We start from the raw sequence: 55013 nt of genomic DNA, 5'->3' as shown, positions 1-55013 counted from the left end.
CGGGCAGCCGGTCCGGCAGCGGGGCGCCGTCCGGGACGTCCACCTCGATCTCCATCACCGGGCCGGCCCCGGCGGGCGGCGCCGCCCCCTCCTCGGCGGACCGCAGCCCGCCGTCCGCGCCGACCAGGTACGCCGCGCCGGTCAGCCCGGCCAGCCGGGCCGGGTCGTGGTCGACGAACAGCACCGTGCCGCCCGCCGCCGCCCGTTCGGCGGCCGCCTCGTCCAGCACCGCCCTGGCCTCCGGGTCCAGCCCGGTCCAGGCCTCGTCGAGCACCAGCACCCGGGCCTCGGCGAGCAGCGCCTGGGCGACCGCGACCTTCTGGCAGGTGCCCTTGGAGAGTCGGCTCAGCGGGGTGCCCGCCCGGTCCGCGACGCCGAACCGGTCCAGCCACTCCCCCGCCCGCCGCCGGGCCCGCTCCGCCGACAGCCCGTGCACCCGGCCCACCCGCAGCAGGTACGAGGCCGCGTCGAACGGCAGCGCCGGCGGGAAGCGTTCGGGCACGTACGCCGCCGGCCCGGGCCGCACCACCCGGCCCGCGCTGGGCCGCTCGATCCCGGCGACCAGTCGCAGCAGCGTCGACTTGCCGCTCCCGTTCGGCCCGGCGATCCGCACCAACTCCCCGGGCCCGACGGCCAGATCGACCCCGCGCAGGATCCACCGCCCGCCGCGCCCGTACCGCTTGCCGACCGCTGCCAGCTCCATCGCGCCCCCGCTTCCGCCCATCGGTACGCAAGGAGGCTATCCACGCCGGGTAAGGCCCGCGTGAGCCCGGACTCGGCTCCCGCACGCCGGAGTTCACGCCGGGGCTGGTCGGTGCACGATCCGGACTCGTTTCGCCACGGCGAACTGATGATCCCCGGGCGTGTCTTGTGGGTCTCGTCGGATCAGGACGCGGCGTCAGGGTGCGTGCATCGCAAGGCGGAGGAGGGAGTCCATGCGGAGCATCGGCGACTGACGACAACGCGGCGAGGTGCGTGCCCTGGCGTCGCGGACCCGGCGAAGACCCGCAAGACACGCCCTAGGATCGGCCGGGTGACTACCGGACGACGACCACAGACCAGGCTCGGCAGCCTGCTGGCCGCAGTGGCGATAACGGGCGCCTCGCTGCTCCTCGGCCTGCCCGCCCACGCCGACGAACCATCAGCCGGCGCCCCCGCCCCCAAGGAGGCCCCCCGGGTCGACCTCGTCCTGGACGTCAGCGGCTCCATGACCGCCACGGACATCCAGGGCAAGAGCCGCATCTCGGTGGCGCAGCAGTCGCTGAACGAGGTGATCGACGCCCTGCCCGCGGAGACCGAGTTCGGCATCCGCACCCTCGGCGCGAACTACCCCGGCAACGACAAGGTCCAGGGCTGCCAGGACACCAAGCAGCTGTTCCCGGTCGGCAAGACCAACAAGGTCGAGGCCAAGACCGCCGTCGCCACCCTGCGGCCCACCGGCTGGACCCCGATCGGCCTGGCCCTGCGCGGCGCCGCCCAGGACCTCGGCAAGGGCGAGACCACCCGCCGCGTGGTGCTGATCACCGACGGCGAGGACACCTGCACCCCGCCCGACCCCTGTGACGTGGCCCGCGAGCTCGCCTCCCAGGGCATCCACCTGGTGGTCGACACCCTCGGTCTGGCCCACGACGACAAGACCCGTCAGCAGCTGCTCTGCATCGCCAACGCGACCGGCGGCACCTACACCGACGTCCGCACCCAGGAGCAGCTCACCGACAAGGTGAAGCAGCTGGTCGACCGCTCCAACGACACCTACACGGTGACCCCGGTCAAGACCGCCGGCACCGACAAGTGCGAGAACGCCCCGGTGCTCGCCCCGGGCGTCTACACCGACCGCGAGAAGTTCTCCGAGCACCGCGTCTACAAGGTCCCGGTCAAGTCCGGCCAGGAGCTGCGCGCCTCGGTCAGCGTCGCCCTCGACCGCCCGGTCGCCCGGGACTACGGCGTGCTGCTGCAGGCCACCAGCGCGACCGGCCAGGAGCTGGTCCGCGGCACCGACGCCGGCGGCGGGCGCACCGACGTGATCTCCACCGGTCTGCGCTGGTCCACCGAGGCCTCCAAGGGCTACGTCACGGCGAGCCCGAGCTCGGCGTCGGACTCGTCCACGTCGAAGGAGAAGCCGCAGACCACCGTCTGCCTGGTCGTCAGCAACTCGCTGGCCCCGCAGGCCGGCGTCCAGGCCGACCCCGGCCTGCCGCTGGAGCTGACCGTGGACCTGGCCTCCTCCTCGCCCGCCCCCGAGGGCGCCGCGATGGGCCTGGGCCGCGGCTGGATCCTGCTGCTCACCCTCACCCTGGCCGGCCTGGTCTGCGGCCTGCTGTTCGGCTGGATCGCACGGTGGCGGATCGCCGTCTGGCGGGAGAACTGACCATGCGTACGACGATTCGCGGCGCCCTCGCCGCCCTCGCCCTGCTGCCCGCCCTCGCCCTGGGCGCCCCGGCGGCCTCGGCCGCGCCGTCCCCCTCGCCCACCGCGAGCGGCACCCCGGCCCCGGCCACCAAGGCCGGCACGTCCTTCCTGACCGCGGTCAACCTCTCCCCCGGTCAGGACGCCAACGTCGCCGCCTCCACCGGCGACTACCTGTACTGGGCGTTCGGCGCCTCCGAGGGCCAGACCCCGACGGTCAAGCTGTCCGTCAACCTGGCCCCCGGGACCGACCGGCACGGCCCGCAGACCTGGTCCGTCGAGGTCTTCGACGGGCTGCGCCGCCGCCAGTCCTGCACCGCCGGCACCCAGAACGCCACCGGTGACCAGAACACCACCGCGCTGACGCTCGACTGCACCCTGCGCGAGGTCCGCACCTGGGCCGAGCCGTGGTCCGGTGACCCGCTGCCCGGCACCTACTACGTGCGGCTCTCGGTGTCGGACGTCCCGCAGCCGGACCTCGGTCTGGCCACGGCCGTCCAGCTGCACGTCGCCGCCAAGGGCGGCTCCGACAACGCCCAGCCGGAGGGCGGGGAGCTGAAGGCCCCGCTGGTCCCGCCGGCCGGCGGCGGCGCGAGCACCGCCAAGGCGGCCGCCCCGGTGGCGGAGGAGGAGCACTGGTACACCGGCTGGTTCTCCGGCTGGAACAGCCGCTGGTACTGGACGATCGGCGGCGGCTTCCTGGCCGCGCTGGCGGGCGTCCTGGGCTACAACCTGACCCGGCACCCGCACGGCCGGCGGCCCGGCCACCACGGCTCCGTCCCGCACCAGGGCACGCACCAGAGCGGCTCCTACGCCGACCGCCCCTGACCCGCAGACCCGCGGACCCGCGGACCGCACCGCCCGAGGGCCGGCCGGAGGACTCCTCCGACCGGCCCTCGGCCGTTCCCCGGCGCCACCGTCGTCAAGGCCGCCGGGCGTCAGCCGCGGAACAGGTCGTGCCCCACGTCCGACGGGACCACGTCCTGGACGGGCTTGCTGCCCGGCCCCGGCACGTGCTCCCCGGGGACGGGCTCGCCGCCCTCCCGGTGCAGCAGCACCACGCCGTCCTCGGCCCACAGCTGCCGGTACCCGTGCTCCAGCAGCAGCGCGATCCGCGCCGCCTGCTCGGTGTCCGCGGCGAACGGGAAGGAGCGCTTGTTCGACCGGGTGAGCACGTACTCGCGCCCGCGCGGCGTGCCGTCCACCAGCACCACGTCGGTGCGGGCGGTCAGCCGCGGCGCGATCTGGTTGTCCGCCTCCACCGAGGCCCCGTCCGGGATCAGCGCGGCCGCCCGCACCAGCGCGGCCTCGCTCGTCTTGGGCGTCCAGGCGGACGGCACCGCCAGCTGCACCAGCCCCATCGGCACGGCGGCCGCCAGCGCGATGCCGGCCGCGCCGAGCCCCAGCAGCCGCGCCCGCCGGACGGTCCGCGCGGGCCGCCCGGCGGCGCTCAGCCGGCCGAGCACCTCGACGGCGGCGGTGAGCAGGATCGGCCAGAGCAGCGAGTCGTAGTGCCGGGCGACCGACCAGTGGTTGGGGTTGCTGGACAGGATCCGCTCGGCCAGCAGCGGCACCGCGCACAGCACGGTGGCCGAGCGCAGCGGCAGCAGCAACGCCGTGCCGAACAGCCAGAGCAGCAGCAGCGGCTTGAGCGGCTGGTCGAGGGCGGCCTGCACCAGCAGGAACGGGTCGTGCAGCAGGTTGCGCAGCGCGTCGCCGCCGTCCGTGCCGAGCGAGCCGTAGTTCCAGTAGTAGCCCGGCTCCCCGCCCATCGCCGGGATCAGCCACTTGATGGCCACCACCGAGGCGACCGGCCCGCCCAGCAGCAGGCCGAGGCCGGTGCGGCGGCCCGCCCGGTCCCCGGTCCGCCGGGTGCGCAGCAGCAGCACCAGCCCGTACGCCCCGACCATCAGGCCGAGGTCCTCCTTGGTGCAGCACAGCAGGACGGCGGCGAGCAGCACCGTGCCGTACCGGCGGGCCAGGCCGCGCTCCAGCATCAGCAGGGTCAGCGGCACCGCGAAGGCCACCTCGTGGAATCCGACCCGGGCGGCGACCAGCAGCGGCCAGCCGAGCGCGTGCACCAGGCCGGCCAGGTCGGCGGCCCGGCGGGCGGTGCGGGGCTCGGCGGCGGCGAAGCAGTGCGCGGTGATCCGCCGCACCAGCGGCACGCCGGCCGCGAAGAGCAGCGACTGCCCGATGATCAGCGAGCGCGGGTCGTCCCAGATCCAGTACAGCGGCGCGAGCAGCGCCAGGACCGGTGAGAAGTGGTCGCCCAGCAGCGAGAAGCCGGGCGGGAACTCGTGGTGGTAGCTCTTCAGCGAGGAGACCGGCAGCCCGAAGTGGGCGTAGCCGCGCACGCCCTGGTCGAAGATGCCGAGGTCGAAGCCGCCGAGCGACACCGATGTCCAGCCCTGCAGGCCGATGGCGCACGTCACCGCGAAGCAGAGCGCGGTGAGCAGCGCGGTGCGCCGGGCCGGGCCGCGCAGGAGGGCCGTGAGGGCGCCGCGGGCGGCGGGCGCGGCGGCGGCCGGCGACGGGGGTGCGGTCTGGGTGGTCACGTCAGCTCTGATCCGTCCGGTCTGGGTCCGTCGGGGCGGGTGCGCCGGGCGGGTGCGCCGGGGCGGGTGCGCCGGGGCCGGTCCGTCAGGTCCGGTTCGTCAGCGCGGGGTCGCGGTCCAGGTTGGCTGTCAGGAGCGCCCGGGCCCCGCCGCCGGTCGCGTCCACGGCCTGCCGCCGGGCGCGGTACAGCCGCACGCCCAGGACGACCAGGACGGCGATGCCCATCGGCGGGTAGAGGGCGCCGGGCAGCTGCCAGTACCAGTCGACCCCGCGCCCCCACCGGTGCGGCACCGCCCACATCACGTGGGAGAGGAAGACCACCAGCGTCACGCCGAGCAGGATCCGCCGGGCCCTGGTGCGGGCCTCGACCACCAGCAGGGCGATGAGCGGGACGCACCAGACCCAGTGGTGGGTCCAGCTGATCGGCGAGACCAGCAGCGCGGTGAACGCGGCGCAGACCCCGCCCCAGGCGTCGGCCCGGCGCAGCACCCGCGCCGAGCGCCCGGCCAGCACCGCCACCCCGAGCCCGAAGGCGCCGACCAGCGCGGAGGCGGCCAGCCCGACCAGGCCCGGGTCGTTGACGTCCAGCAGCCGGCAGACGGCGCCGCGCAGCGACTGGTTGTCCACCAGGACGGTCACGCCGACCCGGCTCGGGTCCCACAGGTACTTCGTCCAGAAGCCGACCGAGGCGTCGGGCAGCAGTGCCCAGCCGACCAGCCCGGCGGCCAGGAAGGTGCCGGCCGAGACCAGCGCGGCCCGGACCCTCCCGGTCAGGAACAGGTAGACCGCGAACAGGCCCGGGGTGATCTTGATGGCGGTGGCCAGGCCGATGCCCACGCCCTTGAACCGGTGGCGGTCCGGGCGGGTCAGGTCCCACAGGACCAGGCAGAGGATGCCGAGGTTGACCTGGCCGTACTGGAAGGTGGTGAAGACCGGTTCCAGCCAGACGCCCAGGCCGGTCGCCAGGATCACCACGGCCGGACGGTGCTGCTTCGACCACCCGGCCAGCTTCAGCGACAGGTGCACGGCGGCGGCGAGCAGCGCGTAGTTGAGGAGCATCACCAGGACGCGCAGGACGGGCACGTCGAACCAGGTGCTCGGCACGAACAGCATCGCGGCGAACGGCGGGTAGGTGGCCGGCAGGTCCCAGCCGGGCAGCCGCATCGCGTACAGGTCCTCGCCCCGGACGACGGCCTGGCCCTCGGCCCGGTAGACCAGCATGTCGACCATGGTGGCGTTGTGGGTGTGCCGGAAGAAGGCGAACACCGCCAGTGACACCGCCGCGACGCAGGCCGCCGGGAGGGTCCAGGAATTCGATCGTCCGGCCGCCGGTTCGTCGCCGGGCTCTTCCGGGCCCGACTGCCGCGCCCACCGTGTCAGACCGAACTCGCGCACCGCGATGGCACCCCGTTGAGATAGACCAGATCGTTCCGTCGTCAGCGTCTGGGCCCAACCACCATAACCGACCCCCCTGAGCCCCAAACCGCGTCAGAAACCACCCCCGGCCGGGCGTTGTGATCTCGGCCACAAAGCCCCTCGGGACCGCCTCCCGACCCCTTCGGGCCGACCCGGCACCACAAAACGCGAAATCCCGCCGGGAGTTGCCTCCCGGCGGGATTCGGTGGACCGGCCTGAGCCGTTCCGTTGGGTGGAGCTGAGGGGATTCGAACCCCTGACCCCCTCGATGCGAACGAGGTGCGCTACCGGACTGCGCCACAGCCCCAACGAGAAGAAACTCTAGCACCTTTCGGAGGGGGTCCGTGACCACCCCCCGGGACGCGGCCCTGGTCGGGGGTGGCCCCGGCCCGGGGACGGGCCCCGGATCACTCGTTGGCCGCGCGGGGCCGGGGCTCGGAGGCCTGCGGCTCGGCGTACTGGTCGAAGAGCGGGGTGTTGCGGGACTCGGCGGGGCGGCCCGCGGTCCAGGTGCCGGGGGCCGACAGGTCGAGGCCGCGGGAGACCCGGGGGGCGACCGGAGCGGTGACGTAGGTCGGCAGCGGGACGGGCACCGGCTCCCAGGAGTCCGGGCCGGCCGCACCGCGCTCGCGCATGCCGTCGACCCACTCCTCGTGCTCGGTCGCCTCGGCCACCGCGGAGGCGGAGGGCACCGAGACGGTGGCCTCCTCCGGGTCGACGGCCAGCCGCAGGTGCGGGCGGCGCCCGGCCCGCTGCCCGGCGGGGGCGGCCGGGGCCGGCTCCGCCGCGACGGGCGGCTCGGCCGGGGCGGCGGCCGCCGGGGCCTCGGCCCGCTGCCGCTCGCGCTTGCGCAGCCGCTCGGCCGCCTGGGCGGCCCGGACGCGGTCGAGCTTCACCTCGAAGCGCTGGCGCTCCAGCTTGCGCAGGTGGCCGATGTACAGGGTGAGGAGGACCGCGGGGACGGCCGGGACCCAGAGGAAGGCCAGTCCGGCCACCGCCGCGACCACCGCGCCGAGCGCGAAGGAGAGGAAGAGGGCGGTGACCATCCGGCGCCGGCGGGCCAGCAGCCGCGCCCGGCGCTCGGCCCCGGCCTGCGGCGCCGGGGCGGGCCGTTCGGCCGGGCGCTCCACCGGGGGTTCGGGCTCCCGCGCCACGGGGTCGCCGGAGTCGGCCCCGTCCCGTTCGGGAGGGCCGTCGTCGCCGTGCTCGTCGTCACGCGCTTCGTCGCCCAGGGCCCGGGCCGCCCGTCGCTCCATCGCCGAACGCCCGGCCAGCAGGCGGATGGCGGTGCTGAAGCGTTCCGTCGGGCGCGCCTCGTTGAGTTCGTCCTGCCTGCGGAGCCACATCGGCACCAGATAGGCGGCCCAGGCCCCTACGATGACCGCGTAGATAAGGCCGCTACTGCTCACGATTCACACCGTACGGGCGCCGGGGAAGGCCTGGCAGCAATTTGGCGCGGCGTGTCGTGTGATCAAGCTGATTCTCCGACTATTTTGCCGGTATTTGTGACGGTCCGCCACCGGGCCGATGCCATATCGATATTTCTTTCGAACATATATTCAATTACCCGGTTCGCGGCCGGAACTGAGGTCCCGCCAGCGCTCCAGCATCCCCTCCGGGACCTCCTCGTCGGTCAGCGCGTAGACGAGGTGGTCACGCCAGTCCCCGTCGATGTGGAGATAGCGCGGGCGGATTCCCTCCGAGCGGAAGCCGAGCTTTTCCACCACCCGGCGGCTCGGGCCGTTCTCCGGACGGATGCAGACCTCGATCCGGTGCAGACCGAGACCCCGGAAGCAGTGGTGCACCGAAAGCGCCACCGCGGTCGGGATGATGCCCCGGCCGGCCACCGCCTCGTCGACCCAGTAACCGATGTTCGCCGAACACATCGACCCCCAGGTGATCCCGCCGACGGTCAACTGGCCCACCAGTTGGCCCTTGTAGAGCACCACGAAGGGCAGCATCCGGCCCGCCGAGGCCTCGCTCCGCAGGAAGCGGACCATCTGCCGGTACGTCGGCCGGGGCCCGGCCGCCTGCCCCGCCGGGCCGGGCGGCACGGTGGCCTCCCACCGCCGCAGCCAGTCCCGGTTGCGGCGGCTCACCTCCTGCCACTCACGCTGGTCGCGGGCCCGGATCGGGCGCAGCACGACCTCCCCCTCCTGGAGCTCTACCGGCCAGCCGGCGTTCAGTGCGTTCTCCCGGGTGCTGGAGCCCCGGGGGCCGAGGCGTCGGGCCGGGGGTGGTCCCCGCCGCCGAGCTGGTCGACGGCGTGGGCGAGCAGCGGCTCCAGGACGGCCAGGCCGTCCTTGACGCCACCGGTCGAACCCGGCAGGTTGACGATCAGGGTACGTCCGGCCAGCCCCGCCAGCCCGCGGGAGAGCGCCGAGGTCGGCACCTTCTCGCGGCTGTACGCACGGATGGCCTCGGCGATGCCGGGGACCTGCCGGTCGATCACCCTGGCGGTCATCTCCGGGGTGAGGTCCATCGGCGAGATGCCGGTACCGCCGGTGGTCAGCACGACGTCGTAGCCGGCCGCGACCGCCTCGCGCAGCGCGGCCTCCACCGGCTCACCGTCCGGGACGACCCGGGGGCCGTCCGCGGTGAAGCCCATCGCGGTCAGACCGGCCACCAGCAGCGGGCCGCCCTTGTCCTCGTAGACCCCGGCCGAGGCCCGGTTGGAGACCGTGACCGCCAGCGCCCTCATGCTCCGGCCTCCGGCGCTCACTCCGCCACCTCCGGCGCGAACCAGTCGCCGCTCTTGCCGCCGGTCTTGCTGAGCACCCGGACGGACTCGATCGCGGCGCCCTTGTCGACCGCCTTGACCATGTCGATCACGGTCAGCCCGGCCACCGCGACGGCGGTCAGCGCCTCCATCTCGACGCCGGTGCGGTCGGCGGTCCGCACGGTGGCGGTGATCTCCACCGCGTCGTCCGTGACGGCCAGGTCGACCTTGACCCCGGAGACGGCGATCGGGTGACAGAGCGGGACGAGGTCCGGGGTCTTCTTGGCGCCCATGATCCCGGCGATCCGGGCCACCGCGAGGGCGTCGCCCTTGGGCACGCCCTCGCCGCGCAGCAGCTCGACCACCTTCGGGGAGACCCTCACCCGCCCGGCCGCGACGGCGGTGCGCGCGGTGGTGGCCTTCTCGGAGACGTCGACCATCCGGGCCGCGCCCTGGTCGTCGACGTGGGTCAGGCGGTCGCCGGGGGGAGGTGTCGTCACGGGTAACTCCAGGGGCGCGCAGGTCGAAGTACCGCGCTACCGTACAGCGCTGGGACACGCCCGCTCGCCTCCGGGCGCCCTGAGCCCGTGTCGACGGCCGGGTGCGGTCAGGAGTCCAGCAGTACGACGTCCACCTCGCTGCCGGCGGGCAGTTCGGTGACGTCCTCCGGGACGGTGATCAGGCAGTCGGCCCTGGCCAGCGCGCCGACCAGGTGGGACCCGGCGCCGCCGACCGGCTCGACCGTGCCGTCCGCCGCCGAGTGGCGGCCGCGCAGGAACTGCCGGCGGCCGGCCGGGGAGCGCAGCGCCACCGGGCAGAGCGCGCGGACGACCGGGCGGTGCACGTCGGGGGCGCCGAGCATGGTGCGGATGACCGGGCGGACGAAGAGCTCGAAGGAGATGTAGGCGCTCACCGGGTTGCCGGGCAGGGCGAGCAGCGGCACTCCGGCCTCGCCGCCGATCCGGCCGAAGCCCTGCGGCTTGCCGGGCTGCATCCGCAGCTTCCGGAAGTCCACGCCGCCGTAGCTCTCGAAGACCTCCTTGACCACGTCGTACGCGCCGACGCTGACCCCGCCGCTGGTGACGATCAGGTCGGCCCGGCCGAGCTGGTCCTCCAGGACGGCGCGCAGCCGGTCGGCGTCGTCGGGGACGGCGCCGACCCGGTAGGCGATGGCTCCGGCCTCCTGGGCGGCGGCGGTGAGGGTGAAGCTGTTGGAGTCGGCGATCTGCCCGGGGCCGACCGGCTCGCCGGGCTGGACCAGTTCGCTGCCGGTGGAGAGCACCACGACCCGCGGGCGCGGGCGGACCTTCACGGTGGCCCGGCCGATGGCGGCGAGCAGGCCGAGCTGGGTGGGGCCGAGGCGGGTGCCGGCGTCCAGGACCTTGGTGCCGGCCGCGACGTCGCTGCCGCGGCGGCGGATGTGCGCGCCCTCGGCGACCGGGCGCAGGACGCGGACCTCCTCGTCCGGGACGGGCGCGGTCATCGCGGCGGCGGCCACTCCGGTGCCGGTGCCGCCGTCGGTCCACTCGACCGGGGCGACGGCGGTGGCGCCGGGCGGGAGCGGGGCGCCGGTCATGATCCGGGCGGCCTGGCCGGGGCCGACCTTGGGCAGTTCGCCCGCGCCGGCGGCGATGTCGCCGACCACGGGGAGCACCGAGGGGTAGGCGTCGGTGGCGCCCTCGGTGTCGGCGGTGCGGACCGCGTAGCCGTCCATCGAGCTGTTGTCGAAGGGCGGCAGGTCGCCGTCGGCGACCACGTCCTCGTCGAGGCGGCAGCCCTGGGCGTCGAGCAGCTGGAGCTCGATCGCGGGCAGCGGGCCGACGGCGGCCAGCACGTCGGCGAGGTGTTCGTCGACGGTCCAGAGGCGGGGGGCCGCCGGTGCCGGGTCCGTTCCGGCGTCGCAGCAGGCTGCGGGCGTGGTGCTGTGCTCGGTGGACCCGGTCATCGGCGGCTCGCTCTCTGTCGTGTCAGTCCTGCATCTCGGAGCCGACGAACTCCCGCAGCCAGGAGCGGAACTCCGGGCCCAGGTCATCGCGCTCGGCGGCCAGACGGACGATAGCGCGCAGGTAGTCGGCGCGGTCGCCGGTGTCGTAGCGGCGGCCCTTGAAGAGCACGCCGTGCACCTGGCCGCCGTCCGCCGACTCGCGGGTGGTGAGCTCGCGCAGGGCGTCGGTGAGCTGGATCTCGCCGCCGCGGCCGGGCGGGGTCTCGCGCAGCACGTCGAAGACCAGCGGGTCGAGGACGTAGCGGCCGATGACGGCGTAGTTCGAGGGGGCCTCGCCGGGCTCGGGCTTCTCGACCAGGTCGGTCACCTGGAAGACGTCCTCACCGAAGCCGTTCGCCTTGACGGCGGCGCAGCCGTAGAGGTGGATCTGGGCGGGGTCGACCTCCATGAGGGCGACGACCGAGCCGCCGAGCTCCTGCTGCACCTCGATCATCCGGGAGAGCAGCGGGTCGCGCGGGTCGATCAGGTCGTCGCCGAGGAGGACGGCGAAGGGCTGGCCGGCGACGTGCTGCTCGGCGACCGAGACGGCGTGGCCGAGGCCCTTCGGGTCGCCCTGGCGGACGTAGTGCATGTTGGCCAGCTCGACGGACTCCCGGACCCGGGCGAGGCGCTGCTCGTCGCCCTTGCGGGCCAGCAGCTCCTCCAGCTCGTAGGCGCGGTCGAAGTGGTCCTCCAGGGCGCGCTTGTTGCGGCCGGTGACCATCAGTATGTCGGACAGGCCCGCGGCGGAGGCCTCCTCGACGACGTACTGGATGGCCGGCTTGTCGACGACCGGCAGCATCTCCTTCGGGGTGGCCTTGGTCGCCGGGAGGAAGCGGGTGCCCAGTCCGGCCGCGGGTACCACGGCCTTGGTTACCGGAACTCGGGGGTTGGTCGTCGTCATGCGTTTACCTTACTCAGGCACGTTTTCGCCGGGCCGAGCGCGGTCGGACGGCTAGGACAGCACGTCTCGGGGCACGGCCACACTGGCTGGCGTATGGGAAGGGACCGGCTGGGCGAGGGGGTCCCCTCCGGCACAGGCCGACAGACTACCCGGCTTTCCCGAACGGTCACGTTCGGCAGCCGGACCGTGCTCCGGGCCGGAAGTGACCGGTACCGGGAGCCCGGCGGCGGGCCGTTCGGAGGGTCGGTCCGCCGGTCGGTGCACGGGTCGGTCCCCGGGGCGCGGCGAGACCCGCCAGCAGTCGCCGCCGGCCGCCCGGGCCTCGGCGAGCGCCGTGTCGGCGGCGCGCAGCAGGACGGCGGCGTGGGTGCCGTCCTCGGGCAGGACGGCGACCCCGGCGGCGGCGGTGAGCCCGTTGCCGTGCGCCGGGCGGGCCTCGCGCGGTCCGGAGGACCAGTCGAGCAGCAGGTGGCGGCGGACCGACCAGACCAGTCGCTCGGCGACCTGCGCGGCGCCCTCGGCGCCGGTGTCGGGCAGCACCACCAGGAACTCCTCGCCGCTGTAGCGGCCGAGGGTGTCGGCCCGGCGGATCTCCATCGCGAGGCGCTGGGCGAGGTCGCGCAGTATCGCGTTGGCCCGGCCGCGGCCGTGCTCGGCGATGACCGCCTCGAAGCCGGTGATCGCCAGCATCAGCACGGCGAGCGGGCGGGGGCCCTCGCCCTGGTCGGTGTGCTCGGCGCGGCGGGCCCGTTCGATCTCCCGGTCCAGGGTGAGCTGCAGGTGGCGGTAGTTCCACACGCCGGTGAGCGGGTCGCAGGAGGCGGTGCGCTCCAGTTCGGCGCAGCGGTCCTCCAGTTCGGCGATCCGCTCGCGCTGCCGCTCCGCCCCGGCGGCGGCGCGGGCCGCGTCCCGCCGTACCCGCAGTCCGAGGACAGTGGCGCCGGCCAGTGCGGGGACGCTCAGCCCGGCCAGGGCCTGGACCAGCAGCGGGGTGGACAATCGGGGCGCCCTTTCGCGTGGCAGGCTCTGCGCGTCGACGGTCTGGAGACGTGGAGGATCCGATGCACAACGAGAAGAGCGACCTGAGGACACGGCTGTTGACGGAGCGGCGCGGACTGTCCGCCGAGGAGCGCGCGGAGGCGGCGCTCGCGCTGGCCGGGCACGCCTGGGAGCTGGCCGCGCGGGGCGCCACCGTGGCCGCGTACGTCTCGGTGGGGGCGGAGCCCGGGACGAGGCCGCTGCTGGACGCGCTGCGCGAGGAGGGGGTGCGGGTGCTCCTGCCGGTGCTGCTTCCCGACAACGACCTGGACTGGGCCGAGTACGCCGGGCCAGAGGGCCTCGCCCCGGCCGGACGCGGGCTGCTGGAGCCGGTCGGGCCGCGGCTCGGGCCCGAGGCGGTGACGGAGGCCGCGGTGGTGCTGCTGCCGGGCCTGGCGGTGGACCGCGGCGGGCTGCGGCTGGGCCGGGGCGGCGGCAGCTACGACCGGGTGCTGGCCCGGCTGGACCGGGCGGGCGTGCGGCCGGTGCTGGCGGTGCTGCTGTACGAGCACGAGCTGCTGGAGCGGGTGCCGGCCGAGCCGCACGACCTGCCGGTGGACCTGGCGGTCACGCCCTCAGGGGTGCGGACGCTGGGCTGACCCGGGAACGGCGGCGGCCCCGCCCCCTCGCGCAGGGGAACGGGGCCGCCGGGGGCCGTTCGGGCCTCAGCCCCGGTGGGCGTCAGCCGGTGGGCGTCAGCCGGTGGTGAGCACCAGCTTGTGCTTGGTGGCCTTCTCGACCGCGTCCGGGCCGAAGGCCCAGGTGAGCAGCTTGCCCTTGAGCCAGAGGTCGGTCTGGTCGTTGTAGTTGTCGTGGAAGGCGTGGCCGGAGGCGCCGCCGACGTTGACCCAGCGCGAGGAGTCGAGGTCGTTGAGGTCGACCACCATGCGCATCGACGGGATCCAGTCCACCTGGTAGCCGGCCGCCGCGTTCCAGCCGGCCGCGTCGACCGCCGCCGAGCCGCCGGAGAGCCGGTACGGGCCGCGGTTGAGCAGCTTGTGGAGCACGGGCGAGGCGATCGAGGAGTCGTCGGTGCCGAGCGTCTGCTCCTTCAGCTCCAGCTTGTGCAGGCGGCCCCAGCTCCAGGTGGAGATGTCCTTGCTGAGCAGCGAGGTCAGCTCCTGGCGGGCGTTCTTCATCGCTTCCTTGAGCAGGTTGTCCAGGCCCTTCTGGACGTTGTGCTGGGAGTCGATGTAGGTCCACCACGAGCTGTCGGGCTTCTCCAGCTGCTGACGCACGACCTCGGTCCAGCGGTCACCGCCGTCCGGCTGGGCCTTGCCCGGGTCGCGGGTGCCGCACTCGGTGACGATCTTGGTGGTGCTGTCCGGCTTGGTCGGGTCGTCCTGCTGGCGGACCAGCAGGCAGTTGTCCTTGGCGCGGACGTCGGCCGGGAACTTCTGGCCGAAGGCGAGGGTGAGCAGCTGGCGCCAGACGCCGTTGTAGTAGGCCGCGGCGGCCGAGTCGGCGTCCTGGTGGTAGTTCCAGTCCTTCAGCAGGTCCTGGGCCTCGCGCACGTACGGGTCGTCGATCTGCTGCTTGAGCAGCAGCGGCACCAGCGTCTTGGCCATCACGTTGGTGTTGTCCAGCTGCAGGGTCTGCATGTCGTCCGGCGAGATCTTGCCGTTGTTCTTGAGCAGGCCGTCGAGCTGGTCGGTGATCTCCTTGGCGCGGGTGCCGTACTCCCAGTCCTTGGTCAGGCTGTACTTGTAGCTCTGGTCCACCACGGCCTGGTTGGCGGTGACGATGTAGCCGGAGGAGGGGTTGAGGCTCCACGGCAGCGCGCTGAAGGGGATCGGGTCCTTCCACTGGTACGCCGAGTCCCAGCCCAGCGCGGGGTAGGTGCCGTCGCCCTTGCCGCGGACCGGGATGGTGCCCGGGGCCTGGTAGCCGATGTTCTTGGCGTCGGCGTAGATCAGGTTCTGGGCGGGGACGGCGAAGTCCTTCGCGGCGGCGCGGAACTCGTCCCAGTTCTTGGCCTTGTCCAGCGCGAAGACGGCGTCCATCGTCTTGCCGGGGCTGAGCGCCGTCCACTGCAGGGCGACGCCGTAGCCGCTGGTGCCGCGGTCGGGGGCGGAGGTGCCGTTGGGGGCGTACTTGCCGACGTTCTGCTGCTCGGTCCGCTGGTCGGAGATGAGCGGGGCGCCGGTCTGGGTGGTGCGGACGGTGATGGTGCGGTCGTCCCCGCCGGCGACCTTGATGGTCTCCTTGCGGAGGTCGAACCTCACGTCCTTGCCGTCGACCTGGTAGGTCTCCGGGCCGGTGACCTTCTCCAGGACGAGGTCGGTCACGTCGGCGCCGAGGTTGGTGAAACCCCAGGCGATGTCCTTGTTGTGGCCGATCACCACGCCGGGCATGCCCGCGAAGGTGAAGCCGGAGACGTCGAACTGGCAGGCCGGGGAGGCGGTCCGGCAGTGCAGGCCCATCTGGTACCAGACCGAGGGCAGGCCGGGGCCGAGGTGCGGGTCGTTGGCCAGCAGCGGCTTGCCGGTGGTGGTGTGGGACCCGGCGACCACCCAGGAGTTGGAACCGATGCCCTGGCCGGGGCGGCCGAGCAGCTGCGGCATCCCGTCGATCCGGTCGGTGAGGCCCTGCAGCAGCGCCTTGGTGGTGGCCGCGCCCTGGGTGGTGGCGGTGCCGTTGCCCGGCTGCGGGGAGCCGTCGGCGGGACGGTAGGTGTCGCCGTTCACGGTGCCGGTCTTCACGATCGTGCCGTTGCGGGCGTACGGGTAGTCCGGGTACAGCTCGGCGATCTTGTCCGGGGTGAAGTCCTGGGCCAGCAGCGAGCGGTCGATCTCCTCCTGGAGGTTCCCGGAGAGGTTCCAGGCCATCGCCTTGAGCCAGGCCACCGAGTCGACCGGGGTCCACTGCTCGGGCTTGTAGCCGCTGTTGACGACGCCGAGCAGGGCGTACTCCAGCGAGGCCTGGGCGCCGCCGGGGTGCTCGGCGAGCCAGGCGTTCACGCCGTCCGCGTAGGACTGGAGGTACTTCTTGGTCTCCGGCGACAGCTTGGTGTCGTACTCCTTCTGCGCCACCTGCCGCCAGCCCATGGTGCGGATGAAGGTGTCGGTGTCGACCTGGCCGTCGCCGAACATCTCGGAGAGCCGGCCGGCGGTGATGTGCCGCCGGACGTCCATCTCCCAGAAACGGTCCTGCGCCTGGACGTAGCCCTGGGCGCGGAACAGGTCCTCGGAGGTGTCGGCGTACAGCTGCGGGATGCCGTTGGCGTCCCGCTTCACGTCGACCGGCGCGCTCAGGCCCGCGACCTTGACGCTGCCGTCCACTTCCGGGAAGGAGGCGCGGACCGCGGAGACCCCGCGGTAGCCGCCGTAGCCGACGCCGGCCACCATCAGCACGACCAGCACGATCACGAACAGACGGGCGCGCCGGAACTTCTTCGAGCGGGGCATCTGGGTCCTTGCGGTCCTGACTTCGGGGCGGGCGGGGCGTGTCCAGGGCCTGCGGCCGTGGCAGGGCACCACATTAGGCCGAGTCGGCCGGGCACTGTGAACGGGGGACCAAGCTAAAGATATGGCAAAATGTTAGACTGAGTAACGATCCGTAAGAGGAGCATTGACGCCTTCTTAACGGGCCACCCCCTTTGCACCGCCAGACACCCCGCCCGCCCATGCCTGCCCGAGGTGCCCCTGCGTGAACGTCGCCCATCTGAACCAGCTGCTCCTCGAAGCGTCCGTGATCCTGCTCTTCGCGGTGGTCGCCGTCCGGATCTCCACCCGGTCAGGGCTGCCCAGCCTGCTGATCTACCTGGGGATCGGCGTGGCGCTGGGCCAGAACGGGATCGGCCTCACGTTCAACAACGCCGAACTCACCCAGGTGATCGGCTACGCGGCGCTCGTGGTGATCCTGGCCGAGGGCGGCCTCAAGACCAGCTGGCGCGAGATCAAGCCGGTGATGCCGGCCGCCACCGTGCTCGCCACCCTCGGCGTCGGCATCAGCGTGTTCGCCACCGCGGCCGGCGCGCACTGGCTGGTCGGCCTGGACTGGCGCACCAGCCTGCTGCTCGGCGCCATCGTCTCCTCGACGGACGCGGCCGCCGTCTTCTCCGTCCTGCGGATGGTCCCGCTGCCGCACCGGCTCACCGGCCTGCTGGAGGCCGAGTCCGGCTTCAACGACGCGCCCGTGGTCATCCTGGTCGTCGCCTTCGCCACCACCGGGGAGCTGGACCCCTGGTACGTCCTGATCGGCACGATCCTCGCCGAGCTGGCGATCGGCGCCGCGATCGGCTTCGCCGTCGGCAAGCTCGGCGCCTTCGGGCTCAAGCACGTCGCGCTGCCCTCCTCGGGCCTCTACCCGATCGCCGTGATGGCGCTCACCGTGCTCGCCTACGCGGGCGGCGCGCTGCTGCACGGCTCCGGCTTCCTCGCCGTCTACATCTGCGCGGTGATCCTCGGGAACTCCAAGCTGCCGCACGGACCGGCCGTCCGCGGCTTCGCCGACGGGCTCGCCTGGATCGGGCAGATCGGCATGTTCGTGCTGCTCGGCCTGCTCTGCACGCCCGCGACCATGGGCTCCGCGGTGGTGCCCGCGCTGGTCATAGGCGCGGTGCTGGTCTTCCTGGCCCGACCGCTCTCGGTGGTCGCCTCGCTGACCCCGTTCAAGGTGCCGGCCCGTGAACAGGCGCTGCTGAGCTGGGCCGGGCTGCGCGGGGCGGTGCCCATCGTGCTGGCCACCATCCCGGTGGTGTCCGGGGCGCACCGGGCCGAGGACGTGTTCAACATCGTCTTCATCCTCGTCGTCGTCTTCACCCTGCTCCAGGGGCCGACCCTGCCCTGGGTGGCCAAGCGGCTGCGGATCGGCGAGGGCTCGATGGGCCAGGACCTCGGCATCGAGTCCGCCCCGCTGGAGAAGCTGCACGGGCACCTGCTGTCGGTCGCGCTCTCCCCCGCCTCCCGGATGTCCGGCGTGGAGATCGGCGAGCTGCGGCTGCCCAAGGGCGCGGCGGTCACCCTGATCGTGCGCGAGGGGAACTCCTTCGTGCCGGACAAGGCGACGGTGCTGCGCGGCGGGGACGAGCTGCTGGTGGTCACCACGGACGAGGTCGGCGAGGCCGCGGAGCGGCGGCTGCGGGCCGTGGACAAGGGCGGCAAGCTCGCCGGGTGGCTCAACGGGCGGTGACGGGCGACCCGGCCGAGCGGGGTGGGCCGGCCCGGCCGAGCGGGGTGGGCCGGCCCGGCCGAGCGGTGCCGGGCGGGTCCCGTGGGGCCCGTGGGACTGGGGTGGACTGGCGGAATCTACGCGCGTAACTGTATGCTGGTTCGACCACGCCGTATAACCACCGCTAGACCACCCCAGCATCTGCCTGACGCAGAGTTGGCGCGACCGCTCGGCGGCCGCGGTCCGACCCCGGTAACCACCGGGCCGACCCGGTATCTACCCCGGTCGACGCGCGAGAGGACGACTCTCGGCGCCGTCGGGGCTCCACCATGCCCTGCCGCGCTACCAGGCAGCAGGAAGGACCGACCGTGACGGCCCGCCGAACGGTCGAGAACGCCGCGCACACCAGCGCGGACACCACCGCAGCCCAGCCCCCCGCCCGCGTCGGGTACGGCGAGCTGCTGCGCACCCCCGGAGCCTGGACCTTCCTGGCACCCGCCCTCGTCGCACGACTGCCGTACGCGATGCTCAGCATGGGCATCCTGCTGCTCGTCACCCAGACCCACGGCTCGTACGGCACCGCCGGCACCGTCACCGCCGTCGCCGCCGTCGCCCAGGCCCTGATCGGGCCGCAGACCGGGCGACTGGCCGACCGGTACGGGCAGGCCTCGGTGCTCGTACCGACCGTGCTGGTGCACGCCGTCTCGGTCGGCGCGCTGATCGCGCTGGCGCTCGGGCACGCGCCGGCCTGGAGCCTGTTCCTGGCCGCCGTCCCGGCCGGCGCGAGCGTGCCCCAGATCGGCGCGATGGTCCGGGCCCGCTGGGTGGCCCGGTTCACCGCCGACGGCCCGTCCGACGCCTCGGCGGCCCGGGTCAGCACCGCCTTCGCCTTCGAGTCCGTGACGGACGAGTTCACCTTCGTGATCGGCCCGATCCTGGCCTCCGGCATCGCGGCCCTCGCCAGCCCGGCGACCGCCCTGGCCGCCGAGGCCGCGCTGACCCTCGTCGGCGGCCTGGCCTTCGCCGCCCAGCGGCGCACCGCCCCCGCCCGGATCGTGCCGCAGCCCGGCACCAAGCGCGCCTCGGCGCTCGCCTCCCCCGGCGTCCGGCTGCTGGCCGGGACCTTCCTCGGGGTCGGCGCGGTGTTCGGCGGCATGCAGGTCTCGGTGAACGCCTTCGCCGACTCGGTCGGGCAGCACAGCGCGGGCGGCACCGTGTACGGGATCTTCGCGGGCGGCTCGATGCTGGCCGGCGTGCTGTACGGCGTGATCGCCTGGCGGCGGCCCGTCCAGCAGCGGATGCTGATGAGCTACGCGCTGCTCGTGCTGGGCTGCTCCACGCTGTGGGCGATGCCGAACCTGGTCGCGCTGACCGTCGCCGGGCTGGTCTGCGGCCTGGCCATCGCACCGACCCTGATCAGCGGCTACACCCTGGTCGAGACGCTGGTCGCGGACGGCGCCAAGACGGAGGCCTTCACCTGGCTGACCGGCGCCATCGGCCTCGGCCTCGCGGTCGGCTCGATGGCGGCGGGGAAGCTGATCGACGGCCACGGGCCGTCCACCGGGTTCCTGGTGCCGGTGATCGGCGCCGGACTGGGCCTGGTCGCGCTGTACTCGATGCGGCACCTGCTGGTGGCGCCCGGGGCGGGATCGACCCGGATCGTCGCGGGCTCGGCGGTGGGCGCCGGGACCGGCGCGGCGGCGGGCTCCGGCGAGCGTGGGGGCGCCCAGCAGCTGGTGGGGGCGGCCAAGGGCTGAGCGGGGCACGGGCGGGGGCCGCGTGCGGGCGGTGGTCGAGCGGCCGGGCCCGGTCGCATGTCACACCGGAGTCGCTGGACTGATCCAGCGGAATACCGCATCATTGACCATCGTTAGCACTCATCAGGCGAGAGTGCCAGGAGGAAGACAAGTGCCCACGTACCAGTACCAGTGCACCGAGTGCGGCAACGGCCTGGAGGCGGTGCAGAAGTTCACCGACGAGGCGCTGACCACGTGCCCCGACTGCCAGGGACGGCTCCGCAAGGTCTTCTCTGCGGTGGGTGTCGTGTTCAAGGGTTCCGGCTTCTACCGGACCGACAGCCGCTCCTCCTCCAGCAGCTCGGTCAGCTCCGGGTCCTCGACGTCCTCGACGTCGTCCACCCCGTCGCCCGCGCCGAGCACGGGCTCCTCGGCCCCGTCCAGCCCGGCTCCGGCCTCGAGCTGACGCCGCTCCCGGGACGGCGACGACCCGGGCGCCCAGCACGTTTTCGGTAAGGCCCGTCGGCCCCGCTTCCACGCGGGGACGGCGGGCCTTTCCGCGTTCCGGCGCCTTCGCGTGCCGGCGTCTCCTCGTCCCGGCGTCCCGCCGTACCGCTTCCGACACCTCGGGCGGGTCGGATCCACCCGTGCGGGTGTACGGAGCCGTCCGCGGGGGCGGGTTGTCCACAGGCTGGGGGAAACGGCTTCCCGGAGCCGTCCGGGGTGCGCATCGTGGGGTCGTCAGCCGGTCCACCGGGGCCGGCCGCCCGAACCCCCGGAGGTGCGTCCATGACGACCGTGAGCTTCTCCGTCCCGCTGCCCGCGCCCGCCGTACCGCCCCGGCAGGAGCTGCCCGGCTTCCCGCCGATCCGGCGCGGGTGCGGCGGCTGGCACCGCTGGCGCAGCGCGGCGCGGCGGTCCGGGGTGCCCGCGCTGGTGCTGCTCGCGGTGGCCGCGGCGCTCGCGTTCGGGCCCGCCCGGGCCGGGCTGCCGCCGACCGGCGGGGGTGCGCTGGGCCGGACGGGTTGTCAATCCGGAGCCGCGGAAGATCACCCGTGACCTGGCGACGACTTCGTCGTTCGAGGCGGCATGAAGGGCTTCAAGGAATTCCTGCTGCGCGGAAATGTCGTCGAACTCGCCGTCGCCGTGGTCATCGGCGCGGCGTTCACCAGCATCGTCAACGCCTTCGTCAAGGGCGTGATCAACCCGATCGTCGGTGTGTTCGGAACGAAGGACCTGGGTTCCTACAGTTCCTGCCTCAAGGGGCCCTGCGAGGTGAGCCCGACCGGTGAGGTCACGTCCGGAATCCTCATCCTGTGGGGGTCGGTGCTCAGCGCCGTCCTGCAGTTCCTGATCACCGCGGCCGTCGTCTACTTCGTCCTGATCGTGCCCATGAACCGGATGGCGGCCCGCCGCACGTCGTTCGCCGAGGAGGCGGCGGAGGCAGAGGCCAAGGAGGTCCAACTGCTGACCGAGATCCGCGACGCACTGGTCGCGCCGATGCGCTGAGGCGCGGACCGTCCGTCCCGGTACGTTTCCCTGCCCGTTCCCTCAGTCCCCGTGGTGCGGCGGGCGCTGGCTCAGGTACCAGTCCAGCCCCCGCCCACCGCTTCCTCCCGCTCCGGAGCCCTCGCTCCAGCCGGCGTCGGTGTCGTCCCGCGACTGCTGGTCCAGCGGGTCCCGGAAGACCAGCCGGGCCTTGGCCGCGGCCTCCTTCCGGCGGGCCTGGTCCTGGCTCCGGTGCTCCTGGGCCTGGGGCCGGTCCTGGTCCTGGTCCTGGGCCTGGTCCGTCGGCCGTTCCTGTTCCCGCTCGCTCACCCTGTCCACTCCGTCGCTCACATCGCCCTGCCCGTCACGTCCTACCCTCCAGCCTAAGAGCCCCGCGGCACGCCTCGGGCCCTGGTGCGGAGCGCTCCGCATCAGGGCCCGGGTGGGGCTCGGCAGGCCGTCGGTGCCTGGGGCCGGGGCCTGGGTCAGGCGCCTGGGTCAGGCGGTCTGGGTCAGGCGGCCTCGAAGCCCGCATGGTCGGCGATCTTCTTCAGCTCGGCCAGCGCGTGCTTCTCGATCTGGCGGATCCGCTCACGGGTGAGGCCGTGCTGCTTGCCCACCTCGGTCAGGGTGCGCTCGCGGCCGTCCTCCATCCCGTAGCGGGACCGGATGATCGAGGCCGTGCGGTCGTCCAACCGCCCGATCAGGCCGTCCAGTTCCTCACGGCGGAGCATGACCATCACGGCGTCCTCGGGGGACGTCGCCCCGGTGTCCTCCACCAGGTCGCCGAACTGGGTCTCGCCCTCGTCGTCCACGGACATGTTGAGGCTGACCGGGTCGCGCGCCCAGTCCAGCACGTCCTTGATCCGGGCCTCGGTGGTGTCCAACTCGGCCGCGATCTCGGCCGGCTCGGCCTCGCGGCCCAGCTCCTTGGACTTCTCGCGCTGCACCCGGCGGATCCGCCCCAGCTCCTCCACCAGGTGCACGGGCAGCCGGATGGTGCGGGACTGGTCGGCGATGGACCGGGTGATCGCCTGCCGGATCCACCACGTCGCGTACGTGGAGAACTTGAAGCCCTTGGCGTAGTCGAACTTCTCGACGGCGCGCACCAGGCCCGCGTTGCCCTCCTGGATGAGGTCCAGCAGCGGGAGGCCGCTGCGCGGGTAGCGGCGGGCGACCGCCACCACGAGCCGGAGGTTGGAGCGGATGAAGACGTCCTTGGCGCGCTCGGCGTCGGCGGCTATCGCCTCCAGCTCCTCGCGCGTGGCGCCGCTGGGGAGTTCGTCCCCCTCCAGCAGGTGCTGGGCGTACACGCCGGCCTCGATCCGCAGCGAGAGCTCGACCTCCTCGGCGGCATCGAGCAGGGGCGTCCTGGCGATCTCGTCGAGGTACATGCCGACCAGGTCACGGTCGGCCTCGAAGTTGGTCGGGCGGGCCGCGCGAGTCCGGTCGGCCCTGTCGCGAACGACGGCACGGGTGGCCATGCTTGCTCCCTTTGCTGGTGGTTGCCGAGGTCTGCCTGCCTGCCCGGAGGGCAAGAAGTGCGGGCCCCGCGGGGCTCACACGTAACGATCCAACGAACAGATTCCGGACAACATTCCCAAGTCACTCAGATTCTTCCGCGAGATGCAGTATCCTGCCGGTTTTCACCCCGACTTTGGACGCTCGGTGACCACCCGGGCACATCCCGTGCCCTCATCCGACCGCTCCGGGGGAGTTTTCTTCACTCGACCCTCACGTGCGCGTCGCCTCTTCGTTGAACCCGCGAACGGGCGCCGGCGTTCCCATGCGCCCCCGCTTCCGCCCGCGCCCACGCCCCCGCGCGCGCAGGACCTCCTCACAAACGATGCCAAATCGCTATCACTCGAGCTCCTGATCCGCACGGGACACTGGGAAGGTGTCAGCCATGCACCTGACCAACAGCACGACCTCCGTCACTGCGCGTAACCGCAGTCTCCTTCGGGACGCCGCACTCGCGGCGGGCTGTGCCGCGCTGTTCGGCCTCCTGGCGGCCCTGGTGACGAGCCACTGGCACCCGCTGATCAGCTTCGACCAGGAGTGGATCGGCGAACTGCACACCTACGCCCGGGACCACCGGATCTGGACCGCCGCGGTGCAGACGCTCTCGGACATCGGCGGCACCATCACGATGCGTACACTCCTCGGGATCGCCGCCGTCTGGCTCTGGTTGATCGGCGCCCGGGTCCTGGCCGGCTGGGTGGCCGCCCAGACCCTGGTCGGCTGGGGCGGCCAGTGGGCCCTGAAACTGGCCTTCGACCGCGCTCGGCCCACCTTCTCCGACCCGGTCTCGCACGCCGGCGGCCCGGCCTTCCCCTCCGGCCACGCCATGGCCTCGGCGATCACCTGCGCCGTGCTGGTCGGCCTGCTCTGGTACCGGGTCGGCCGCCGGGGCCGGATCGCCGCCTGCGCGGTGGCGGCCGTCACCGTGCTGACCATCGGCTGGACCCGGGTCGCGCTCGGCGTGCACTGGCCCAGCGACGTCCTGGGCGGCTGGCTCGCCGCCGGGTTCGTGCTGGGCGCCGTGACCACCGTGATCGAGCTCTGGCGGCCCGGCGCGCTCGCCCGTGACGTGCGGCGGGTCAACTGGCGCACCAGGCCCAGGGTCCAGCGGGTCATCGTGCCCTCCGTCCGGCCGCCCCGCAGCGCCGACCCGCTGGACGACGCCCCCCTCGGCGACGGGGTGCTCGACGACGGCGTGCCGGACGACGGCCTGCTCGGCGACGGGGTGCTCGACGACGGTGCACTCGACGACGTCTCACTCGACGGCGGTGTGCGCGACGGGACCGCCGACCGGCCGAACCGGACCGCCCGCTGAGGGCCCGTCACCGGCCCTCGGCCCTCCGCTAGCGTGACGGCCATGTCCACCACCCCTGTTCCCGACTCCGCCGTCGCCGCCGGATACCCCGAGCGGCCGCTGCGGATCGCCACCGTCCAGGCCCAGGCCGTGGCCGGCGACATAGCCGCCAACGCCGTCCAGGCCGCCGAGCTGATCCGCGAGGCCGCCGGGGCCGGTGCCCGGCTGGTGCTGTTCACCGAGAAGTTCCTCTCCGGGTACGAGCCCGAGCTGATCCGCGCCGACCCGCGCGAGTACACCGTCCAGCCCGGCGATCCCCGCCTCGCGCCGATCGCCGACGCCTGCCGGGAGACGGGGACCGTCGCCGTCGTCGGCGCCGCCGTCCAGGACGGTGCCGATCTGCGGATCTCCGCCCTCGTCCTCGGCGCGGACGGCGAACTGGTCACCCGCTACGACAAGCAGTACCTGTTCAAGACCGAACGCGACCTCTACCGCCCCGGGACGGCCGGCTGCACCCTGGAACTGGACGGCTGGCGGCTCGGCCTGGGCGTCTGCTACGACTCCGGCTTCCCCGAGCACGCCCGCGCCGCCGCCCTCGACGGCTGCCATGCCTACCTGGTCGGCGCGCTGTTCAGCAGAGGCCACGGCCACCACGAGTCCCGCGTCTGGTTCCCGGCCCGGGCACTCGACAACACCCTCTACACGGTGCTCGCCAACCACATCGGCCGCACCGGCCCCTGGCACACCTGCGGCGGCAGCGCGGTCTGGGGCCCCGACGGCCGCCTGCTCGCCGAGGCGAGCGAGGACCGCCGCGAGGTCGTCGTCGTCGACCTCGACCCGGCCGTCCTGCGCACCACCCGCGAGAACGAGACCCTCCTCGCCGACCTCGCCTTGGCAGCCGGCCGGCCGACCGAGCCCCGCACCCGGATCAAGCTGTCCTGAACCGGGCCGGTGGTCGGGCTGCCCCGGGGAAACGGCGCAGGCCCCCGCCCGGAGTGGGCGGGGGCCTGCGACCCGCGTGAATGTGCCCCAGGCAGGATTCGAACCTGCGACACCGGCTTTAGGAGAGCCGTGCTCTATCCCCTGAGCTACTGAGGCGTGGCCCGGCTGTGACGAGGCCGGTCACAGCGTACCGGATCGGGGGTGCGGAGCGGTGTGGTGGACGGGATGCGTACGGGGGCGTGGGTGCCGACGGGGCGTCAGGGCGGGTCAAGTAGCCTGCCGGAATGTGCCCGATCCGCCCCGGCACACCGCGCAAAGGAGACGAAGGACCAGATGAGACCTGCTGTGCGCCCGGTCGTCCGGCTGTTGGAGCAGGTGTGGTGGTGGCCGGCGCTGGTGACGCTGGCGGTGGGCGGTTACCGGCTCGGGACGCCGGACCTGTGGCGGGACGAGATCGCGACCGCGACGGTGGCCACCCGCTCGCTGGGCGACCTGCTGCGGCTGCTCCAGCACATAGACGCCAGCAACGGCGTCTACTACCTGCTGATGCACGGCTGGACCGCGGTGTTCGGCGACTCGACGGTGGCGCTGCGGACACCGTCCGTCCTGGCGATGGCGGGGGCGGCCGCGTTCGTGGCGCTCACCGCCCGGCGGCTGTTCGGCGGCCGGGTGGCGGCGGTCGGCGCCGGGCTGCTGTTCGCGGTGGTGCCGCTGGTCTCCCGGTACGCCCAGGAGGCGCGCTCGTACGCGTTGGTGACCTGCGCGGTCGCGGCCTCCGCCTTCTTCCTGCTGCGGGCGCTGGAGCGGCCGACCTGGCGGCGCTGGGCGCCCTACAGCGCCGCGATGGCCCTGGCGGGCGCGGGGCACCTGATCTCGTTGAGCACGGTGGCCGGACAGGTCGCCCTGGTCGGGCTGCACCTGTGGCGCACCCGGGCGGCGGCGGACCGGCGGCTGCTGTGGCGGTACCCGCTGGCGGTCGCGGTCGCGGCGGTGCCGGTGCTGCCGGTGGTCCTGCTGGGCAGCCGCCAGTCGGACCGGCAGCTCGGCTGGATAACCACGCCGTCGCTCCGTCGCCTGGCCGAGTTCGGCCAGCACCTGTTCGGCTCGGACCTGGTCTTCTTCGCCTTCGTGCTGCTGGCGCTCCCGGCGCTGGCGCTGCCCGGCCGGCGGCTGCAGGCCTGGCAGGTGCTGCTGCTCGCCGAGCTGCCGGTGCTGGCCGTCTGGCTGGTGTCGCGCCTGGGCGGCACCTCGTACTTCATCGACCGGTACCTGCTGTTCACGGTGCCCGCCTGGGCGGTGCTGGCCGGGGGCGGGGTCGGGGCGGTGTACGGGGCGGTGGCGGCCCGCGCGCGGCGCGGGACGACGCCCCGGCGGGCGGTCGCGGCGGCCGGGCTGCTGGCGGGTGCGCTGCTCGCCGTGCCGGCCGTGGCGGCCCTGCCCGCGCAGCCCCCGGTGCGGTACGTCGGCTCGCACAACGACTCGGAGGAGCCGTACAAGGCCGCCGCCCGGACCATCGCGGCGGGCTACCGCGCCGGGGACGGGATGGCGGCCCCGCTGGGCGACCAGTCCTGGGCGATGGTCTGGCCCGGCGTCGGCTACTACCTGCCGTCGGACGTCCGGCCGTACCCGGTCTTCGTGGCGCGGAGCGCCGACGACGCCGAGGACCTGTCGCCGACGCCCTGCCCGGCGCCGGAGGACTGCCTGGGCCCGGCGTCCCGGATCTGGCTGCTGGTCCTCGGCGACACCGCGGACCCGCTGGGCGCCATGCCGACGGACCAGGCCCAGGTGCTCCGGACCCGGTACGGCGCCCCGGACCAGGTGACGCCGCTGGGCGGGTTCACTCTCGCGCTGCTCGACCCCACCACCTGATCACGGAGGCGGACCGGGACAGGGACAGGGACGCGGGAACGCCGAAGGGGAGCCGGTCCGTACCGGCTCCCCTTCGTTGTTCCCGCGGCGGCCCAACCGCTTTCAGCGGCCTCGGCCGCTCAGCGGTTCCGCCGGCTCACAGCGTGCGCAGCAGCCGGGACTGGATGGACGGCGGGTTGAGGTCCGCCTGGAGGGCCACCGGGACCTCCACCTTGTCCTCGCCGGCGCCCACCCGCAGCACGCCGACCTCCTTGCCCGCCTTCTCGGTGTGGCCGATCTTCGACGCGTCCAGGGTGACCGTGCCGGAGATGCCGGGGAAGCCGGCCACCGTCAGGTCCTTGGTCGCCACGACCTGGACCTTGCCGCCGAGCCCGTCGTCCACCGAGCCGACGACGTCGCCCTTCTTCACCACGGTCTGGCCGGTCAGGCCGTTCTGCGCGGCCTGGATCTGCTTGCCGCTGACCTTCAGCACGGTCGGCAGGATCCCGTCGCCCGGGGCGGACGAGGTGGCCGGCTGGCCCAGGGTGACGCCGAGGATCAGCCGCTTCACGCCGCCGATCTCCTTGTAGGCGGCCCACATCAGGCAGCCGCCGGCCGGGGTGCTGGAGCCGGTCTTGATGCCGATGACGCCGGTCTTCGGGTTGATCAGGTTGTTGGTGTTGGGGATCTTCACGTTGTTGAAGTTGGTCTCCGGGGTGGAGACGATCTGCCGGAAGATCTCGTCCTGCATGACCTGCTCGGCCAACTTCAGCTGGTCCTTGGCGGTGGACTTGGTGTCCGCGTTGTAGCCCGCCGGGTCCGCGTAGATGCTGTTGGTCATGCCGAACTTGGCCGCGGTGTCGTTCATCAGCTTGACGAACGCGTCCTCGGAGCCGGAGTGGTAGCGGGCGAGCAGCCGGGCCACGTTGTTGGCCGAGGGCAGCATCAGCAGCTCCAGCGCCTGGTACTCGGTGAGCACCTGGCCCTCGGTGAGCGTCACCCGGGACTCGTCGGCGTTGCCGGACTCCTGCGCGGCCTGCTTGTCGACGGTGATCTTCGGGCCGCTCTCGCCCTTCTTCAGCGGGAACTTCTGCAGGATCAGATAGGCGTTCATCACCTTGGTGACGCTGGCGATCGAGGCCGGCGTCTCCTGGCCCGAGCTGCCGAGGCTGCCGACGCCGACCACCTCGGCGGCGGACTGGCCCTTGGCCGGCCAGGCGACGTCGAGCTGGTCACCGGAGAAGTTGTAGCTGCCGGTGGCGGTCATCTTCGTCTTGGGGTCCGGCAGCGGGCGCAGCAGCTGGGCCACCACGGCCGCGCCGAGCACCACGGCGAGGAAGACGGTCCAGATGGTGACCCGCTTGAGGGCGCGGCGCAGCGGCGAGACCGGCCGGGCGTTGAGGGTGGCCAGCACCTCCATCGCCTCCGCCGTGTTCTCCGGCGAGGGCAGCGGTTCCGGGGCGGGCAGCGGCTCGGGCGCGGGCAGCGGCGGGACCGGGGGCACCGGCCGCGGGTCGGGCTCGGGCAGCGGCTTCGGCGGGGGGACCGGCGCCGGCACGGGCGCGGGCTTGGGCCTGGGGGCCGGCTCCGGCGCGGGCTCGGGCTCGGGGAGGGGGGCCGGCTCGGGGGGCTCGGGCACCGTCCCGGCCGCCGGGGCGGCGGGGGCGCGCAGCGGCTTGGGCTTCTCCAGCTTCTCGGCCTGGCCCGGCTTCTGACCCGGCTGCCCGGTCGTGGTCAGCGTGACGGGGGCGGCGTCGGCGGGAATGGGCTCGCCGGACTCGGTGGGCTCGTCGGATTCGGCACCCTCGGCACCCTCGGCGGCCGCGGCGGCCGCGGCGCTCGCGGCCTTCTCCGGCTGCCCGGTCTTCTCAGCCTTCTCGGCCTTCTCGGTCTTCTCGGTCTTCTCAGCCGTCGTGGCCGACGCGTCAGCGCTCTCGACGGCCCCTGATCCGGCGTCCGTTCCGGTGTCCGATCCGGTGTCGGCGTCGGCGGGTTCGGCCGCCTTCTCCTCCCCCTTCGCGTCCCCCTTCTCCGCCGCCTTCCCCGCGGCAGCGGCGGCCGCCGCTGCCGTCCGCATGGCGAGACGGGGGTCGGTCGTGGACGGACGCTCGGCGGGCTCCTTCACGCCGGCGGCCGCCGACGGCGACTCCTTCTTCTCCCCCTCACCACCCGAACTCCCCTTGCCGGCGGCCTTCACCAGCTCGTCGGGCAGCCGCAGCGCGGTGGTCCTGTTGTCCACCGGAAGCCGCAGCATCGTCGTCTTGCTGTCCACATCCCGGACGCGGAGCTGCACGGTCGAGCCGGCCTTGGCCCCCGCCGCCGGAGCGCCGTCGGCCCCCTTCGCCGACGCCTCCCCCGACGTCTTCGGGCGCGCCTCGCCGGAGGTCTTCGCAGAGCTGTCCGGGGTGCCGTCCGAGGCGGCTTCGGCGGTCGCCCCGGCAGCGTCCGGGCCGGACCCACCCGCCGAGGAGTCCGCGGCTTCCGCGGAAGCCGCGCTCCCGACCGGCTCCGCGGACTCGACCGGCCCGGCGGCCCCGGCGGCACCGGCCGCCGTCGCACCGGTCCGTTCGCGCTCGCGGTCCCGCTCCCGCTCGCCGTCCCTCAGCACCCTGTCGGGGGACTCGCCCACGTATCCCAGCCTCCTCAACGCCCGGCGGGGCACCGGCGAACCCGATTTCGGGAAGCCGACGCCCCGCCCCGTGTACCTGTACAGTCTCCGCCACCGGCGGCCGTTCCCACCGCGCACACCCCGCCCGACCGGCGCTTATTGCCGCCGCACGGCCGGACCGCGGCCTGTTCACCGGTCAGACGCCGGGCCCGCGGCCGCCGGTTCCGCGCCTTCACCGCAAGGTCACGATTCGGAGGCGTACTCGACAAGCCCGTGTGAGAGGCGTCACCCTGTCTCTCATCCACGCGGGGAGGCTTGGATGGGCAAGAGCCGCAGAACTGTTCCCGAGGAACTCTTGCTGCTCGCTTTGGACCCGACCACGGGTACCACGGCGCAGCCGCAGACCCTCGACCTCGGACTCGCCGGGGCCCAGCTCGTCGAGCTGTCCCTGGCCGGACGGATCGTACCGGAGGGAGACCGGATCGCAGTCGTGCTCGCACGGCCGACCGGCGACCCGACCCTTGACCACGCACTGGAACTGCTGCGCCGACGCGGCAGTCCGGTCCGCGCGGCGCACTGGATCGGAGGGCCACGGCTGGGGCTGCGACAGACCTATCTGGCGCACCTGGAGCGCTGCGGCATGGTGACGGCCGTGCCGGGCCAGGTGTGCGGGGTGCTGCCGACGACCCGGTACCAGGCGTCCGACGACTGCACCAACGCCGCGATCAAGCAGCGGCTGGACACCGCGATCCGCACCGGTGTGCCGCCGGACCCGCGGACCGCCGCACTGGCCGCGCTCGCCCACTCGGTGGGCCTGGGCAAGCACCTGTACCCGGGCAACGAGGGCCGGTCCTCGCGGTCACGGCTGCGCGACCTGATCCGGTACGACCCGCTCGGCGGGATGGTCGCGCACGCCGTGATGGACGTGCAGAACGGCCTGCCGACGCAGCAGAACCGTTCATCCCAAGGCGCCGGGGCCGCCCCGGCCGCCGCTGCCCGCTCCGGCGCCCGTACGGCGGCGGGCCGGGGCACGGGCGGGCGGGTCCCCGCCTCCCGGGTGGGCGTCCGTTGACCGGCGACTGAACGACCTCGGTCGCCCGACGGCGCGCGCCGCCTCGCCCACGCCCCCTGAGGCGCTGAGCGCCCCGGCGCGTGACCGGCACCACCCGTACGACCAGCGCCACCGGAACGACCGGCACCACCGCTACGACGAGCACCACCAGCAGCACCGAGGGGCGGTCGCCCCGCGACGCAAGTCGCCCGGCGACCGCCCCTCTTGCCGTCCCCGGGGCCCCGGCGGCCTGCCCCCGCACGTGCCGGTGGCATGTGCGGGACCGCCCGGGGGTACCCGTCGCACTATCTGTCCGAGTCGCCGAGTCGCATTACCACCTGGGGGCTTTCGCCGTCTCACAGAAGCGCTTTTCCGATGATCCGTTCTACCGCGCTGCTGTGATTCCCCGGCGCCGACCTGGCCCAAGGTGTCATGCTGCTCCAAGTCAGGGGGGTTGGTCCCAATGTCCGAAGTGTTCCGAGGACTGCCGTTCCAACGATCACCAGAGGTTCGGCCGGAGGTCGAAGTGTCCGCCAACGTCAATCCCACCGTCCGACGCCGACGTCTCGGTTCCGAGCTGCGCAAGCTCCGCGAGGGCCTCGGCATGACGGCCGAGGAGGTCGCCGGCCGGCTGATGGTCTCCCAGTCGAAGATCAGCCGACTGGAGAACGGCCGCCGCAGCATCAGCCAGCGGGACGTGCGCGACCTCTGCGACGTGTACAAGGTGGCCGACGAGCAGATGCGCGCCAGCCTCATGGAGATGGCCAAGGAGTCGCGCCAGCGCGGCTGGTGGCACGACTTCAACGACATGCCGACCCCGTACAGCGTCTACATCGGACTGGAGGCCGAGGCCTCCTCGATCCGCGCGTACGAGTCCTCCTTCGTCCCGGGCCTGCTGCAGACCGAGCAGTACGCCCAGGCCGTGGTCGAGGGCACCCAGCCGGACACCGACGCGGTCGCCGTGCAACGACGGGTCCAGGTCCGGATGAAGCGCCAGGAGCGCGTCCACGGCGAGAACCAGCTGGGCAGCCTGTGGACCGTCATAGACGAGGCGGCGCTGCGTCGCGAGGTCGGCAGCAAGGAGGTGATGGCCCGGCAGCTGCAGCAGATGCTGGAGCTCAGCCTGCGTTCGAACATCACCATCCAGGTGATCCCGTTCTCGCACGGCGCGCACCCCGGCATGACCGGGACATTCTCCCTGCTGGAGTTCCCGGAGTCAGCCGATTCCACGGTTGTCTACTTCGAAGGTGTGACGAGCGATCTCTACCTGGAGAAGGAGGCTGATGTGCGGCGCTATACCGGTCTGTACGACTACCTGAGAGCGGCCGCACTCGGTGTCGCGGAGAGCCGGTCGCTGATAGCCGACATCGAAAAGGACTTCCACGAATGATCACCCCGTCCGAGTACGGAACCCGATGGCGCAAGAGCAGTCACAGCGGCGGCCAAGGCGCCTGCGTGGAGATCGCCCTCCCCGGCGCGGGGGAGGTGGCGGTCCGGGACTCGAAGGATCCCAGGGGCCCCCAACTGCGGTTCTCCACCCAGGCCTGGAACGCCTTCGCCTCGGCGGCGGCGACCGGCGCCTTCGGCGAGCTGCCGGGCTGATCCCGTCGGGCGGTTCCCGTACCCGGACCAGTTGCCCGTAGCGCTGTCCGTCGCCCCGCGGCGGTCGGCGCTACGGGCAACTGCCGTTTCGGGCCGACGTGCAGGGCTGACGTACCCGGCCTTCCGCACCGGGCCGCCGCGCGGGCTGCCGCGCGGGCTGCCGCGCCAGGGTCCCGCCTCAGCCGCCCACCGGGTAGCGGGCGGACCAGTTGGCGCCCTCCGGCGTCCGCGGGTCGTGCAGTTCGGTGCCGTGCATCAGCTCCAGCACGAAGTCGTCGGCGAGTTCGAGGATCGCCTGGCGTCCCTCGACCCCGGCGACCAGGCCCGGCGGCAGCGCGGTGTCCCCGTGCAGCACCCCGAGCAGGTTGCCGCAGATCGAGCCGGTGGCGTCGCTGTCGCCGGAGTGGTTGACGGCGAGCAGCAGGCCCGAGCGGACGTCGTGGGCGACCAGCGCGCAGTAGACCCCGATCGCCAGCGCCTCCTCGGCGACCCAGCCCTCCCCCAGCGCCTCGACCCGGTCGGCCGAGGGCTCGCCGGCCCGGACGGCGTCCAGCGCGCCCCGCAGCGCGGTGGTGGTCTCCTCGTGCCCCTGCCGCTCGGAGAGCAGGGCCAGCGCGAGGTGGACCCCCTCCTCCAGGGTGCCGCCGCGGGCCACCGACTGGACGATCACCGCGAACGCGCCCGCCGCCAGGTAGCCGGTGGGGTGGCCGTGGGTGAGCACCGAGCACTCCACCGCCAGCTGGAAGACCAGGCCCGGCTCCCAGGTGGTGAGCAGGCCGAACGGCGCCGCCCGGACGACCGTGCCGCTGGCCTTGGAGTGCGGGTTCTTGGGCCGCTCCAGGGTGCCGAGCCGCTCGGCGTCGGGCCCGGTGAGGCCGGACAGGCAGCCCTGGCCGGGGGCCCGCTGGGCGTACAGCCACTCCTCGCGGCCGAGCCAGCCGAGGTCGGGGCGGCGCTCGTCCGGGCCCCAGTCGCGCTGGGTGGCGGCCCAGCGCAGGTAGGCCAGGTGCAGGTCGGTCGGCGGGTGCCAGCTGCCGGTGTCGCGCCGGATGTGGGCGCGGACGAGTCCGTCGACGGTGAACAGGCTGAGCTGGGTGTCGTCGGTGACGGCGCCGGTGCGCCCGTACGCGGGGACGTAGCCGGTGACGCCCTGCGGGCCGTGCTGGGCCCGGATCTTCTCCAGCGCCTCGAACTCGACGCCGGCGCCGAGCGCGTCGCCGACGGCCCCGCCGAGCAGGCAGCCCCGCACCCTGCTGCGGTAGTCCTGCTGCTGGGCGCGTGACCACAGTGGCATCACGACGGGGCGCCTTTCCTCGGGACGGGGGCCGCACGACGCTCGGCCGGTCGCGCGCCCTCGCACTGTACTTCGACGCCCCGTGCGGATCGACGGCATCCCTCGAACTGGAGTGCCCCGCTCCGGCCCGTCGCCCGTCTCCTCCCCGGGTCCCGCCGCCGCCCGCCCGGCGGCCGGACCCGGTCCGCTCAGTCCAGCAGAGGCAGCAGCGCCGGCAGGTGCCCGTCCGAGGCCTTGGCCGCGGCCTGCCGCTCGGCCGGCACCTCGCCGTAGGTGGTGGTGCGCTGGCGGTGCGGGCGGCCCGCCGCCTCGGCGATCGCCTGCAGGTCGCGCACCGACTTGTAGCTGCCGTACGCCGAGCCGGCCATCCGCGAGATGGTCTCCTCCATCAGCGTGCCGCCCAGGTCGTTGGCGCCGGAGCGGAGCATCTCGGCCGCGCCCTCGGCGCCCAGCTTGACCCAGCTGGTCTGGATGTTGGGGATGTGCGGGTGCAGCAGCAGCCGGGCCATCGCGACCACCGCGCGGTTGTCCCGCGCGGTGGGGCCGGGCCGGGCGATGCCGGCCAGGTAGACCGGGGCGTTGGTGTGGATGAACGGCAGGGTGACGAACTCGGTGAAGCCGCCCGTGCGTTGCTGGATCCCGGCGAGCAGCCGCAGGTGGCCGAGCCAGTGCTTCGGGGTGTCCACGTGCCCGTACATCATCGTGGACGAGGAGCGGATGCCCAGCTCGTGCGCGGTGGTGACCACCTCGACCCAGGTGGCGGCCGGCAGCTTGCCCTTGGTGAGCACCCAGCGGACCTCGTCGTCCAGGATCTCGGCGGCCGTGCCCGGGATGGTGTCCAGGCCCGACTCCTTGGCCCGCTGCAGCCAGTCACGGATCGACAGTCCGGTGCGGGTCGCGCCGTTGACCACCTCCATCGGCGAGAAGGCGTGCACGTGGATGCCGGGCACCCGCTCCTTCACCGCGCGGGCGATGTCGAAGTAGGCGGTGCCGGGCAGGTCCGGGTGGATGCCGCCCTGCATGCAGACCTCGGTGGCGCCCACCTCCCAGGCCTGGGCGGCCCGGTCGGCGACCTGCTCCAGGGAGAGGGTGTACGCGTCCGCGTCGGTGCGGCGCTGCGCGAAGGCGCAGAAGCGGCAGCCGGTGTAGCAGACGTTGGTGAAGTTGATGTTCCGGGTGACGCAGTAGGTGACGTCGTCCCCGACCGCGTCCCGGCGCACGTCGTCGGCGATCCGGCAGAGCGCGTCCAGGGCCGGGCCGTCGGCGTGGAACAGGGCCAGCGCCTGGTCGTCGGTCAGCTTCTCCGGGTCGTCGGCGGCCACCGCGAGGGCCTCGCGGAGGTCCCCGATGAGGCGCTCGGGCGCGCCCTCGGCGAGCACCTGCTCGCGCAGCACCTCCCAGTCGCCGTACACGTCCTCGAAGTCGGCCCGGCGGTCGCCGGTGCGGCCCTCGGTGTCGACGGCGGTGTGCAGGTCGGTCCGCCCGTACGCCTGCGGCAGGTCCTCGGGCTCCTGCCAGGGCAGGCCGCGGACCACCGCGTCCGGGTCGGCCAGGCCGGTCTCCGGGTCGGACAGCGCGCGGACGTGCGGCAGCACCCGCGGGTCCAGCCAGGGCTCGCCGTGGCGCACGTACTCGGGGTAGACGGCGAGGCGTTCGCGCAGTTCGAAGCCGGCCGCCGCCGAGCGCTCGGCCAGGCGGTCGATCTGCGGCCAGGGCCGCTCGGGGTTGACGTGGTCCGGGGTGAGCGGGGAGACGCCGCCCCAGTCGTCGATGCCGGCGCCGATCAGCCGCTCGTACTCGCCGTCCACCAGGTTCGGCGGGGCCTGCAGGCAGGCCGTCGGGCCCAGCAGGTGGCGGGCGACCGCCACGGTGGCGACCAGCTCGTCCAGTTCGGCGTCCGGCATGCCGCGCATCGCCGTGTCCGGCTTGGCGCGGAAGTTCTGCAGGATCAGCTCCTGGATGCCGTGGTACGCGCGGGAGACCTTGCGCAGCGCGAACAGCGACTCGGCGCGCTCCCGGTACGTCTCGCCGATGCCGATCAGCAGGCCGCTGGTGAACGGGACGGAGCTGCGGCCGGCGTCCTCCAGCACCCGGAGGCGGACGGCCGGCTCCTTGTCCGGGGAGCCGAAGTGCGGGCCGCCGGGCTCGCTCCACAGCCGGGTGGCGGTGGTCTCCAGCATCATGCCCATCGAGGCGGAGACCGGCTTGAGCCGCTGGAAGTCCGTCCAGCTCAGCACCCCGGGGTTGAGGTGCGGCAGCAGGCCGGTCTCCTCCAGGATGCGGATCGACATCGCCCGCACGTAGGCGATGGTGTCGTCGTAGCCGTGCGCGTCCAGCCACTCGCGGGCCTCGGGCCAGCGGTCCTCGGGCTTGTCCCCGAGCGTGATCAGGGCTTCCTTGCAGCCGAGTTCGGCGCCGCGCCGGGCCACCTCCAGCACCTCGTCGGGGGACATGAACATCCCGTGGCCGGCCCGGCGCAGCTTGCCGGGGACGGTGACGAAGGTGCAGTAGTGGCACTTGTCGCGGCAGAGCCGGGTGAGCGGGATGAAGACGCTCTTGGAGTAGGTGATGATCCCGGGCCGGCCGGCCGCTTCGAGGCCCGCGTCGCGCACCCGGGCGGCGCTCGCGCAGAGGTCGTCCAGGTCCTCGCCTCTGGCCTGGAGCAGCACGGCGGCCTCGGTCACGTCGAGGGCGACGCCGTCCCGGGCGCGGCGCAGGGCGCGGCGCATCGCGTTCGCGGTCGGCGGGGTGCTTGCGTCCATGGCGGTTCCGTCCATGGCGCGACCCTACGCCAGGGGTGCGACCCCGGGATGAGCAACCCTGAGGCCGTCTCAGGGTCGGCGTACCCACGAAGGCCAACCCGATCTGGCCCTGCAGGGCGATGCCGGCGGCGGCGCGGCGGCCTCTAATGGAGGGGCAAGGGCAAACGGACGTGTCCGCAGAGGAGTTGAGTACGCCATGACCAATGACAAGGCGACCGGGGACGAGCTGGACGGCGGTGTGCCGTACCGCTCGCGGCGGCGCGTGCTGGTGCGCGCCGGGGTGCCGGTGGCGGTGGCCGCGGTGATCGCCGCGGGCATCGGGCTGGTGCCCGCGCTGGCCGCCGACTCCCCGCCCGACCTGCCGACGCTGACGGCGGAGCAGATCGTGGCCAAGGCCCTCGGCTCGCAGACCCAGGCCCTCTCCGGGACGGTCACCGTCAGCACCGACCTCGGCCTGCCCAGCCAGCTCCTGGGCATGGCCGGCGGGCTCGGCGGCGCGGGCGGCGGCGTCGGCTCCGGCGGCACCGGCGCGAGCGGCCAGTCCTCGCCCGCCGACCCGCAGGGCAAGCTGCTCGGCCTGCTCGGCGGCGACCGCACGCTGCGGGTCGCCGTGGACGGCCCCGAGCACCAGCGGGTCGACATGATGGAGAACATGGCCGGCTACACCATGGTCCGCAACGGCGACCAGGCCTGGGCCTGGGACAGCTCGACCAACAGCGCGCTGCACCTGATCGGAGCGGCGGCCCAGCTTCCCCGCAAGCAGGCCGATCAGCACCCCGGCGCACCGCTGTCCGAGCTGCCGACCACCCCGCAGGAGGCCGCCCGGCAGGTCCTGACCGCGAGCGCCGGCACCACCTCGGTCACCGTGGCCGGGACGGCCAACGTGGCCGGGCAGAAGGCCTACCAGCTGAGCGTGAAGCCGACCCAGAGCGGCTCCACCGTCGCCGAGGTCCGGATCGCGGTGGCCGCCGACAACGGCGTGCCGCTCGCGGTGGCGGTGAAGTCCACCGACGGCACCACCGTGCTGGACCTGCGCTTCACCGACGTCTCCTTCGCCAAGCCGGCCGCCAAGACCTTCGACTTCACCGCGCCCAAGGGCGCCAAGGTGACGGAGAAGAAGGCGGACCAGGCGGCGGCCGAGGCGGCTGCCGAGGGCAAGGCCGCGGCGGGCGCCAACGGCGGGGACCACGAGCACCTGAACGTGATCGGCGAGGGCTGGACGGCCGTGGTCGCCACCCAGCTGCCCGGCGGTCCGGTCGAGGTGCCGAAGGACGGCAAGCACGCCGGCCGCGGCTCGGTGAACCCGCAGGGGCTGATCAAGTCGCTCGGCAAGCAGGTCGCCGGCGGCACCCTGATCAGCACCAAGGTCGTCAACGTCCTGCTCACCGACGACGGCCGGGTCTTCGCCGGCGCGGTGACCCTGCCGGTCCTGCAGCACGCCGCCGGGGTGAACTGACGGATGACCAAGGCTCCCGTAACGGGGGACGTTACGGAGTCGGCCGGGGGCCCGGGCGCGGAACCGCGCCCGGCCCCCGCTCCTCTTCCGCCCGCTTCCCCCACCGCCACAGCTTTCCTCGGTTCCGACGACGTGATCAGGACCCGCGGCCTGACCAAGCGCTTCCGGGGCGGCCAGCTCGCCGTGGACGGCCTGGACCTGGCCGTGCCGCGCGGCTCCGTCTTCGGCTTCCTGGGCCCCAACGGCTCCGGCAAGACCACCACCATCCGGATGCTGATGGGCCTGATCGCCCCCACCTCGGGCGTGGCCACCGTCCTCGGCGAACCGATGCCGCAGTCCGTCGCCACCGTGCTGCCCCGGGTGGGCGCGCTGATCGAGGGCCCGGCGCTGTACGGCTTCCTCTCCGGTCGGGACAACCTGATCCGGTTCGACGCCGCCGACCCGACCGCCGACCCGCGCACCCGCCCGCAGCGGGTCGACACGGCGCTGGAACGGGTCGGCCTGAGCGCCGCGGCGCGCAAGAAGGCCCGTGCGTACTCGCTCGGCATGAAGCAGCGCCTGGGGCTGGCCTCCGCGCTGCTGCAGCCGCGCGAGCTGCTGGTGCTGGACGAACCGACCAACGGCCTGGACCCGCAGGGCATGCGGGAGATCCGGGCGCTGATCCGGGAGGTCGCGGCGGAGGGCACCACGGTGTTCCTCTCCTCCCACCTGCTGGACGAGATCGAGCAGGTCTGCACCCACGCGGCGGTGATGTCCCGCGGCCGACTGGTGGTGCAGGGCACCGTCGCCGAGCTGGCCGCCCGGGCGCAGGGCCGGCTGGTGGTCCGCACCCCGGACGTGGCGCGGGCCGTCGAGGTGCTGGCGGCCCACCGGGTCACCGCCCTGGTGCCCGGCGAGGACCGGGTGGACGGCGAGTTCGGCGAGCGGGACGACGAGGCGCTGCCCGAGCTGTGCGCGGCGCTGGTCGCGGCCGGGGTGCGGGTGCACGGCTTCGGGCTGGAGCGGGGCACGTTGGAGGACGCCTTCGTGGCGCTGACCGGGGAGGGCTTCGATGTCGCGGGCTGAGGCGGCCGGAGGGACCGGGACGGCCGGGCGGACCGAGGCGGTACCGGCGGTGGGCCGGCGGCCGCGGACGACGGCCGGGTTCCTGGCCCTGTTCGGCAACGAGCTGCACCTGACCTTCCGCCGGATGCGCACCAAGGTGCTGCTGGGGATCCTGGCGGTGCTGCCGGTCCTGATCGGGGTGGTCGTCAAGCTCAACACGGACGGCCCGCACGAGGGCGGCGGCGGTCCGAGCTTCATCGCGCAGACCACCCAGAACGGGCTGTTCCTGGTCTTCACCGCGCTGGCGGTCGCCCTGCCGGTGTTCCTGCCGATGACGGTCGGCGTGGTCGCCGGGGACGCGGTCGCGGGCGAGGCGGCCACCGGGACGCTGCGCTACCTGCTGGTCGCCCCGGCCGGGCGGACCAGGCTGCTGGCCGCCAAGTTCACCGCCGGTCTGGTGTTCTGCCTGGCCGCGACGGCGGCGGTCGCGGTGGCGGCCCTGGCCACCGGGGCCGCGCTCTTCCCGCTCGGCGAGGTCACGCTGATCTCCGGGGACACCATCGGCCTGGCCGACGCGCTGCTGCGCGCGGTGCTGGTGGCCGGGGTGGTGGCCGCCTCGCTGGCCGGGCTGGTGGCGATCGGGCTGTTCGTCTCCACGCTCACCGGCAGCGGCATCGCGGCGATGGCCGCCACCGTCGGGCTGGTGATCACCGTCCAGATCCTGGACGCCTTCCCGCAGCTGGACGCGATCAGGCCGTTCCTGTTCACCCACTACTGGCTCAGCTTCTCGGACCTGCTGCGCGAGCCGATGTACTGGGACGGCGTGCTGAAGGACCTCGGGCTGCAGGCCGCCTACGTCGCCGTGTTCGGCTCGGCCGCCTGGTCCCGCTTCACCAGCCGGGACATCAGCGCGTGACGGCTGCCGCGGCCTCGGCCGACTGATCCGCCGGTGCGGGCCGTGGCACGGCCGCGGCCCGCAGCGCGCGGTCGGCGCGCACCTGGCGCAGCGCGTCCCAGGTGAGCAGCGCGAGCGCGGCCCAGACCAGGCCGAAGCCGGCCCAGCGGGCGGGCGGCATCGACTCGTGGAAGACGGCGACGCCGATCAGGAACTGGAAGACCGGCGCCAGGTACTGCAGCAGGCCGAGCACGGTCAGCGGCACCCGGACGGCGGCCGCGCCGAAGAACAGCAGCGGGATCGCGGTGATCACCCCGCTGAGCATCAGCAGCCCGGAGTGGCCCAGGCCGTACGAGCCGGCCACCGTGTGCCCGAAGGTGCCGCGCCCGCTGACCTCCAGGTAGACCAGGTAGCCGAGGGCGAACGGGAACATGAAGGCGCTCTCGGCGGCCAGGCTCTCCAGGCCGCTCAGCCCGACCTTCTTCTTCAGCAGGCCGTAGGTGGCGAAGGAGAGCGCCAGGGTCAGCGCGATCCACGGCAGCCGCCCGTACGCGGCGGTCAGCACGGCGACGGCGAGCGCACCGACGCCGACCGCCGTCCACTGCGCGACGCGCAGCCGCTCCTTGAGCACCAGGACACCGAAGGCGATGGTGACCAGGGGGTTGATGAAGTAGCCGAGGCTGGTCTCGACGACGTGCCCGGCGTTGACGCCCCAGATGTAGACGCCCCAGTTGACCGAGATCACGGCGGCCGCGCCGGCCAGCATGGCCACCCGGCGGGGCTGGCGCAGCAGCGGGCGTATCCAGCTCCAGTGCCGCTGGACGACCAGCAGCAGGACGACCGCGACCAGGGACCAGACCATCCGGTTGGCCAGGATGTCGTCGGCGGCGCCGGGCTCCAGCAGCGGCCAGAACAGGGGGAAGAGCCCCCAGATGCCGTAGGCCGCGAAGCCGTACCAGAGGCCCCGGCCGTTGTCCCGCTGGTCTGTCTCTGGCATGGCCGAGTGCCCTTCCGCGCGCGTGTGGTCGAGGTGACCGTAGCGGGCGGAAGGGCGGACTGTCATCTCCGTTTCCGTATTTTGGTCATGACAGTGCTTGCATGCCGGACAGCCGGGGCCGTTTCAGGAGCTCAGGCGGTCAGGGCAGTGAGGGCGATCAGGCGGTCAGCGCCGCCCGGACGGAGTCGGCGAGCGGGACGGTCGGGCGGCCGATCAGCCGGGCCAGGTCGCCCGGGGTGCCGGCCAGCTCGCCGCGGGCGATGCCGGCGTCCACGTCGACCAGGACCTCGGCGAAGCCCTCCGGCAGGCCCGCGCCGACCAGCACGGCCAGGTGCTCGGCCGGGGCGACGTCCCGGTGCTCGACCGGCTTGCCGGAGGCCTTCGCCAGCTCGGCGGCCAGCTCGGGCAGGCTCCAGGCGGCGTCGCCGCTCAGCTCGTACACCGCGTTCGCGTCCTCGCCGCGCAGGACCGCGACCGCCGCGTCGGCGTAGTCGCGGCGCGGGGCGGTGGCGATCCGGCCCTCCCCGGCGCTGCCGAGGACCACGCCGCGGGCCACCGTGCCGGCCGCGTCGCCCAGGTAGTTCTCGGTGTACCAGCCGTTGCGCAGGAGCGCGTACGGCAGGCCGGAGGCGAGGATCAGCTCCTCGGTCGCCTTGTGCTCGTCGGCCAGCCGGAAGGTGGCCGCGCCCGGCGCGCTGGTGTAGGCGAGCAGCGCCACCCCGGCGGCCGCGGCGGCGTCCACCACGGCCCGGTGCTGCGGGATGCGGCGGCCGACCTCGCTGCCCGAGATCAGCAGCACCCGGTCGCCGGCGGCGAAGGCGTCGGCCAGAGTCTCCGGCCGGTCGTAGTCGACGACCCGGACGGTCACGCCGCGCGCGGCCAGGTCGGCGGCCTTCTCGGCGGAGCGGACGGCGACCGCCACCTCGCTCGCGGGGACGGCGGCCAGCAGGCCCTCGACGACGAGACGGCCGAGCTGGCCGGTGGCACCGGTGACGACGTACATGGGGATGCTCCTTGGAATGGGGTTCCGACCTCGAAACTCACCCTAGGGGTGGCACTAACCTTTCGAAAGTACGCACTTCAAAGTAGGGTACTGACATGAAGGTAAGCGAGCAGCTGAGGGAGTTCCCCCCGCCCAACGTCTTCGACCGGATGTGCCCGTCGCGGGGCGTGCTGGAGCACGTCACCAGCCGCTGGGGCGTCCTCGTCCTCGGCGCGCTGCACGAGCGCGGCTACCGGTTCAGCGAGCTGCGGCGGCAGGTCTCGGGGGTCAGCGAGAAGATGCTCGCCCAGACCCTGCAGACGCTGGAGCGGGACGGCTTCGTCCTGCGCGAGGCGCACCCGGTGATCCCGCCGCGGGTCGACTACAGCCTCACCCCGCTCGGGCGGGAGGCGGCGGAGCTGGTCGCGGCGCTGGCGCGCTGGTCGGAGCGGCGGGTGCCGGCCGTGGTCACCGCCCGCGAGGAGTACGACGCCCGGGCCACCGCCGGGTGACGGGCGCTACCGTCGGGTGACGAACGCTACCGCTGCGCGATGAGGGCGGCCAGGCCGTCCAGGACGCGGGCCAGGCCGAAGTCGTAGGCGTGGTCCGGGCTGTACGCGCCGCCGTGCGCCGCACCGGCGGCGGCGCCGACCCGGGCCGCCACCGGGTAGCGCTCGGCGTCGAAGACCCGCGCCAGCAGCTCGGCGTTGGCGGACCACCACTGCTCGTCGGTCATCGCGCTGTCCTGCCGGGCGGCACGCTCGTCGGCGGTCATCCGGGCGCAGGTCTGGACGAAGCCCAGCAGGTGGGTCAGCGCGGCGTCCAGCTCGACGTCGGGCAGGCCGGTGCCCTCGAAGGCGCGCAGCTCGTACTCGTACTTGGCCATCAGACCGGGCCCCAGCGGCGGGCGGCTGGTCGAGACGGCGGCGACCCAGGGGTGGGCGCGGTGCAGCGCGCGGTTGTCGTCGGCGACGGCGGTGACCCGGGCGCGCCAGCCGTCGTCGGCGGGGGTCGAGCGCGGCATCGTCGCGTAGACGGTGTCCAGCATCAGGTCGAGCAGCTCGGCCTTGCCCGGCACGTAGGTGTAGAGCGCCATCGGGGAGACCCCGAGCTCCTGGGCGACCCGGCGCATGGTGACGGCGTCCACGCCCTCGGCGTCGGCCAGGGTGACGGCGACGGCGGCGATCTCACCGGTCGAGCGCGCCTGCCGCGGCCCGCGCCGGCCGGGCTTCTCCTCGGCGGTGAGCCCCCAGAGCAGGGCGAGGGTGCGCGCCGGGTCTCCTGCGCTGCTGCGGTCGGTGGCCATGGGCGCCATCGTTTCACGCATCGGCGGGGCTTCCCCGGCCCGGCCCGTTACCGTCTCCCCATGACCAGCCCTGAGCCGCTCCCCGGTACGGACACCGCGCAGACCCTCCGCTCCCGGGTGACCTGCCGCCGCTGCCACCGGCCGCTGCACGACCCGGAGTCGCGGATGCTGCGGCTGGGGCCGGAGTGCCGGGACCCGGCGGAGCGGGTCGCGCGGTTCGACGTCGACCAGGATCCGCTGCCGGGCGTCGGGTAGCGGCCCGCCGGGGTGTGCGGGCGACGGCCCGGGGCCGGGAGGGATCAGCCCCGGCCGAGGATCCGTCCGAGGAAGCCCGGGCGCTGCGGCCGGGGGGCCGGTTCGGGCTCGGGTGCGGGTTCGGGTGCCCGCTCGGACTCGGGTTCCGGCTCGGGGTCCGCGGCCGGCTGGGCGTCAGCGGCATCGGCCGCGTCGGCGGCGTCCTCGGCGTCCTCGGCGCGGATGGCCGCCCGGGCCAGGTCGCGGTCGGCGGGCGGCATCCAGGGCGCGGCGAGCACCAGTCGGCAGACCGAGCGCAGGATCGTCACCACGCGCACGCGCCGGGCGTCGACGCAGTGGTGCAGGCGCCGCCGCAACTGCGCGGCGATGTCGGCGCGGAGCTCGGGGTGCGTCCAGCCGATCGCGACCAGCGCGAAGCCGGCCGCCTCGGCGACCCAGTCCTCCGGTCCGAGCAGCAGGTCCAGCAGCACCCGGCGGCGGTCCGACTCCGCCCACGGCTGGTCGGTGCGGTGGTGCGCGATGCCGAGGCAGGCGAAGGCCTGGACGGCGCGCACCCACAGCTCGGGCTGGTGGGCGAGCAGGGCCCGGCCGAGTTCGTCCTCGCGCGGCACCGGCGGGTGGACCAGGACGCCGAGCAGGTCGTCGAGCGACAGCCCGGCGAGCCGGACGGCCTCGTCGTAGGCGGCCGGGACGGTCGGCCAGACGATCCCGACGACGGCGCGGACGAGTTCGGCGCTCTCCGGCGCGGGCGGGGCGACGGCCGGTCTCGGGTCGGTGCCCTCCCAGGCCCAGACCCGGGTGGCGGCCACGGTCAGCGGCCGCCGGAGGTCGGGTTCGTCGACGGACTGGTAGACGACGGTGCAGAGCGGCAGCGCGAGGTGCAGGGCCAGCTGCGAGCTGGGCGGTTCCAGGGTGGAGACGCCGCAGTCGATCGCGGTGTCCCGGTCGGTGTCGGGCGCCGCGAGGACCTGGTGCAGCAGGTTGACGGTGGCCTCGGGCGTGCCGGGGACCATGCCGAGCCAGGGCTCGCGGTGGCTCAGCCGCGCCAGCAGGTCCTGGGCGTACTCGTGGTCGGGGTATGCGCGGTGGTGGTCGGCCAGGCCGAGCAGGTGCGCCGGGTCGCCGTCCAGCGCGTGCCGCAGCCCGTACCGGGCCGGGGCGGCTTTGGGGTGGTCGGGCTCGGTGGCGAGCACCCGGTCCAGCCAGGACAGGCCCTCCTCGGGGCGGCCGAGGACGCCGTACAGCTCGGCGACGTCCACGGCGAGGTAGCTGCTGGACTCGGACCGGTCCGGCGCGACCCGCGCCAGCTCGGCCTCCCAGACGGCGAGCGCCCGCTCCGGGCGGCCGTCGGCGCGCAGGGCGTTGCCGAGCATCACGGCGGGCAGGTAGCCGGGGGCCGCGCGGTGCGCCCGCTCGGCGAGCTCGACGGCGTGGGCGGTGGCGCCGAGCCGGCGGGTCAGACCGGAGGCCATCGCCAGCAGCAGCGCGTGGTCGTCGTGGCGGGCCAGCACCGACCGTACGAAGGCCTCGAAGGGCCGTACGGCTTCGGCCAGTTCGGCGGGCAGCGGGTCGGGCAGCGCACCAGCGGCGCGGGCCACCGCCTGGGCGACGGCGTCCGGGTCGACCAGGGCGGGCAGGTCCTCGCGGGACAGCCAGGCGGCGTGCGCCCAGGGGCGGGCCGGTTCGTACTGGATGGCGGAGGCGAGCAGGCCGACGGCGGTGTCCCAGTCCCCGGCGGCGGCCTCCACGTGGGCACGGCAGGCGACCGTGCCGAGGTACACCTCGCCGTCCAGCGGGAACAGCTCGCGCGCGGCCGCCGGTCCGCCGGCCGCCGCGCACAACTCGGCCAGCGCCTCGTGCAGTTCGGGTAGCTGCGGGTCGGCGAGGATGGCGTCGGAGAGGTGGTCCGCGGCGTGCCCGAGGTCTCCGGAGTCGATCGCCAGCCGGGCGACCGCGACCTCCCCCTCGGCCGCCAGCCGCTCGTCGCCCTCGTCGCCGCGCGCCATGCCCATGCCCCTGCCCCCCGGTCGCCGTCCAGCTCCGGAGAAGGCTATCCGGTACACGGACCTCGGCGTCGGCAACATCGCCTGCTGACAGCCCTGTTGGGGCTCGGGAGTGAGAAGTCGGCCGGTCCGACTTCCCACTCCCGCCCCCGGCTGGTCCGCTTCTCCGGTCCGCGTCCATCCGTCGTGTCCGGATTGTCAGTGGTGTCTGCTTCACTGACGCCAGGCGTGGAGACGAGGGGTGGCTGCGATGGGTGTGCTGACCGACTACTTCCGGGCCCCCGACGCGGCGGCGGTCGTGCGGGCGCTGGAGCTCACGGGCGGCGGGCGCCCGGACTTCGACGGCGGGTCCGGTGCCGGGTTCGACGGGGTCGAGGCGAAGCGGGTCGATCCCTACGTCGTGCTGGGGCGGCTCGTCGCGGCGATCCGCGAGGAGGCCTGGCTTCCCGACGTGGTGCCGGAGAAGCCGGTCTGGCCCGCCACGCCGCCACCCGGCCCCGACGGGCCGCAGGACGAGGACGACCCGTGGGCCACCGGCCCGTGGGTGACGGAGCTCGGCACCACCGCTCGGGACACCCTCGCCGGGGTGCCCGACGAGCGCCTGCCGGAGGTCGTCGCGCAGTGGGCCCTGGCGGAGGAGTGGGACGGCGCCAACGCCTCCGACCTCCTGCCGCTGGCCGAGGAGCTCATAGACCTCGCCCGCCGGGCACGCGCGGCGGGCGAGCAGCTGTACTGCTGGATCTGTCTGTAGCGCCGGCGCCTCAACTGCCGATCGGGGCGGCCCCGGTGGCCGCGAGCGACAGCTCCCAGAGCCGGGCGGCCGCCTCCGGGTCGACGGCGTACGGGCGGACGCCCCCGTCGTCCATCGGGGTGTCCGCGCCGGAGAGTCGGGCGACCTCGCAGTCCTCCAGATAGAGGCCGCCACGGCCGTCCAGGAGGGGCGAGGTGGCGGCCCAGAGGCCGGTAGCGGCACCCTGCGACGGCGTCTTGAAGTCGGCGCCGATCACCGCGCCGTGCTCGTCCACCCAACCGCGCTCGATCTGCTCCTGGCGGGTCATCTCCCGCTGCAGCCCAGTAATGATCTTGCCCGGGTGGAGCGCGAACGCCCGCACGCCGTCCTCACGGCCGAGCGCGTCGAGGTGCACGGCGAACAGCGCGTTGGCGGTCTTGGACTGGCCGTACGCCAGCCACCTGTCGTAGCCCGTGCGGAAGTGCGGGTCGTGCCAGCGGATGTCGGTCAGCACGTGCCCGGCGGAGCTGTTCACGACGACCCGCGCCCCGTCGGGCGCCGCGGCCAGCAGCGGGTACAGCTCGCAGGCGAGGAGGAAGTGCCCGAGGTGGTTCGCCGCGAACTGCCCCTCCCAGCCCGGCCCGACCCGCCGCTCCGGGGTGGCCATCACCCCGGCCACGGCCAGCAGGAGGTCCACGCGGGCCGTCGACTCGCGGATCAGCGCGGCCGCGGCGCGGACGCCGGCCGGGTCGGCGAGGTCCATGGGGACGATCCGGCTCCCCGTCCCCCGGAGCGCGGCGCGGGCCGCCTCCGGCCGTCGGGCCGGGACGATCACGCGCGCGCCGACGGAGGCCAGGGCCCGCACGGTCGCCAGGCCGAGACCGGAGTAGCCGCCGGTCACGACGGCGGTCCGGCCGGAGAGGTCGAGGCCGGCCGTGACGTCCTCGGCGGTGGCGGCGAAGGAGAAGGGCGAACCGAGCGGCTGCTGCTGGTGGGTGGTGGTGCGGGTGCTGGTCATGGCGACGACGCTAGGAGCTGGAGCGCGGTCTAGCTCAAGCCCAGCACTCCGCACCCGAACCCCCGGCACGGCGGCCGATAACGGCTAGCCGCGGGCGTGACCGCCTGGCATGCTCCGTGGGTTGCGGCGGAAGACGAGGACCATGTCCTCGAACGGGGGGATCCAGGGATGGACGCGGACACGACGGATACGACGGACGGCACCAACGCCGCCGAGCACACCGAGGACACCGAGGACACCGGCAAGAGCGGCCCCCGGACGGGGCTCCAGCTGCTGGCCGCCGTCGGACTGGTCGGCGCCGTCGTCGCCGGCCTGTGGGGAGTGAGCCTCCTCGAAGCGTCGACGAAGCCCGCCGAGAAGCCGGCCGAGTGCACCGCCCCCAGGCCGACGGACCCGCCGGGGTACCCCGCGCTGTGCGCCGCGGTGAACCGCCCCGACCTCCCCACCCTGCTGGGCACGCCGGAGGACCGCGTCACCACCGCCCACCCGGCACCGCTCGCCCTCGGCAAGGACCCCATGGTGGAGGTGCGCCTGATGCACACCGTCGTGGGCTTCACGGACAGCTCCACCACGGTCGAGGACATGATCGGCATGCCGCAGTTCCGTGCCGTGCCCGCCACCGTCCTCGGCCACCCCGCCGTGACCTACTCCTCCAACGCATTCGTCCTCGCGCCCGGCGCGAACACCGGCCCCGTCACCCGGAACCTCGTCGTCGCCCAGGACCCCAAGGCCCCCGCAGGCCGTGCCTTCGAGATCTCCGTCTTCCGCGAGGACGGCCGCGCCCTCGACGACGCGACCCTCAACCGCCTCGCCGAGACGGTCCTCCCCACGCTCCCGGGCTGGGTCGCCGCGCCGTAGCCGGCGACTCCCTGCTCCCTGCTCCCTGCTCCCGGACCTGAATATTTCTTGTCCTGAAATATTCAGGTTCGCGAGCACGTTGGCACAGGAGATCGGCGCGGGAGAGGCCTGCGCGATGGAAGGAGAGCGGTCCCGTGCGCGTCGAGATCTGGAGCGACATCAACTGCCCGTGGTGCTACATCGGCAAGGCGCGGTTCGAGCGGGCGCTGGAGCGGTTCGAGCACCGCGAGGAGATCGAGGTCGTCCACCGCTCCTTCGAGCTTGACCCGCGCGCGCCGCAGGACGCCCGCCCCGTGGTGCCGCTGATCGCCGCCAAGTACGGGCTGAGCCTGGGAGAGGCCGAGGCGGCGGAGGCCCGGATCGCCGAGAACGCCCGCGGGGAGGGCCTGCCGTACCTGAGCGAGGGCCGGGACGCGGCGAACTCCTTCGACATGCACCGCCTGCTGCACTTCGCCAAGGAGCACGGTCGGCAGGCGCAGCTGCTGGACTCCCTCTACCGTGCCAACTTCGCCGAGGAGCGCTCGGCGTTCGAGGCCGGCCGGCTGGTCGAGCTGGCCGTCGAGGCCGGGCTGGACGGCGAGGCCGCGGCCGCCGTCCTCGCCGACCCGGAGGCCTACGCCGACGCCGTCCGCGAGGACGAGACGACGGCGAGCGCGATGGGGGCGACGGGCGTGCCCTTCTTCGTCCTGGACCGCCGCCTGGGCGTCTCGGGCGCCCAGCCCGCCGAAACGTTCACCCGCGCGCTGGAGCAGGCCTGGGAGAGCCGGGTCGCGCTGCCGCTGACGACCCTCGCCGCCAAGGAGTAGGCCAAGGAGTAGTGGGCGGTGGAGTGGGAAGTCGGATGGGCCGACTTCCCACTCCGGGCCTCGTCCCACAGAATTCCCCCCATGACACCAGCTGCCGCGCACGAGCCGAGCCCGCAACTCTCCGATCCCCAGGACCTGTTGCTCGGCTACCTCGACTACCTCCGCGCGATGGTCGCCGCCAAGATCGCGGACATGCCCGAGGCCGAGCTGCGCACCAGCCGTCTGCCGTCCGGCTGGAGCCCGCTGGAACTGCTCAAGCACCTGGTCTACATGGAACGGCGGTGGCTGCGCTGGGGCTTCCTGGGCGAGCCCGTCCCGGAACCGCACGGCGACAAGGACGCGGCGGGCCGGTGGCACGTGGGCCCGGAAGAGACCGCGAGCACGCTGATCGCGGCGCTGCACGCCGGAGGCGAACAGACCCGGGCCATCGTCACCGGAACGTCCCTCGCCGCCGACAGCGCCGCCGGAGGCCGGTTCGGCGCGGGCGGCGAGCAGGAGCAGACACCGTCGCTCGGGTGGATCCTCTTCCACGTGCTGCAGGAGTACGCGCGCCACGCGGGTCATCTCGACATCGTCCGTGAACTGGGTGAGGACATGTCCCCCAACGCCGTTGGCACATAGGCGATGCGCCGGTCAGCCGACGCTCCGACCGGGGGCACAGGTGACGTGCAGGCTGCCCGGGACGCCCTTGGCGGGACGGCCGGAGCCCCAGCCCCCGTGGGTGAGCGTGAGGCAGTGGTGCGCGTCGGGGCGGCCCCCGGATGCCTCCCGGGCGAGCTCGTGGAGCTGGGAGCCCGCCCAGCGGAAGGCCGTGGGGCTCCCGGTGACGACGAGGGTGTGGGCGGCACCGGCGAAGCGGAGTTCGTCGCGCCACCCCGCGAAGTGGCGGCGCTCGTGGTCGACGGCCTCCACAGCCGGGAGGTCGGTGCCGGGGAGGTCGACGGTGTGCGGCGTCCCGGCCCCCAGCCGGGCGCGGACCTCCTTCCAGCGGGACGCCGGGAAGCCCAGGCTGTGGTGGACGAGCAGGAGGTCCAGGCGGTCCAGGCGGTCCTCGGGCGGGTCGGACGGGCCGGTGCCGGCACGCAGTGGCAGGTGGACGAGGGAATGCCGGGAGCGGGCGGCCAGAGCACAGACGGTGGCGAGGTCCCCGGCCCCCTGGGGATCGACCTGCAGCTCCATGAACCAGCCGTCCGGGCTCGCGTACAGGCAGGTCCCGTCGGTCTGCCACGCCGGGGTGATCACCCGGTACTCGTCCCGGCCGAGGTGGACGCGGTGGAGCTCCGCTCTCAGTCTCACCCGGTTGTCGTCCCGGAGGCGGAGGTGGGGTCGAGGGAGACCAGGAACTCCGGCCGCAGGTACCAGGGGCTGCCGTCCTCGGTCTCGACGTAGTAGACGGGCCCGACGTGGCTGCCGTCGCGGTCGTCGGCCTTGACGACGCATTCGCGGACCACACCCCGGGTGCCCAGGATCTCCGCGCCCAGGTGGCCGAGTTCGGGCCGGGGCGGGTCCGGGGTGGTCAGCGCCACCCGCTCGCCGCGGGCAAAGGTGGCTTCGTCAGGCCAGGGAGTCGTCACAGCGTGCAGGCTACGGGTTTGGTTCAGTCGTAGAAGAACTGGCGGAGGTCCTCGACGGTGCCCGGGCCGAAGAGGAAGGACTCGGCCCGGACGACCGTGCGGGACGGTGGCGGGCCGTCGGCGGGGAGCCGCCGCAGCCAGGTCTCGCCCAGCTCGCCGACCGCGTGAATGGCGGAGAGCAGTTCCGCCATGCCCGCCGGCCGAGGCGGGGCGGCGCCGGTGACGGCCGCGAGCTCCCAGCCGCCGGCCCGGGCGACGGGCCGGAGCAGCTCCGCCCAGGCGGCGATACGGCCCAGGCGGAAGCTCCAGGGGAGTTCGGTGGACGGCGGTACGTACCCGGGGGCCGCGGCGGCGAGGTCGTCCATCGCCCGGCGTTCGGTGAGGGTGCGGGTCCAGCGGCCCTCCTGGGCGTCCTCGATGGCGGCGTCCCACCAGTCCCAGGCGTGGTCGATCGTGTCCATGGGGCGTCAGGCTTCTCGGGGCGGAACCGCGTCATTGATCACGGTCGCACCGTAGTGCCCGGTGCCGGGAAGGCGCCCTCCGGGGCACGCGTCCGGTCATTCCGGGCGCGGGCTGAATCCTTTTCCCGGGTTCGTGCCTCTTATGGCCGGACCGACGAACGTCGGGCCATGACCTGGAGGTTGTCGTGATCATCGGTATCGGTGTCGCTGTCGGCGCGGTGCTCCTCTGCACCTGCGTGCTCGTCCTGAAGCGCAGGCGAGGTGGGCGTGGCTGACACGGCCTGGCCCGGCGAACAGCTGACCGTCGCCGCGCAGGGCGGTGACGTCGACGCGATCGCGGCGCTGGTGGAGAGCGCGCATCCGAGCGTGCGGCGCTTCGCCCACTCCCTGTGCGTGACCCCTCAGGACGCCGAGGACGCGGCGCAGGAGGCCCTGATCATCCTCTACCGCAAGATCGGGATGCTGCGGGCCTCCGGCGCACTGGCGTCGTGGATGTTCAGAATCGTCCGCAACGAGTGTCTGCGCCGCGCGCGGACGCTGACGCGGCACTCCCCCCTGGCTCCGGACGCCGTCGTGGACGCCGTGGTGAACGTCGTCGTGGACTCGGCCGAGGACGAGGCACTGCGGCAACTGGACGCGGGCAGGGTGGCGGCGGCGGTCGCCGCCCTGCCACCCGACCAGCGCCGGGTGCTGATCATGCGGGACATCCAGGGCCACAGCGGCCGAACGGTCGCCGAGGCGCTGGGCCTCAGCACGGCGGCGATGAAGTCACGCCTGCACCGGGCCCGCGCAGCGGTCCGGCACACGCTCGGCACCACACCCGACCCAGCTCGTGGAGGAAGCCATGAACCGAACGAAGGCTGACGGCCCCGACTTCGCCAGCGCGACGCTGCCCCGGCACCTGACGCGCGGCGCGGTGGGCTTCGGCGCGCTGGTGGGCTCGGTGGCACTCCTGCCGGTCGTCGGGCCGGTCAGCCTGCTGCTCCTGCCGGCCGGCCTGCTCGCGTTGCGCGGGTGCCCGATGTGCTGGGCCATCGGCCTGATGCAGACCATCTCCCGGGGGCGCCTGGAGCGCTCCTGCGAGGACGGCCAGTGCAGGCTGACCGTCGCCGGCAAGGGGGAGGCAGGACAGGCTCTCGTGCACGCCTCAACCCATCGCTGACCAAGACCGTCTTCGCCCGGTGCCGCGCGTTCGTAGCGCGGCACCGGGCGGAGATGTTGCTTGGCAACATCGGCTCAGTGGGAGCGCGGGTTGAGGCGGGTGGCGAGCCAGGGGGAGTTACGGCCGGCGGCCTCCCGGTAGGCGATCCGCTGGACGGCGAAGAGGAGCCGGTAGAGGTTGAGGGCCGTCTCGGAGTCGTCGGCGGCGAAGCCCAGGTGGTGGATGAAGTTCTCCAGGGCGGGCCAGTCGAAGTCGTCGGGGACGGGCGGGGTGACGGAGGCGGCGGAGAACGTGTTGAACGCGGCCGCGACGGCGTACTGGGCAGCGGCAAGGGCGTTGGCGACCGAGTCGTGCGCGGGGTCCGTCGTCGTCATCGGGAGGGCTCCTCTTCGTCGGGCCTTGCAACATTGAGTGCGGTGATGACGCCCAGGACGACGGTGGCCATCGCCAGGGCGAGGAGAGTGAGGAAGGCGACGACGATCAGGAACCGCACGGCGGGCGCTCACGGTCGGCGTCGAGGAGGAGGGTGAGGAGGTTCAGGAGAGTCGACGCCGGCGCGGTGTTGAAGCAGACCAGGACGCGGCCATCGAGGGTCTTGTCCGTGGTCGCGGAGGGGAAGAGCAGGCCGAACTTCCTGCCGCGCTCGTGGAGTTCTGCGAGGAGCGTGCGGATGTGGGCGTCGCTGTAGGCCCGGATCCGGGGGTCGGTCGGCTGCATAGGGAGGCGCCGGCGGTTCACGCGGCGGCCTCCAGCTCAAACCAGACAGCCTTGCCCTGCTTACGGGGGTCGGCGCCGAACCGGTGGGTGAGGGCACGGACGAGGTGGAGGCCCCGGCCAGAGAGGGAGAGCGGGTCCGCGGGCGGGCAGGGCTCGCCGGGAAGAACCGGGCTGTCGTCGCAGACCGAGACGCGGAGGCGCCGGTCGGAGAGGACGACGGTGACCATGGGAGCCGGACTCCCCGCGTGGCGCCAGGCATTGACGAAGAGTTCGTGGAGTGCGAGCTCGGCGTCGGAGATCAGAGAGGGCGGCCACCCGGCGGAGGCGAGGAGGTCGGAGAGCTCGGCACGAGCGGTGGACCAGTCGGGAGGGTTGCAGGCACGCATGAGACCCCCAGGAAAGGGAGAGGAGGGGTGATCGACGGAGAGTCGCCGTGAGCAAGGCCCGGTAAGGCTGCTCTGCGGTGCGAAAAGCAGGCGTTACTGACGCTCCGTCATGTGATCGGTGCAACACTGAGAGTAGAGCCGACAGTCACACGCGTGCAACCTGATCGCCGAGATAGCTCGACCAACTTGGCTAAGCTCACTCGTGTGGGTGGAGACTGGCCCAACATGGAAGGAATCCCCCTTGGCACTCAGGACCCAAATCAGCGAGCGACAGCGACGGTTCGGCGCTGAGCTGAGGAGGTTGCGCGAGGCCGCCAGCTTGTCGGTCAAGGATGCTGGCGCCCTCATCGGCATCGCCGGGCCGCAACTCAGCCACATCGAGGCCGCACGGACCGGACTCGATCCGGAGCGCCTGACCATCCTGCTCGAAGCCTATGGGTGCACGGATGGGACCTATTCCAAGCTTCTGCACGGTCTCGGAACGAGCAACGGCAAGGGTTGGTGGAGCGCCTTCAAGGGCAAGGTTCCGGCGCTCGCCCTGGATCTCGCAGAAGCGGAAGACCGCTCAGAGGCCTTCGCTGTCTTCGACGCGCTGTACATTCCCGGCACGCTGCAGGTTCCGGGCTACGTTGAAGCGATCTACAAAGGCGCCTACAAGGATGGCCGTTGGGACACAGCCACGGCCATTGAGTTCCGCCTGCAACGTCAGCGCATCATCACCGACAGCAAGCAGCGGCAGTTTCGGTACGTCATTCATGAGGCAGCTCTTCGCATGCAGTTCGCCGGCAAGTCCGTGATGCGGGAGCAACTCCTCCACCTCGTAGACATGGCAGAACTCCCCAATGTCACGATCGAGATCTTGCCGTTCGACGCCTTGGGACGAGCGCCCTACGCTGGCGCGTTCCTGATCTGCGACCCTGGTTGCACAGACCTCTCCACCATCATCCTGGACGGACCGAAGCGGGCGGTTCACCTTGGTGATCCGGACGACGTGGCGGCTTACCACCAGATGTTTCAAGAGGCCCGGGATCACGCGCTACCCGTCGTGGACACCACCAAGCCTCGGCGTGACAGCTCTCGCGATTCCTGGGGGCTCCTTCAACACATTCTCTACGAACTCCAGCACTGAAAGGCACCCGATGTCCCACCTGGCCTGGCAGAAGTCATCCTTCAGCAACGCTGATGGCGGAAGCACCTGCATTGAGCTTGCCGCCGGAGTCGATGACATCCGCCACCTCCGGGAGTCCGATGACCCTTCCGTCATCGTCACCACCTCGACCGCCAAGCTCCGTGCCTTCGTCCTCGGCGCCAAGGCCGGCGAGTTCGACCACCTCATCTGAACCCCACCCGTGCCCAGAGGTGCTACAAATGACCGAACTCTCATGGCAGAAGTCATCGTTCAGCGGCGGAGATGCAGGAAACAGCTGCCTAGAGGTTGCCATTGGCATCGGCGGCCTACGCCATCTCCGGGAGTCCGACGACGCTTCCGTCGTCATCACCTCCTCGACCGCCAAGCTCCGTGCCTTCATCCTGGGCGCCAAGGCCGGCGAGTTCGACCACCTCATCTGACCCCACCACTCCCCCGCCCGCTCGCCGCTTCGGCGAGCGGGCGGAGTTGTACCTCACCGCACGGGCTGGCCGTCGCGGCGGACGACCCGCTGGAGCAGTTCGCCAACCTTCTCCTCAATCTCGTCCAGGAGTTCAGCGCCGAACACGCAGAGCGTGTGCTCCCAGGGATGGCCGAAAGTTCCGAACCGGAGATCGTCCGCGAGGTAGATGTAGTAGTCCCCGTCCGGATACGGGCTGAGCGGCCACTGCTCCTTCCCCCGAAGGTCGGGGCGGAGCCGGTAGCAGGTGTGCTGCCAGTCCAGAGCCCACAACGACTCCGCGGGCGCACTGCACTTCGTGAGCCCGTCCTGCACCACCTCGACCAGGCGGTCGAGCTCGTGCCGACTGGCTCTTTACCGAGAAATGCGAAGAACCCCCATCCGGGATCCGGATGGGGGTTCTTCAGAAAGATTGTTCGGCGGCGTCCTACTCTCCCACAGGGTCCCCCCTGCAGTACCATCGGCGCTGTGA

The 55013-nt window shown here is 73.3% G+C and carries 56 protein-coding genes, 2 tRNA genes and 1 pseudogene (1 of these 59 running past the window's edge); 28 read left to right on the top strand and 31 right to left on the bottom strand.

All coding sequences use genetic code 11. The features are described 5' to 3' along the window. On the bottom strand, positions 1–703 hold the 5' portion of the coding sequence (locus IE332_RS36560) for an ATP-binding cassette domain-containing protein (RefSeq protein ID WP_189925249.1). The gene continues 146 nt to the left of window position 1, outside the view; only the first 703 of its 849 coding nucleotides appear in the window; its start codon is at positions 701–703; the stop codon falls past the left edge of the window. Between the two features lie 330 nt (positions 704–1033). On the opposite strand from IE332_RS36560, the gene IE332_RS36555 reads away from it, so the two are divergent. After that, a complete protein-coding gene (locus IE332_RS36555; RefSeq protein WP_229929197.1) occupies positions 1034–2368 on the top strand; it encodes a VWA domain-containing protein in 1335 nt (444 codons plus the stop codon). A 2-nt stretch (positions 2369–2370) separates the two neighbouring features. Continuing rightward, positions 2371–3234 (top strand): peptidase, encoded by an 864-nt coding sequence (locus IE332_RS36550; protein ID WP_229929196.1) that lies wholly within the window; start codon positions 2371–2373, stop codon positions 3232–3234. 110 nt (positions 3235–3344) lie between these two features. Here the strand turns inward: IE332_RS36550 and IE332_RS36545 are convergent, their stop codons facing one another. The 10 genes from IE332_RS36545 to IE332_RS36500 all read right to left on the bottom strand — a co-directional run bounded on the left by IE332_RS36545 (position 3345) and on the right by IE332_RS36500 (position 12987). After that, positions 3345–4964, bottom strand: coding sequence for a DUF2079 domain-containing protein (locus tag IE332_RS36545; protein ID WP_229929195.1), 1620 nt, complete (start codon positions 4962–4964; stop codon positions 3345–3347). An 85-nt stretch (positions 4965–5049) separates the two neighbouring features. After that, on the bottom strand, positions 5050–6243 hold the full coding sequence (locus IE332_RS36540) for a glycosyltransferase 87 family protein (RefSeq protein ID WP_189925247.1): 1194 nt from the start codon (positions 6241–6243) through the stop codon (positions 5050–5052). 371 nt (positions 6244–6614) lie between these two features. Continuing rightward, positions 6615–6688 (bottom strand) — tRNA-Ala (locus tag IE332_RS36535). A 100-nt stretch (positions 6689–6788) separates the two neighbouring features. Continuing rightward, positions 6789–7790: a divisome protein SepX/GlpR gene (gene sepX / locus IE332_RS36530; RefSeq protein WP_189925245.1), complete on the bottom strand. Its 1002-nt coding sequence runs from the start codon at positions 7788–7790 to the stop codon at positions 6789–6791. A gap of 150 nt (positions 7791–7940) precedes the next feature. Continuing rightward, entirely contained in the window at positions 7941–8567 is a 627-nt protein-coding gene (locus tag IE332_RS36525; protein ID WP_189925262.1) for a GNAT family N-acetyltransferase, read from the bottom strand. Further along, positions 8564–9082, bottom strand: coding sequence for a MogA/MoaB family molybdenum cofactor biosynthesis protein (locus tag IE332_RS36520; protein WP_189925243.1), 519 nt, complete (start codon positions 9080–9082; stop codon positions 8564–8566). Before IE332_RS36520 ends, IE332_RS36525 begins: the two co-directional genes overlap by 4 nt. A 17-nt stretch (positions 9083–9099) precedes the next feature. Continuing rightward, positions 9100–9540: a cyclic pyranopterin monophosphate synthase MoaC gene (moaC, locus tag IE332_RS36515; RefSeq protein WP_229929201.1), complete on the bottom strand. Its 441-nt coding sequence runs from the start codon at positions 9538–9540 to the stop codon at positions 9100–9102. A 167-nt stretch (positions 9541–9707) separates the two neighbouring features. Then, a complete protein-coding gene (glp, locus tag IE332_RS36510) occupies positions 9708–11045 on the bottom strand; it encodes a molybdotransferase-like divisome protein Glp (RefSeq protein WP_189925238.1) in 1338 nt (445 codons plus the stop codon). A 22-nt stretch (positions 11046–11067) separates the two neighbouring features. Then, on the bottom strand, positions 11068–11988 hold the full coding sequence (gene galU / locus IE332_RS36505) for a UTP--glucose-1-phosphate uridylyltransferase GalU (protein ID WP_189925236.1): 921 nt from the start codon (positions 11986–11988) through the stop codon (positions 11068–11070). 51 nt (positions 11989–12039) lie between these two features. Next, positions 12040–12987: a GGDEF domain-containing protein gene (locus IE332_RS36500; protein ID WP_189925234.1), complete on the bottom strand. Its 948-nt coding sequence runs from the start codon at positions 12985–12987 to the stop codon at positions 12040–12042. Positions 12988–13049: 62 nt separating this feature from the next. Here IE332_RS36500 and IE332_RS36495 point away from each other — a divergent pair, with 62 nt between their 5' ends. After that, on the top strand, positions 13050–13625 hold the full coding sequence (locus IE332_RS36495; protein WP_189925226.1) for a 5-formyltetrahydrofolate cyclo-ligase: 576 nt from the start codon (positions 13050–13052) through the stop codon (positions 13623–13625). Positions 13626–13721: 96 nt separating this feature from the next. On the opposite strand, the gene IE332_RS36490 is transcribed toward IE332_RS36495, so the two are convergent. Next, on the bottom strand, positions 13722–16433 hold the full coding sequence (locus tag IE332_RS36490; protein ID WP_189925224.1) for a penicillin acylase family protein: 2712 nt from the start codon (positions 16431–16433) through the stop codon (positions 13722–13724). Between the two features lie 241 nt (positions 16434–16674). On the opposite strand from IE332_RS36490, the gene IE332_RS36485 reads away from it, so the two are divergent. The 5 genes from IE332_RS36485 to mscL all read left to right on the top strand — a co-directional run bounded on the left by IE332_RS36485 (position 16675) and on the right by mscL (position 21383). Continuing rightward, positions 16675–18159 carry a potassium/proton antiporter gene (locus tag IE332_RS36485; RefSeq protein WP_189925222.1) on the top strand — a complete coding sequence of 495 codons (1485 nt, stop codon included), beginning with the start codon at positions 16675–16677 and terminating at the stop codon, positions 18157–18159. Between the two features lie 347 nt (positions 18160–18506). Beyond that, complete coding sequence (locus tag IE332_RS36480) at positions 18507–19895, top strand: MFS transporter (RefSeq protein ID WP_229929194.1); 1389 nt, start codon at positions 18507–18509, stop codon at positions 19893–19895. Between the two features lie 151 nt (positions 19896–20046). Then, positions 20047–20340: an FmdB family zinc ribbon protein gene (locus IE332_RS36475; protein WP_189925218.1), complete on the top strand. Its 294-nt coding sequence runs from the start codon at positions 20047–20049 to the stop codon at positions 20338–20340. A 323-nt stretch (positions 20341–20663) separates the two neighbouring features. Beyond that, on the top strand, positions 20664–20933 hold the full coding sequence (locus IE332_RS36470) for a hypothetical protein (protein WP_189925216.1): 270 nt from the start codon (positions 20664–20666) through the stop codon (positions 20931–20933). Between the two features lie 30 nt (positions 20934–20963). Next, entirely contained in the window at positions 20964–21383 is a 420-nt protein-coding gene (gene mscL, locus IE332_RS36465) for a large conductance mechanosensitive channel protein MscL (protein WP_189925214.1), read from the top strand. Positions 21384–21425: 42 nt separating this feature from the next. On the opposite strand, the gene IE332_RS36460 is transcribed toward mscL, so the two are convergent. Next, the gene (locus IE332_RS36460) at positions 21426–21692 is read right to left on the bottom strand and encodes a hypothetical protein (RefSeq protein ID WP_189925270.1); all 267 of its coding nucleotides are present in this window, start codon (positions 21690–21692) and stop codon (positions 21426–21428) included. 182 nt (positions 21693–21874) lie between these two features. Then, positions 21875–22846 carry a sigma-70 family RNA polymerase sigma factor gene (locus IE332_RS36455; protein ID WP_189925211.1) on the bottom strand — a complete coding sequence of 324 codons (972 nt, stop codon included), beginning with the start codon at positions 22844–22846 and terminating at the stop codon, positions 21875–21877. 422 nt (positions 22847–23268) lie between these two features. On the opposite strand from IE332_RS36455, the gene IE332_RS36450 reads away from it, so the two are divergent. Both IE332_RS36450 and IE332_RS36445 read left to right on the top strand, forming a co-directional pair. After that, entirely contained in the window at positions 23269–24198 is a 930-nt protein-coding gene (locus tag IE332_RS36450) for a phosphatase PAP2 family protein (RefSeq protein WP_189925208.1), read from the top strand. A 42-nt stretch (positions 24199–24240) separates the two neighbouring features. Next, complete coding sequence (locus IE332_RS36445; RefSeq protein WP_189925206.1) at positions 24241–25119, top strand: carbon-nitrogen hydrolase family protein; 879 nt, start codon at positions 24241–24243, stop codon at positions 25117–25119. Between the two features lie 83 nt (positions 25120–25202). Here the strand turns inward: IE332_RS36445 and IE332_RS36440 are convergent. After that, positions 25203–25275 (bottom strand) — tRNA-Arg (locus IE332_RS36440). 177 nt (positions 25276–25452) lie between these two features. Here IE332_RS36440 and IE332_RS36435 point away from each other — a divergent pair. Then, the gene (locus IE332_RS36435) at positions 25453–26988 is read left to right on the top strand and encodes a glycosyltransferase family 39 protein (RefSeq protein WP_189925204.1); all 1536 of its coding nucleotides are present in this window, start codon (positions 25453–25455) and stop codon (positions 26986–26988) included. A gap of 136 nt (positions 26989–27124) precedes the next feature. Here the strand turns inward: IE332_RS36435 and IE332_RS36430 are convergent, their stop codons facing one another. After that, a complete protein-coding gene (locus tag IE332_RS36430; protein ID WP_189925202.1) occupies positions 27125–29596 on the bottom strand; it encodes a D-alanyl-D-alanine carboxypeptidase family protein in 2472 nt (823 codons plus the stop codon). Between the two features lie 298 nt (positions 29597–29894). Here IE332_RS36430 and IE332_RS36425 point away from each other — a divergent pair, with 298 nt between their 5' ends. The 3 genes from IE332_RS36425 to IE332_RS36415 all read left to right on the top strand — a co-directional run bounded on the left by IE332_RS36425 (position 29895) and on the right by IE332_RS36415 (position 32228). Then, positions 29895–30647 (top strand): GOLPH3/VPS74 family protein, encoded by a 753-nt coding sequence (locus tag IE332_RS36425; protein WP_189925200.1) that lies wholly within the window; start codon positions 29895–29897, stop codon positions 30645–30647. A 505-nt stretch (positions 30648–31152) separates the two neighbouring features. After that, complete coding sequence (locus tag IE332_RS36420) at positions 31153–32016, top strand: helix-turn-helix domain-containing protein (protein WP_189925198.1); 864 nt, start codon at positions 31153–31155, stop codon at positions 32014–32016. Continuing rightward, a complete protein-coding gene (locus IE332_RS36415; RefSeq protein ID WP_189925196.1) occupies positions 32013–32228 on the top strand; it encodes a DUF397 domain-containing protein in 216 nt (71 codons plus the stop codon). Before IE332_RS36420 ends, IE332_RS36415 begins: the two co-directional genes overlap by 4 nt. 178 nt (positions 32229–32406) lie before the next feature. Here IE332_RS36415 and IE332_RS36410 read toward each other — a convergent pair whose 3' ends face one another. Both IE332_RS36410 and IE332_RS36405 read right to left on the bottom strand, forming a co-directional pair. Then, positions 32407–33522 (bottom strand): ADP-ribosylglycohydrolase family protein, encoded by a 1116-nt coding sequence (locus tag IE332_RS36410; RefSeq protein ID WP_189925195.1) that lies wholly within the window; start codon positions 33520–33522, stop codon positions 32407–32409. 188 nt (positions 33523–33710) lie between these two features. Beyond that, positions 33711–36299, bottom strand: a complete 2589-nt coding sequence (locus IE332_RS36405; RefSeq protein ID WP_229929193.1) for a bifunctional FO biosynthesis protein CofGH — start codon at positions 36297–36299, stop codon at positions 33711–33713. Positions 36300–36480: 181 nt separating this feature from the next. Here IE332_RS36405 and IE332_RS36400 point away from each other — a divergent pair, with 181 nt between their 5' ends. From IE332_RS36400 to IE332_RS36390, 3 genes are read left to right on the top strand one after another with little or no spacing between them, the layout of a single operon-like run. Next, the gene (locus tag IE332_RS36400; RefSeq protein ID WP_229929192.1) at positions 36481–37740 is read left to right on the top strand and encodes a LolA family protein; all 1260 of its coding nucleotides are present in this window, start codon (positions 36481–36483) and stop codon (positions 37738–37740) included. Between the two features lie 3 nt (positions 37741–37743). Beyond that, positions 37744–38805 carry an ABC transporter ATP-binding protein gene (locus tag IE332_RS36395; protein ID WP_189925193.1) on the top strand — a complete coding sequence of 354 codons (1062 nt, stop codon included), beginning with the start codon at positions 37744–37746 and terminating at the stop codon, positions 38803–38805. Next, the gene (locus IE332_RS36390; RefSeq protein ID WP_189925191.1) at positions 38792–39700 is read left to right on the top strand and encodes an ABC transporter permease; all 909 of its coding nucleotides are present in this window, start codon (positions 38792–38794) and stop codon (positions 39698–39700) included. Before IE332_RS36395 ends, IE332_RS36390 begins: the two co-directional genes overlap by 14 nt. Here the strand turns inward: IE332_RS36390 and rarD are convergent. Next, on the bottom strand, positions 39690–40676 hold the full coding sequence (gene rarD, locus IE332_RS36385; protein ID WP_189925189.1) for an EamA family transporter RarD: 987 nt from the start codon (positions 40674–40676) through the stop codon (positions 39690–39692). The genes IE332_RS36390 and rarD overlap by 11 nt on opposite strands. A gap of 157 nt (positions 40677–40833) precedes the next feature. Beyond that, on the bottom strand, positions 40834–41679 hold the full coding sequence (locus IE332_RS36380; RefSeq protein ID WP_189925187.1) for an SDR family oxidoreductase: 846 nt from the start codon (positions 41677–41679) through the stop codon (positions 40834–40836). 95 nt (positions 41680–41774) lie between these two features. Here IE332_RS36380 and IE332_RS36375 point away from each other — a divergent pair, with 95 nt between their 5' ends. Then, positions 41775–42170 (top strand): winged helix-turn-helix transcriptional regulator, encoded by a 396-nt coding sequence (locus tag IE332_RS36375; protein WP_189925185.1) that lies wholly within the window; start codon positions 41775–41777, stop codon positions 42168–42170. A gap of 26 nt (positions 42171–42196) precedes the next feature. On the opposite strand, the gene IE332_RS36370 is transcribed toward IE332_RS36375, so the two are convergent. Further along, positions 42197–42964 carry a TetR/AcrR family transcriptional regulator gene (locus IE332_RS36370; RefSeq protein WP_189925183.1) on the bottom strand — a complete coding sequence of 256 codons (768 nt, stop codon included), beginning with the start codon at positions 42962–42964 and terminating at the stop codon, positions 42197–42199. 60 nt (positions 42965–43024) lie between these two features. On the opposite strand from IE332_RS36370, the gene IE332_RS36365 reads away from it, so the two are divergent. Continuing rightward, positions 43025–43219, top strand: a complete 195-nt coding sequence (locus IE332_RS36365; RefSeq protein WP_189925181.1) for a DUF6011 domain-containing protein — start codon at positions 43025–43027, stop codon at positions 43217–43219. A gap of 44 nt (positions 43220–43263) precedes the next feature. Here the strand turns inward: IE332_RS36365 and IE332_RS36360 are convergent, their stop codons facing one another. Next, on the bottom strand, positions 43264–45231 hold the full coding sequence (locus IE332_RS36360) for a tetratricopeptide repeat protein (RefSeq protein ID WP_189925179.1): 1968 nt from the start codon (positions 45229–45231) through the stop codon (positions 43264–43266). 241 nt (positions 45232–45472) lie between these two features. Between IE332_RS36360 and IE332_RS36355 the strand changes: the two genes are divergently transcribed. After that, the gene (locus IE332_RS36355) at positions 45473–45973 is read left to right on the top strand and encodes a hypothetical protein (protein WP_189925257.1); all 501 of its coding nucleotides are present in this window, start codon (positions 45473–45475) and stop codon (positions 45971–45973) included. A 10-nt stretch (positions 45974–45983) separates the two neighbouring features. On the opposite strand, the gene IE332_RS36350 is transcribed toward IE332_RS36355, so the two are convergent. Next, positions 45984–46970: an oxidoreductase gene (locus IE332_RS36350; RefSeq protein ID WP_189925176.1), complete on the bottom strand. Its 987-nt coding sequence runs from the start codon at positions 46968–46970 to the stop codon at positions 45984–45986. Positions 46971–47138: 168 nt separating this feature from the next. Between IE332_RS36350 and IE332_RS36345 the strand changes: the two genes are divergently transcribed. The 3 genes from IE332_RS36345 to IE332_RS36335 all read left to right on the top strand — a co-directional run bounded on the left by IE332_RS36345 (position 47139) and on the right by IE332_RS36335 (position 49255). Beyond that, positions 47139–47828 (top strand): DUF6215 domain-containing protein, encoded by a 690-nt coding sequence (locus IE332_RS36345; RefSeq protein WP_189925175.1) that lies wholly within the window; start codon positions 47139–47141, stop codon positions 47826–47828. A 134-nt stretch (positions 47829–47962) separates the two neighbouring features. After that, positions 47963–48634 carry a DsbA family oxidoreductase gene (locus tag IE332_RS36340; protein ID WP_189925172.1) on the top strand — a complete coding sequence of 224 codons (672 nt, stop codon included), beginning with the start codon at positions 47963–47965 and terminating at the stop codon, positions 48632–48634. Between the two features lie 81 nt (positions 48635–48715). Then, positions 48716–49255, top strand: a complete 540-nt coding sequence (locus IE332_RS36335; protein ID WP_189925170.1) for a mycothiol transferase — start codon at positions 48716–48718, stop codon at positions 49253–49255. A 12-nt stretch (positions 49256–49267) separates the two neighbouring features. Here the strand turns inward: IE332_RS36335 and IE332_RS36330 are convergent, their stop codons facing one another. The 3 genes from IE332_RS36330 to IE332_RS36320 are packed head-to-tail and all read right to left on the bottom strand — an operon-like array spanning position 49268 to position 50669. After that, the gene (locus tag IE332_RS36330; protein ID WP_189925168.1) at positions 49268–49930 is read right to left on the bottom strand and encodes a hypothetical protein; all 663 of its coding nucleotides are present in this window, start codon (positions 49928–49930) and stop codon (positions 49268–49270) included. Beyond that, complete coding sequence (locus IE332_RS36325; protein ID WP_189925166.1) at positions 49927–50208, bottom strand: hypothetical protein; 282 nt, start codon at positions 50206–50208, stop codon at positions 49927–49929. Before IE332_RS36325 ends, IE332_RS36330 begins: the two co-directional genes overlap by 4 nt. Before the next feature lie 23 nt (positions 50209–50231). Next, entirely contained in the window at positions 50232–50669 is a 438-nt protein-coding gene (locus IE332_RS36320; protein ID WP_189925164.1) for a hypothetical protein, read from the bottom strand. 267 nt (positions 50670–50936) lie between these two features. Between IE332_RS36320 and IE332_RS36315 the strand changes: the two genes are divergently transcribed. Next, entirely contained in the window at positions 50937–51533 is a 597-nt protein-coding gene (locus IE332_RS36315; RefSeq protein ID WP_189925162.1) for an RNA polymerase sigma factor, read from the top strand. Further along, complete coding sequence (locus IE332_RS36310; RefSeq protein WP_189925160.1) at positions 51514–51831, top strand: hypothetical protein; 318 nt, start codon at positions 51514–51516, stop codon at positions 51829–51831. Before IE332_RS36315 ends, IE332_RS36310 begins: the two co-directional genes overlap by 20 nt. 74 nt (positions 51832–51905) lie before the next feature. Here the strand turns inward: IE332_RS36310 and IE332_RS36305 are convergent, their stop codons facing one another. The 4 genes from IE332_RS36305 to IE332_RS36295 are packed head-to-tail and all read right to left on the bottom strand — an operon-like array spanning position 51906 to position 52934. Continuing rightward, entirely contained in the window at positions 51906–52205 is a 300-nt protein-coding gene (locus IE332_RS36305) for a hypothetical protein (RefSeq protein WP_189925158.1), read from the bottom strand. After that, a complete protein-coding gene (locus IE332_RS42100; protein ID WP_268256662.1) occupies positions 52202–52324 on the bottom strand; it encodes a hypothetical protein in 123 nt (40 codons plus the stop codon). Before IE332_RS42100 ends, IE332_RS36305 begins: the two co-directional genes overlap by 4 nt. Beyond that, positions 52312–52548: a hypothetical protein gene (locus IE332_RS36300; RefSeq protein WP_189925157.1), complete on the bottom strand. Its 237-nt coding sequence runs from the start codon at positions 52546–52548 to the stop codon at positions 52312–52314. The genes IE332_RS42100 and IE332_RS36300 overlap by 13 nt, the downstream gene beginning before the upstream one ends. 17 nt (positions 52549–52565) lie before the next feature. Further along, positions 52566–52934, bottom strand: coding sequence for an ATP-binding protein (locus IE332_RS36295; protein ID WP_189925155.1), 369 nt, complete (start codon positions 52932–52934; stop codon positions 52566–52568). Between the two features lie 241 nt (positions 52935–53175). Between IE332_RS36295 and IE332_RS36290 the strand changes: the two genes are divergently transcribed. From IE332_RS36290 to IE332_RS36280, 3 genes are read left to right on the top strand one after another with little or no spacing between them, the layout of a single operon-like run. Then, positions 53176–54063, top strand: coding sequence for a helix-turn-helix domain-containing protein (locus IE332_RS36290; protein WP_189925153.1), 888 nt, complete (start codon positions 53176–53178; stop codon positions 54061–54063). Between the two features lie 10 nt (positions 54064–54073). Beyond that, positions 54074–54274 carry a DUF397 domain-containing protein gene (locus IE332_RS36285; protein ID WP_189925151.1) on the top strand — a complete coding sequence of 67 codons (201 nt, stop codon included), beginning with the start codon at positions 54074–54076 and terminating at the stop codon, positions 54272–54274. A gap of 28 nt (positions 54275–54302) precedes the next feature. Beyond that, positions 54303–54503, top strand: coding sequence for a DUF397 domain-containing protein (locus IE332_RS36280; protein WP_189925149.1), 201 nt, complete (start codon positions 54303–54305; stop codon positions 54501–54503). Between the two features lie 53 nt (positions 54504–54556). On the opposite strand, the pseudogene IE332_RS36275 reads toward IE332_RS36280, so the two are convergent. After that, positions 54557–54874: pseudogene (locus IE332_RS36275) on the bottom strand (DUF2716 domain-containing protein); the annotation flags it as partial. Positions 54875–55013: the final 139 nt, after the last annotated feature.

Source organism: Kitasatospora xanthocidica (assembly GCF_014656195.1).
GTDB lineage: Bacteria > Actinomycetota > Actinomycetes > Streptomycetales > Streptomycetaceae > Kitasatospora > Kitasatospora xanthocidica.
The sequence above is the reverse complement of the archived record's forward strand: the minus strand, read 5'-3'. Positions and strand labels throughout refer to the sequence as shown.

Excerpts from the sequence above, each read along its gene's own strand:
- IE332_RS36550 (WP_229929196.1), top strand. The coding sequence starts at position 2,371 with ATGCGTACGACGATTCGCGGCGCCCTCGCCGCCCTCGCCCTGCTGCCC.
- IE332_RS36520 (WP_189925243.1), bottom strand. The coding sequence starts at position 9,082 with ATGAGGGCGCTGGCGGTCACGGTCTCCAACCGGGCCTCGGCCGGGGTC.
- moaC (WP_229929201.1), bottom strand. The coding sequence starts at position 9,540 with ATGGTCGACGTCTCCGAGAAGGCCACCACCGCGCGCACCGCCGTCGCG.
- glp (WP_189925238.1), bottom strand. The coding sequence starts at position 11,045 with ATGACCGGGTCCACCGAGCACAGCACCACGCCCGCAGCCTGCTGCGAC.
- galU (WP_189925236.1), bottom strand. The coding sequence starts at position 11,988 with ATGACGACGACCAACCCCCGAGTTCCGGTAACCAAGGCCGTGGTACCC.
- IE332_RS36495 (WP_189925226.1), top strand. The coding sequence starts at position 13,050 with ATGCACAACGAGAAGAGCGACCTGAGGACACGGCTGTTGACGGAGCGG.
- IE332_RS36490 (WP_189925224.1), bottom strand. The coding sequence starts at position 16,433 with ATGCCCCGCTCGAAGAAGTTCCGGCGCGCCCGTCTGTTCGTGATCGTG.
- IE332_RS36470 (WP_189925216.1), top strand. The coding sequence starts at position 20,664 with ATGACGACCGTGAGCTTCTCCGTCCCGCTGCCCGCGCCCGCCGTACCG.
- mscL (WP_189925214.1), top strand. The coding sequence starts at position 20,964 with ATGAAGGGCTTCAAGGAATTCCTGCTGCGCGGAAATGTCGTCGAACTC.
- IE332_RS36455 (WP_189925211.1), bottom strand. The coding sequence starts at position 22,846 with ATGGCCACCCGTGCCGTCGTTCGCGACAGGGCCGACCGGACTCGCGCG.
- IE332_RS36450 (WP_189925208.1), top strand. The coding sequence starts at position 23,269 with ATGCACCTGACCAACAGCACGACCTCCGTCACTGCGCGTAACCGCAGT.
- IE332_RS36445 (WP_189925206.1), top strand. The coding sequence starts at position 24,241 with ATGTCCACCACCCCTGTTCCCGACTCCGCCGTCGCCGCCGGATACCCC.
- IE332_RS36435 (WP_189925204.1), top strand. The coding sequence starts at position 25,453 with ATGAGACCTGCTGTGCGCCCGGTCGTCCGGCTGTTGGAGCAGGTGTGG.
- IE332_RS36425 (WP_189925200.1), top strand. The coding sequence starts at position 29,895 with ATGGGCAAGAGCCGCAGAACTGTTCCCGAGGAACTCTTGCTGCTCGCT.
- IE332_RS36415 (WP_189925196.1), top strand. The coding sequence starts at position 32,013 with ATGATCACCCCGTCCGAGTACGGAACCCGATGGCGCAAGAGCAGTCAC.
- IE332_RS36410 (WP_189925195.1), bottom strand. The coding sequence starts at position 33,522 with ATGCCACTGTGGTCACGCGCCCAGCAGCAGGACTACCGCAGCAGGGTG.
- IE332_RS36405 (WP_229929193.1), bottom strand. The coding sequence starts at position 36,299 with ATGGACGGAACCGCCATGGACGCAAGCACCCCGCCGACCGCGAACGCG.
- IE332_RS36400 (WP_229929192.1), top strand. The coding sequence starts at position 36,481 with ATGACCAATGACAAGGCGACCGGGGACGAGCTGGACGGCGGTGTGCCG.
- IE332_RS36395 (WP_189925193.1), top strand. The coding sequence starts at position 37,744 with ATGACCAAGGCTCCCGTAACGGGGGACGTTACGGAGTCGGCCGGGGGC.
- IE332_RS36390 (WP_189925191.1), top strand. The coding sequence starts at position 38,792 with ATGTCGCGGGCTGAGGCGGCCGGAGGGACCGGGACGGCCGGGCGGACC.
- rarD (WP_189925189.1), bottom strand. The coding sequence starts at position 40,676 with ATGCCAGAGACAGACCAGCGGGACAACGGCCGGGGCCTCTGGTACGGC.
- IE332_RS36380 (WP_189925187.1), bottom strand. The coding sequence starts at position 41,679 with ATGTACGTCGTCACCGGTGCCACCGGCCAGCTCGGCCGTCTCGTCGTC.
- IE332_RS36375 (WP_189925185.1), top strand. The coding sequence starts at position 41,775 with ATGAAGGTAAGCGAGCAGCTGAGGGAGTTCCCCCCGCCCAACGTCTTC.
- IE332_RS36370 (WP_189925183.1), bottom strand. The coding sequence starts at position 42,964 with ATGGCCACCGACCGCAGCAGCGCAGGAGACCCGGCGCGCACCCTCGCC.
- IE332_RS36365 (WP_189925181.1), top strand. The coding sequence starts at position 43,025 with ATGACCAGCCCTGAGCCGCTCCCCGGTACGGACACCGCGCAGACCCTC.
- IE332_RS36360 (WP_189925179.1), bottom strand. The coding sequence starts at position 45,231 with ATGGGCATGGCGCGCGGCGACGAGGGCGACGAGCGGCTGGCGGCCGAG.
- IE332_RS36355 (WP_189925257.1), top strand. The coding sequence starts at position 45,473 with ATGGGTGTGCTGACCGACTACTTCCGGGCCCCCGACGCGGCGGCGGTC.
- IE332_RS36350 (WP_189925176.1), bottom strand. The coding sequence starts at position 46,970 with ATGACCAGCACCCGCACCACCACCCACCAGCAGCAGCCGCTCGGTTCG.
- IE332_RS36345 (WP_189925175.1), top strand. The coding sequence starts at position 47,139 with ATGGACGCGGACACGACGGATACGACGGACGGCACCAACGCCGCCGAG.
- IE332_RS36335 (WP_189925170.1), top strand. The coding sequence starts at position 48,716 with ATGACACCAGCTGCCGCGCACGAGCCGAGCCCGCAACTCTCCGATCCC.
- IE332_RS36320 (WP_189925164.1), bottom strand. The coding sequence starts at position 50,669 with ATGGACACGATCGACCACGCCTGGGACTGGTGGGACGCCGCCATCGAG.
- IE332_RS36310 (WP_189925160.1), top strand. The coding sequence starts at position 51,514 with ATGAACCGAACGAAGGCTGACGGCCCCGACTTCGCCAGCGCGACGCTG.
- IE332_RS36305 (WP_189925158.1), bottom strand. The coding sequence starts at position 52,205 with ATGACGACGACGGACCCCGCGCACGACTCGGTCGCCAACGCCCTTGCC.
- IE332_RS36300 (WP_189925157.1), bottom strand. The coding sequence starts at position 52,548 with ATGCAGCCGACCGACCCCCGGATCCGGGCCTACAGCGACGCCCACATC.
- IE332_RS36295 (WP_189925155.1), bottom strand. The coding sequence starts at position 52,934 with ATGCGTGCCTGCAACCCTCCCGACTGGTCCACCGCTCGTGCCGAGCTC.
- IE332_RS36285 (WP_189925151.1), top strand. The coding sequence starts at position 54,074 with ATGTCCCACCTGGCCTGGCAGAAGTCATCCTTCAGCAACGCTGATGGC.
- IE332_RS36280 (WP_189925149.1), top strand. The coding sequence starts at position 54,303 with ATGACCGAACTCTCATGGCAGAAGTCATCGTTCAGCGGCGGAGATGCA.